Origin of the sequence: Longibacter salinarum, from assembly GCF_002554795.1 — a bacterium.
In the GTDB taxonomy this organism is placed as follows: Bacteria; Bacteroidota; Rhodothermia; order Rhodothermales; family Salinibacteraceae; genus Longibacter; species Longibacter salinarum.
In genome coordinates, this window is record NZ_PDEQ01000005.1 from 346029 (window position 1) to 403699 (window position 57671).

Below are 57671 nucleotides of genomic sequence, written 5' to 3' on the forward strand. Positions count from 1 at the left end.
ATACGTTCAAGATGACACCAACCATGATGCCGTTTGCAATCATTGAGGTTCCTCCGTACGACACGAACGGCATCGGAAGACCCGTCACGGGCAGCAGACCGCAGGCGACCCCCGCATGCACGAAGCCGTACATGACGAGGAGCGTCGTAAATCCGACGGTGAGGAAAAGCCCGAGCGGGTCCGGGGCGTCGCGAGCGATTCGCAGGTAGCCGCGGATGAGCAGAATGCAGAATCCGATCAGCAGTCCAATGGCGCCGAGAAGACCGTATTCCTCCGCGATAATAGCGAAGATAAAGTCGTTGTATGGCGCCGGCAGAAAGTCGCGCTGGATGCTTTTGCCCGGCCCCACGCCCGTCAGTCCGCCCATGGCGAAGGCGATCCTAGCCTGTTGCGACTGGTAACCCTCACCCTGCGGGTTCAGCACGTGCTCGGCATCGGTCGACGAGAAAATGTTCACGCCGAGATAGCTCTCCACGCGGGCGGCACGGCTGGGTGAGTTCATGATCATCCCGACGGCGAGCAGTGCTCCCATCATGCCGAGTCCGGCGATCTGGTAGGTGCTCACCCGTGCGACGAAGCCCATCAGCATGATCGCCGCGAGGAGGACGGCCGAGGTCGAGAGGTCGTCCAGACCGATGAGCAGGACCGTGCCGAACGCCCAGATCAGAATTGGCAAAAACGCGCGGCCGAAGCTCTTGACGTAGTCCTGCTTCTGCGCGAGAAGGACCGCGATGTAGAACACGAGCGCCACACGCGCTAGATCTGACGGCTGGAACCCGAATCCTGCGACGCGAAGCCAACGATCCGGACCTTCAGTAAAGAAGCCGACGACCTTGACCACAAGAAGAAGGCCGAGCGCGAAGATGAGCGCGATTTTACTGTACCGTGCCAGCGTTCGGTAGTCGATCAGACTGACGATACCCATCACACCCAGCGCCAGCACGACACGGATCACGTGCCGAACAAGGAACTGCTCCGTGTCTCCACCCGCCTTCGTTTCCGCAAGGAACGTGATCGCGCTATACACAGCCACCACACCTACGGCTGACAGGGCCAAAACGACCCAGATGACGTACTTGTCCGCGGGGGAGCGATCGGAGACGCGGTCCTTAAGTGTTTGGAGTGCGTTCATGCTTCAAAAAAGGCCAACCTACGCCAGAAGGGCAGTTTAAAATATACTTCAGGATGAATCCAGTTTACAAATTCCTCACAAGACGACGGAAGGTGTCGCCACGCTCTTCATAATTTTCGTACATATCAAAAGATGAACATGCGGGACTCAAAAGGACGACATCGCCGGGCTGAGCCATGCTTCGCGCTTTCTGAAGTGCGTCCTCCATGGTCGAGGCACGAGACGCACATCCGGCCGCCGAGCCGAGCTCTTCCATTACTTTCGAAGCACTTTCTCCCAGGGCCACGACACCGCGCACCCGCTCCCTGATCAACGGCTTCAACGCCTCGTAGTCGTTGCCCTTGTCGCGCCCTCCGGCAATCAAAACAATCGGCTGATCGAAGCTCTCGAGTGCATACCAGACGGCGTTGACATTTGTCGCTTTTGAGTCGTTGACGTAGAGCACATCGTCTACGGTGGCGACATTTTCGAGCCGGTGCGGCACGCCTTCGAAGGTCGACAGCCCCTCGCGGATCTGCGCGTCGCCAGCCCCCATGATGTGGGCGGACATCGCGGCGGCCAGCGAGTTGTACAGGTTGTGCGGCCCGCGAAGCGCGAGGTCCGAAGCCGGCATCAGCGTCTCTTCGTCGTTGTCCGAGCGAATCACGATCGTGCCGTCGGACACAAATGCTCCGCGCTCAACTGGGCCGTCGATGCTGATCCCGTACGCCGTGAACGCGCCGGGCTCCGCCGCACGGCTTCGAACGTAATCGCACACCAGCTCATCGTCGGCATTGTAAACCACGGCATCTCCCGCCTCCTGTCGCCCGAAGATCCGGAATTTGCTCTGGGCATACGCATTGAAATCGTCGTCGTAGCGGTCGAGGTGATCCGGCGTGATGTTCAGAAGGACGCTCACGCGCGGTCGAAAGGCGTCGACATGGTCGAGCTGGAAGCTGGACACCTCAAGCACGACAACGTCCTGCTCTCGCGCATCGCGAACGTAGTCGGAGAACGGGTAACCGATGTTGCCGGCAACAATCGTATTTCTATCGTCCGACTCATCGAGTGCGCAGCGGATGACGTGGCCGGTGAGGCTCGTCGTAGTCGTCTTCCCGTTCGTGCCCGTAATCGCTATGATCGGCGCCCGGCAGAACCAGGACGCGACCTCGATTTCGGAGTAGATGGGCAGCCCTGCGCGTCGGCACTGGCGCAGAATGTTGGCTTCCGTGGGCACGCCCGGGCTCACGACAACAAAGTCTGCGTCAATCGCCCGCGAGGTGTGGCCGCCGAACTCGTACGCCACCCCCAGCCCATCGAGCGTCTCCTCGATGCCCTTGCGCGGCGGCCCGTGCTCCGTTACGAACACCGACGCTCCCGCCTGTGCCAGCAGACGCGCCACGGCTCGGCCGCTGCGCGCACCGCCAACGACGGTCACGGATCGGTCAGAAAGGGAGTCGGGAGTCATCACGGGAGCGGACGGAGACGAAGGCGTTGGAGGAACGGGAATCGGTTTATCGGATGCGCAGGGTGAGGAGAGCAGCGATGACGGTAAGGGCAGTGACAATCCAGAATCGGGTGACGATCTTCGCCTCGTGGGTGCCTCGCGCCTCAAAATGGTGGTGCAGCGGAGCCATCCGGAAGATGCGTTTGCCAGTGCCGGTGCGATGCCGTGTGTATTTGAAGTAGCTCGTCTGCAGAATGACGGAGAGCGCTTCGGCGAAATACACGATGCCGAGCAGCGGCAGCAGCAGTTCTTTTCGCACCATGAGCGTCACCGCGCCCACGGCCGCGCCGAGCGCCAGCGCTCCGGTATCGCCCATGAAGACCGTCGCCGGGTAGCCGTTGTACCAAAGAAACCCGAAGCAGGCCGCCACCATCGCCGCGCCGAAAACCGTGAGTTCGCCGATGCCCGGCAGGTACATTACGTCGAGAAACGTCGCCAGGTTGACGTTTCCGGAAATGTAGACCAGCGCGACGAGCCCGAGCGAGACGAAGGCCGTGACGCCGGTCGTCAGCCCGTCTAGCCCGTCCGTCAGGTTGACCGCGTTGGATACGGCGGTCATGATGAAGACAACGACCGGGAGGTACACCATCCAGCCGAGGTCGATTCCATTCGCCCATGCCTCGAAAAAGTAGTAGTCGACCACGCGGTCCTTCAGAAAAGGGACGTACGTGAGCGTGTTGAACTCGGAAAATGACGGGTGAAAGTAGAGGACGCTTCCGACAACCAGTCCAATGCCGACCTGTCCCGCGACCTTGTATCGCGGCTGCAGTCCGTCCTTCTGTTTCTTTACCGTCTTGATGTAGTCGTCTGCGAAGCCGACCAACCCCATCCAGGCCGTCGCGAGCATCGCCAGCCAGACGTAGGTCTCGCCGATGTCGCCCCATAGCAGCGTGGCGCCGAGAATCGATAGCAGGATGATGATCCCACCCATCGTCGGCGTCCCCGCCTTGTGCGCGTGACTCACCACGCCGGCATCGTCCCCTTTGCGAATCTGCTCACCGAGCTGTTGTCTCGACAACCACCCGATGATGCTGCGCCCCGCAAAGAGCGCAATCACGAGAGCTGTCATAGCGGCCAGCGCAGAACGAACCGTGATAAACTGAATCACCTGGAAGCCGGGCGGCTGGTAGACCTGCTCCAGGTAACTGATGAGGTAGTAGAGCATGTAGGGGCGAAGAGGTCGCGGCGGTGCCGCTCCCTCGGGACTCGGGTAAGAATTCGGGCGAAGGGGCGTGGGGAGCGCCAGTGACGCTGACTACTCGTCGGTTGAAGAGCGTTTCTGGAAATAGGATCGGGCTTTTTCTCGGTCGTCGAACGCACGACGGCTCGTGCCGATGACCTGGTAGGTCTCATGACCTTTGCCGGCAATCAGGACGACGTCACCGGGAGCCGCGTTTTCCGCGGCAAACTGGATTGCTTCGTCGCGGTCCACGATCCACTCCGCCTCGGCGGGGCGACTCATTCCGCGGCGAATGTCGTTGAGGATCGCCTCGGGCTCTTCCGTGCGAGGATTGTCGCTCGTCACGATCACGCGGTCGGCCAGCGTCTCGGCCAGGCTTCCCATGACACGCCGTTTGGACGCGTCACGGTCTCCACCGCAGCCAAAAATGCACCACAGATCGGCGTTTGGGTCCGTCGTTTCACGAACCGCCGTCAAAATATTCTCGAGCGCGTCCGGTGTGTGGGCGTAATCGACGACGACGGTCGTGCCATCATCGAACGTGAGCTGGTCGAAGCGACCCGGCACCGGCGGCGCCTCCCGCAGCACGCGCAGGATGTCGTCGGCATCGTAGCCGAGCGCCCGTACGGCCGCGAACGCAGCGGCGATATTGTAGGCGTTGAAGCGACCCGCGAGACGAAAATCGTGCACCTGATCCGGGTCGAGTGTCTCATTTGTGACAGAAAAGCGCAGGCGGAGACCGCTCGTCCGACTGTCGACCACCTGGAAACGAACGTCCGCGTCGGCATGCGTCCCGTACGTGTGGATCTCGGCCTGCGTTGATGCCCCGACGGCGGGGGCAGCATCATCGTCGGCGTTGAGGATCGCAGTCGCGTCCGGCGCAAGGCTGTCGAATAGCTTTTTCTTCGCCGCCCGATAGTTCGAGAGTGTGCCGTGGTAGTCGAGGTGCTCGCTCGTCAGATTGGTGAAAATGGCGATGTCGTAGTCGATCGCGTGGACGCGCTGTTGATCTAGCGCATGGGACGATACCTCCATCGCGCAGGCCGAGCAGCCGTCGTCCACCATGCGGCGGAGGGTGCGCTGAAGCTCAAGTGCGCCGGGCGTCGTGAGTGCCGCGTTCGTTGCCACGGTCCCCGTGCGCACCTCGATGGTGGAGATGAGCCCCGTCGTCACGTCGAGGGCGTCGATAGCGTGGTGCACGAGGTAGGACACAGTCGTCTTACCATTTGTCCCCGTCACGCCAACCATCTTCAAGTCACGCGATGGGTAACCGTAAAAGGCAGCGCCAAGCTCCGCCAGCGCCGTCCGGCCGTCGTTCACTTTCGCAAAGACGACCTCCGGATGACGCTCTAATGCAGCCTCGGGCACAGTTTCACAGACGACGATACTCGCCCCATTCTCGATGGCCGCCTCGATGAACTGGTGGCCGTCCACTGATACGCCTTTGACAGCGATGAAGCATGCAACCGCGCCCTCTTCTACGTCCGCTCCTCGAATCATCCGGCTGTCATCGGAGAGTTGCCCGACGAGCATGCCGGACACGTCACGACCGGCGGCGTGTACGGCCTGAAGCAGACTCGCCCGGTCGAGCGCGTCCTGAAGGACGGGCCACGCCACCGGTGCAGCACCGGAGCGGGAGCTTTCGATCGTGGAAGACGACGATTGAGGAGTCATAGAGCCAGTAGAGGCCGGAAAAAGTCGTTATTCACCCGTTACCATCGCGGTGGACGGTAGCGGCTCCCCGGGTTGCGGCGACTGCTTCTGCACAAGCCCCTGGCCGAAGAGCCGGACGTCGACGCCATGCTTCTGCAGCCAGTGCACCGCGTCGCGTGTGGTCAGCCCCCTCAGGTCGGGCATGGTGTCGCCACTCGCGTCGGCAAGACGAGCCTGCACGGTCGGCGGGGAGGTTTGTGAGGGAGCCGTCATGCGCTCAACATCTGCCGAGGCTGTGTCCGACTCTGCGACGATGTGGTCAACCACCTCGGGGAAGGTGCCCACCCAGCGGCGCGCAATGTTCTGGAAAATGGGGGCGGCGACAGCGCCGCCGTACATGCTGGTCTCCGGCTCGCCCACGATGACGAGAAGAGCGATTTTCGGATCATCAGCCGGGAAGAACCCGACGAAGGACGCACGCGCCTGATCGCCAGAATATTTTCCGCCGCTCACCTTAAGCGCGGTGCCAGTCTTGCCTGCAATCTCAAGCCCACTCACCTGCGCAGCGGTCGCCGTCCCGGTCTCAACGGTCTTCTCGAAAGCGGGTCGCAACGCGTCGGTTGTCGATGGCTTCAGTGCGCGCCGAATGGAGTCCGGGCGCTGCGTCCAGAGTCGTTCGCCTGTGACGCTCCGCCGCTCCTTAACGACGTGCGGCTGCACGAGAAGTCCACCGTTCGCGAGAGCCGAGTAGGCGGCCAGAAGCTGGATCGGCGTCACTGACACCTCGTAGCCAATGCTCATAGATGTCAGCGACGTGCGGCTCCAATTCGCCGGCTTCTTCAGCGTCCCACCGACCTCGCCGGGCAGGTCGATCCAGGTCGGCTGACCGAACCCCAGGTTGCGCGCGTACTGGTAGAAAATGCCTTCGTCAATTCGCGTAGCCGTTTTCGCCATGCCGACGTTACTCGACTTCGACAGCACCTCCGCGAAAGAGATCGTGCCGTAGGCCTTCACATCTTTCATCGTGTACCCGTGGAAGACGGCCCACCCTTCGCCGGTCTCGACTGAGTCCTCGAGCGAGACGATGTCTTGCTCAACCGCCGCAGCGGCTCCCACAAGCTTGAACGTCGATCCAGGCTCGAACTGATCGGTAATGGACCGGTTGCGGCGGCGGGCGGATGTTGCGCGACCCGGATGGTTGGGGTCGTAGGTCGGCACGTTGGCCATAGCTAAAATCGCGCCTGTGTTCGGGTCCATCGCGATGGCCGTTCCCCACTTCGCCCCGCTCTCCTTCACGCCCCTCGCGAGTTCATCCTCGAGTGCAGCCTGCCGGACGAGGTCGATCGTCAGCACCACGTTCTGTCCGTGTTTCGGCTTGACGACGGTACCGCCCACGAACGCCTTGATGCGCCCGCGCCGATCACGCTTTACGGCGTGCCAGCCCGGTTCGCCCGTGAGGAAGTCATCGTACTGAAGCTCGACGCCCGAGCGTCCCGTGCCGTCGGTGTCGATATGCCCGAGCACGTGCGCCGCCGTTGTTCCGTAGTTGTAGCGGCGGGCGAAGCGTGGCGACAGGATCAGGCCCGGGACGTCCCATTCCTCAACGGTTTCGCGCTGCATCTCGTCGAGCCCGCGGTACAGCATCACATACTGTGGGCTGTAGCGTTCGGCCACCGTTGTCCGCAGCCGGCTCTCAGACATACCCGTGAGGTCGGCGAACTTGCGGTAGAACATCGCGCTTTTCTGCTCGAACCCGTCGATCGTGGGATCGAGCGCGACATCATACCGAGCGGTGTTGATAGCGAGGGCGCGCCCGGAGCGATCGAGAATCGAGCCGCGCATGGCCGGAATTTCGACCGTCGACCGTGCCTGGTTCTGGCCGCGAGCCTTCAGCTCGGAGCCCTCCGTCAGGACGATCCAGCCCATCTGTGCCAGGACGAACAGGGGCACGACGCTCAGGAGCGTCAGCACCATGTACATCCGGGTCAGAATTTGATTTTTCGGCTTCACGGGACGTGAGAGACAGAGTTACTAAAAAGGGGGCAGTGTTAGTCGGGGACGACGACCGTCCGACCCGTCGGCACGGACTCCCGGAGACCGAGCTCGCGAGCCCGATCGTAGATGACGGATGGTCCCGTCGCGTGATCGAACTCGCCCTTCAATCGGTTATGCTTCAGGTGCAGCTTGTGGTTGACTCGCCGCGCCTCCTGCACGTCCATCAGCAGCTGCTGGGTCGCATGCACGTGGCCGACATATAGCGTAAACAGCGCCGCGACCACGAGCAGAAGTAGCCCAAACTTGACTGTCGAGACGTTCTCCAGAAAGGAGCCCTCATCTTGCGGCTCGTCCCGACGCCGGTTGGTCTTCGGCTCCAGGTCCGACCACGATGGCAATGCCGTGCCGTGACGCTGATACTGGCTCGGGCCGGAGCCTTTGCCTCGATCGCGGTTGGGCGACGCGTTGCTGGAAGGACGATTATTGCTGATGATGCGGTTCATGGGAAAAGGAGGGGTTGGTCCTCCGATCGGCGGTCGTACGGGTACGGCGGCGCACGTCGCGCGCCGATAAATCACGAGGCTCGTGGTACTCGCGGGGCGTTGCCCGGCCAGGCTTCAGCGGAGCGTTTTGAAAACAGTCGGGTGAGACGAGCGCGCACCTCCTCCGGCCGCAGCGGTTTCGCTACGAAGCCGTCGAAGCCGGCCCGTTCGGTTCGCTCCCGGTCGCCCGGCAGCGAGTGGTTCGTGATGGCGAGCATCGGTATCTGACGGTACGCGGCCCGAAAGCGGAGGCGCTTCAACACCGTCATGCCGGTAGCGTCTGGCAGGGAGAGGCTGATGAGCACCGCGTCGTAGGCCGTCTCCGTGGCCATGCGCACCGCATCCTCGGCGGTTCCGGCAACGTCCACATCTCCATCGTGCCGCAGCGCGTACTGCACTTGCAGGCGGGCCTCCGGATCGGGATCTACCACGAGAGTGACCGGCTGATCACCGGGGGCCGATTGTCGGGCGGTGCGCACGTGGCGCCAGAGGATGTCGGGGGCGTCCGTCATGAGGGAGTCGCGTACAAGGGGTAAGGGTCTCAGTCAGCAGGTTGGGGAACGCGCGATCACACCGACGGCACCGGCGTTCCGGCATCGTCCGCAGTTCGCTCCGCGATGCGGAGACGCGCGCTACGAGCACGAGGGTTGGACTGGACTTCTGCCTCGCCTGCCTCAATGGCCGAACGCGGAGATTCCTCGAACGGGGCGATCAGGGTGCCGTAGATGTCGCGAATGGGCTTCCCCTCGAAGTTGCCGTAGCGCAAAAACCGCTTCACGCGCCGGTCTTCGAGGCTGTGGTAGCTGATCACGGCGATGCGTCCGCCCTCGCGAATCACGTCGGCACTCTGCTCCAGCACATCCTCGAGCACGTCGAGCTCCGCGTTCACAGCAATCCGCAGGCCCTGAAAGACGCGAGCCAGGCTCTTTACCTCGTCGCGCTCCGGAACTGCCGAACGAACCGCATCGGCCAGGTCGTGCGTCGTCTCCAGCGGTCGTGCATCCACGATCGCCCGAGCGATCGGCCGGGATCGGCGCTCATCGCCGTAGTGGTAGATCACGTCAGCGATATCGCGCTGCGCCCAGTGGTTCACGATCTGATGCGCCGTGAGGCCGCCACGTGGATCCATCCGCATGTCGAGTGGGCCTTCGCGCTGGAAACTGAACCCGCGCTCGGGCACGTCGATCTGGTGTGAGGACACGCCGAGATCCAGTAGGAGACCGTCGATCTCTTCGATTCCGATCTCTTCCAGAAGCGTCTGCAGCCGACCAAAATTTCCCTGCACCGTGCGAAAACGCCCGGCCTCAATCTCATCTGCCAGGCGATCGCGCGCCGTCGCAAGGGCTTCGTCGTCCTGGTCGATCCCGATCACCACGCCCTCGGGCGCCAGAGCATCCAGGAGCGCCTCCGAGTGCCCGCCGCCGCCAAGCGTGGCGTCGACGTAGCAGCCGGAGGGATCCGTGATCAGGCGGTCGATCACCTCGTGTGAAAGAACAGGCGCGTGGTACTCCGTCGCGTATTTCAACGGGTCGGCGTCCGATTCAGAATCGGACGAGGGAGCGGGAGCATCGGAAGCAGTCATCAGCAGGTACGTCGGGGGGCGAGGCGGCAAAACGGTATGGGTTACATTCCCATGACGCGCTCGGCCAGGGTTTCGTAATCGTCGGGCTGCTCGTTGAGATAGGCGTTGAAGCGGTCCGGGTCCCAGATTTCGACATGGTCGAACGCGCCAATGATGAGCGCCTTATCGTCGATAGCAGCATACTCGACGAGCGGCTTCGGAATGCTGACCCGCCCCTGCCCATCCAGCGCGGCTTCATCCGCCCACATCATGATCGCGCGGACGAAGCCCCGGGCATCGGCGTTGAACATGTTCAGCCCGCCAATTTCATCCTCGATCTGCGTCCACTGATCCAGCGGATACAGGAAGATACATTCTTCGAACCCGCGCGTGATCGTGAAGGTGTTCTTCGCCTCCGGATTCAGCACGCTCCGCATCTTGGCCGGGATGGTGACCCGACCCTTGCTGTCAACGGAATATTCGGCCTGACCTTTAAAAACCATGGTTTCAGCCCCGAGTCGGGGTCGTCAGGCCGTCCGTCACCGCCGTTCGGCGAAGGGGCCCTCGGTGGACAACGTGAGCAACGGGCAAAAACTGGCGGGGTTAGGGAGCGAATGGGCACATTCCCCACTTTTCCCCACGCGTGTCCACAAGGTACGGCATCAGGCTCCAATGTCAAGGTATCACCCCCGTCTAGACTGATTATTTGAGCCAAAACCTCCATGTCCAATCGATGTGCACATACTGTATTCATGGTAGCCCACCGTTCCCCGGCTCCAGTGGTGAAAATCTTTTCACCACGACAGGGACTTGAGTGAAAATGTTTTCACCATCATCTATCCTTGTTGGGCCTGAACGCACATATCAGCCGCTTTGGGCAGGCGCTATTCCCTGGGCTCTCATTGCGGGCCAAACGCTCTATTTACACCGGTTCGACGTTAAAATGTCGGTGTCTCCAACGGCTTCGATTCGCCGGACGCCCCCCTGCATAAAAACGATTGAACGTATTCCGTTGAGGAACTGTTTGGCGGATGGATCTCAAAAACGCAAGGTCGTTCCTGTCTAGTCGCAGGCCTGGCGGTGATCCGATGACACGTGTGCTATAGACACGGTGCGCGAAATGAACGAGTCGGGGGTGCGCAGGCGCCCCGAGGACCGACCGTCGGGTCGGGAGGTCCGCCCGTTTGGATGGCCGAAGGCTGTCCGCGAAATAGGTTCTGAAACGTTTCTCTTGCCAACTCGGAGCCGCAGCGAGGACACGGGTTGGGCGATCCTGACGAGATCATTCGGAAAACGGATTATCCTTATTTAATCGAGTTTCAGCCCTCTATCGATGAAAGACCGGCGCACGAAGCGCCAGAACGAGGCCTTCGAGTTCATCCAACGCTTCATGCGCAAGCAGAACATGCCGAGGACGCTCTCGGAGATCGGAGACGGCCTCGGCATCGCATCGACGAACGGCGTGTACAAGTTGCTGGAGGCGCTACGATCTAAGGGCTACATTGAGCGGGAGAAGCACACCGCGCGTGGACTCACGCTGATTGACGATGCTCCCGACCCGGTGATCGACGCGGGTAAAAATCCGCGGCTTCCCATTATTGACGAAGCGGAGAGTCACTGACCGAAAGCGTTACGAAACCAACCGTCCGGTGTCCTTACGTTTGACCGTCGCCTGCTGGCATCTCACGCCCCAGCGGACTGTCTCCTCCTCCGTGTCGGCGACGACGGCATGAATGGAGACGGCATTCGCAAAGGCGACCTGCTGATTGTCGCTGAGAGGCCAGTTGAGCGGATGGTGAACGGAGGTATCGCAGGCGTCGTCGTGCACAACCAGATCCTCGCCCGGCACTTCGAAATGGTCAACGACCGGGTTCATCTCCGCCCCGCCGGCCGGCACTACACCGAAGAGATGTTCTCCCCGCGCGACCCCGCCTGCAACGTCATCGGCCCCGTGCTGGCGCTCCTTCGCACGCTGTAACTCATTCGTCCGCGGTTCGCCGGTCGCAGCGAGACCGGCGCTACGCCATGATCGGCCGCGCCCATTCGGAATCAACCGTAGTGAGGCCCCCCATCCTTGGGATCAACTTCCGCCTGCGGGAAAGATGCGCCGATTTTGGGATGTGGACTTGATTGACGAGATGGATTGAATCGGGTATCGTCGCGTGACTCCCTCTCGATCTTCCACGACGACGTCAAACCCGTCGACCGAGACGGAGGAACCCCGGACGGTCGGCGCGTCGTGGCGGTACACGATCACGCCACCGTCGGCCTCGACCCCGAAGCTCATCGAGGAGACCTCGGCGCCCGTGACGAGCTGAAGAGCCATCGACCGTGTGTATGCATTGATCTGGGCATGGGCGGTCGCGGTGTCGGAAAGATCTGTTGCCTGTAATCCCTGGGTTTGATTCCAGATGATCTCCGAGGTATTAGCATCGACCAGCGCCATGCTAGCGGTAAAGATGCGCGTCGGCCCCACCTTGAAAAGCCCGATAAACAGACCGGGGCCGGCCGCGCTGACGTCGAAGCCGACAGACGGAGAGAACGATACGCTGTCGAAGATCGACCGCTCCCAGCGCGCGGACTTCAGTAGCAGAAGATAGCGTGATCCCGTCGATTCCTGGATAGCCTGGATCCGATCCTTGCGTAGCGGACGCGGCGCATCTTCTGCTGGAGCCGGCAGAAACAGGGAATCCATAGCCACTTGCGCCGTACTTGAACCGCCGCCGCGATACACACGAGCAGGCTGCCCAAGCGCATCCAGGTAGCGCATCGCTACCGACTCCAAAACGTCTTGATACTGCGTAACCCCGTCTTTCGCCTCTTCCGGAACGGGTGTTAGGACCGGGATGACCGTCCACGTTTTCCCGAGACTCGGTTTCACGTCGGTCCCCAGCTGCGGAGCGCTCGACGCACATGCGGACAGAACACTCACGCAGAGAACGACGCCAAGGACCCGGTACCGCAGAACACCTTCAAGAAAGGACATATAACGAGAGACAGAAACGCAGGATGAACGACAGGCAAAAGACCCGCACGGTTCTACGCAATACCCAACTCACAATCCGTCACCCACAATCCGCAATCGGGTCTACATGTCCGCCGACGCCAGCGGGACCACTTTGCGCTCGGGCGGCTGCGGGGACTCGCGGAGGCCGCGCTCCTGAGCATACTCGGCGCACGCCTTCACGAACGAGCGGAAGAGCGGGTGTGGGTCGCCGACGGTCGTCTTGTACTCCGGATGGAACTGCACACCGAGGAACCAGCGCTTGTCCGGTAGCTCCATGATCTCCACGAGGTCGGCGTCGGGGTTGACGCCAGTAAAGCGCATGCCCTCTTCCATCAGCTTGTAGCGGAGGACGTTGTTGACCTCGTAGCGGTGGCGATGGCGCTCCTGGATAAGCTCTTCGCCGTAGACCTCGGCCGCCCGTGAGTCCGGTTTTAGCTTGCAGTCGTACTGGCCAAGGCGCATCGTGCCGCCTTTGTCGGAGATCTTCTTCTGCTCCGCCATCAGGCTGATGACCGGGTACTGCGTGTCCGGGTCGAACTCGGTGGAGTTGGCGTCCTCCCAGCCGCACACGTTGCGGGCAAACTCGATGATGCCGCACTGCAGTCCGAGGCAGATCCCGAAGAACGGGAGGTCGTTTTCCCGGGCGTAGCGGACGGCCTCCACCTTGCCCTCGATGCCACGGTCGCCGAAGCCGGGCGCAACCAGCACGCCGGCGACGTCCCCGAGCTTCTCCTCCACGTTGTCGGCCGTCAGGTCGTCGGAGAGCACGTACCGGACCTCGACCTGCACCTCATCGGGCACGCCGGCCAGGATAAAGCTCTCGCTGATCGACTTGTACGCATCCTGGTGCTCGACGTATTTCCCGACCAGGGCGATGGGAATCGTCACCGTCGGGTTCTTTAGGCGCTTCAGGAAGTCGATCCACGCGTCCAGGTCGGGCGTGCTGTCGAAGCGCTCCTGCTCTGTCTCGGTAAACAGACGGTCGACCACGAGTTCGCCGATGCCTTCGTCCCGCAAAAGCAGCGGCACCTCGTAGATCGTCTCGGCGTCCAGCATCTGGATGACCGCCTCCTGGTCGACGTTGCAGAAGAGCGAGATCTTGCGGCGAATGTCGGCGTCGAGCGACCGCTCGGACCGGCAGATGATGGTGTCGGGCTGCAGGCCGTGAGCGAGCAGTTCCTTGACGGAGTGCTGCGTGGGCTTCGTTTTCAGCTCGCCGGCCGCGCGGAGATACGGCACCAGCGTGAGGTGCGAGGTCAGCGAGTTGCGTGGACCGAGCTCGTTGCGAAGCTGACGGATCGCCTCCAGATACGGCTGCGCCTCGATATCACCGACTGTTCCGCCGATCTCCGTGATGACGACGTCGTACTCGCCGGTTTCGCCGAGCTTCAGCATCCAGTGCTTGATCTCGTCGATGATGTGCGGCACGACCTGCACGGTCTTGCCGAGGTAGGCGCCCTCCCGTTCCTTCGTGATCACCTCCAGATAGACCCGGCCGGTGGTGACGTTGTTGGCCTGGCTGGTCGATCGGCCGAGGAAGCGTTCGTAGTGGCCGAGATCGAGATCGGTCTCGGCGCCGTCGTTCGTGACGTACACCTCGCCGTGCTCGTAGGGATTCATCGTCCCCGGATCGACGTTAATGTACGGGTCGAACTTTTGAATGGTGACGGTCAGGCCACGGGCCGCGAGAAGGCGGCCGAGCGACGCGCTGAAAATGCCCTTGCCGAGCGACGATGTCACGCCGCCGGTGACGAAAATGTACTTGGTATGCACGGGAGTGCCCAGATTCTTGCCGAAGAGACGCATGGGAAATCTGGAATACAAGGTAGCCCACGCGACGGGTACTTCTCAACGACAATTCGCCGGATCCAGCGAATTGTCGTGCAGCCCCTGCAGAATCGCGGTGAAGCAACCGTGGAGATCGCTAATGACGCGATTCGACCACGTTCAGTCTCCATCTCGACGACATGCGCAGCCGAAAACAGCCGGCCCCGGTCGGAGCGCGGCTGTTGCATCGCTGAGTTCTCGATATGCCACGAGCGCCCTGACGATCGTGGACCCTCTTCGAATCACATCTCGCGGCTGCGGTAGTATTCGAGCATGTCCTTCGTTGTGACGATGCCGACGACCGCCCCATCAGCGACGACGGGGAGACACGAGATCGAATGGTCGAGCAAGAGGCTTGCAGCGTCCTGGACGGTCATGTCCGGCGTCACCTGGACCGGGTCGTCCCGCATCAGGTCACTGGCCTGCTTCGCCAGGGTGCGGACGTCGCGTGGGGTCTCACTTCGTGTGTCAAGAAACGGGCTGATCGTGCGCAGCACGTCGCGGTCGGAAATCACCCCGACCAGCTTTTCGTCCTCTACGACGAGCAGGTGATGGAAGCCCCGGTGGTGGAGCAGTTGACGAATTTCCATGAGCGACGTGTCCGGGGCAACGCATTCCGGATCGCGGCTCATGATGTCAGCGATGGTCATGGCGGTCTTGGTTTGCGTCATGGCAACGACAATCTTGATGAGTGCGAACCGGGTGGCGCAAGAAAGATCAATCATCAGAGACGACTTGTCTGAGCGCCCCCTCCCTACCCCGTTGTGGGGAAATCCCTTCTTTTGTGGAGGAAAGCGAGAAGATCCACCCGCCAGAGCCGCCAAACAAAATCCCCAACCCTGGCTACCGGACACTTTCACTGGTGCCTGCGTCACCTCCACATTCCCCGGCGCAGGTGTTCTTCGAATGTATGGGAGTATGAGAGTATGGGAGCATGGGCGTGTGAGAGTTCGTCATTTCTCGACGATAACGCCTCGGTTCCGAGACGCACGAGACCCGGAGAGGTCCGTTTCTCAATGTCACCCGACGACGATTACGTATTGAAAGCAATACTGTCCGGTAGCTAGCCCGCAATCCTAAATCCTCAATTCCCAATCCTAAATCCTCAATCCCCAGAACTCGCTTTTCGCGCGACGACGAGCACGCCGGTGCCGGTCTCATTGTCGTGCGCCACGTCCTTCGCGTTGAGAAAAAGGCCGATTGGAAGAGCCGCGAGGTAGTACAGTGGAAGCACGACGATGGACGCCCACGTGGTGCCGAGCATCTGCATCGGGCGTTTGATAAGCCAGCGCCATGCCGTGGATCCATACTCACCATACGTGTAGATGCTACGGACAGGCTCGAGGCCAGCATCCCTTAGTTTCCCTTCTAGATCCTCCATGTTGTAGCCATCACGTACGTGCTCGCCGATGAAGCTTTCATCCTCATCGCCCTGCACGTCGGATCCGCCCTGATCCGAGGGGGTGTTGATGATGACGTGCCCACCCGGACGCAGCACCCGCTGAAAGTGCTCGAAGACGGTACGATCCTCGGCGATATGCTCCATCACATCGACCGACAGAATCAGGTCGAACGGACCCTCCGACTTCAGATCCGTGAGGTCGTCGATCGCCCACGTCACCTGGTCGGCCTGCGGCGTCTGGTCCACGAAGTGCTTCGCTCGATCGAGGTACTCTTGCTTCACGTCGACGGCGCGGACGGTCGCCTCGGGGAAGTTTTTCGCGACGAAATACGCGTACTGGCCGAAGCCCGTCCCTGCATCCAGCACACGCACGCGCCGATCAGCAGGCTGCAGGCTCATGATGCGACGAATCTCCCGGCGCACGTACCAGGCGCGCAGAAAAAGGAGATTCAGAACACCGAAGAACAGCCGGTGCAGCAGTGGGTGTCGGCTGAAGAAGCGACCAAGGCGGTCTTTGATGGGGTCGTACTTCATGCGGGGAACCGTGTAGCGAAGAGGTGACGGCGCGAGTGGGTGTGAACATAACGGATACGGAACGCTACAGACTGTATCCCGACGGCCCTCTCGGGGGTTCCTCTACACAAATTCACGTCTTCCCGTTTATCCGTCTCGAACGACATGACACATCAGGTTGCAGGTCTTACGATCGAGCTCGTGCAGGGCGACATCACCAACCAGCCGGACATCGACGCGGTCGTTAACGCGGCGAATGCACAACTCCGTACGGGCGGGGGCGTGGCGGGTGCCATCCACCAGGCAGCCGGGCCGAGCCTCGCGGAGGAGACGCGACCCATGGCGCCCATCCAACCCGGCGAAGCCGTTATTAGCGGCGGGCACGACCTCCAAAACGATCACGTCATTCATGTGCTCGGCCCCGTGTACGGCCGGGACGAACCCTCCGGCAAACTGCTTCGCGCCGGATACGACAACGCTATGAAGCTTGCCGAGGAGATCGGCCTCTCGTCCATCGCCTTCCCCGCCATTTCGACGGGTGCGTTCGGCTTTCCTCTCGAACCGGCCGCGCGGATTGCCCTGCAGGCCGTGCTCGATCACGCACCCGAGCGGTCCTCCCTCTCCCTCGTTCGCTTCGTGCTCTTCGACGAAAACACCCTCAAGGTGCATCGCTCCGTACTTTCCGAGCTCATGGAATCATGAGATCGCAGCGATGGACGGAAACCGACGGCGGAGATCCGCGCACCATAGGCGCCACCTTGTCTTGCCACAGTTCGCCGGAATCAGGGTTTTGCCGGAGGATTAACCGCACGGGCCGGAGGCATGATCGCACGTTTCGTATATAACAAACGGACTCTCTGCCCTCGCCAGCGTACTCGGTCATGCCCACTCGCCCCCTCTGGAACGAATCGTTTCCCGTTCGTGCGTACGACGTGACACCGCGCGGGACGGCCTCCGCCCTTGCACTGTGCGACTTTCTACAGGAAGCGGCCGGCAATCACGCCGCCCACCTTGGCGTGTCGATGGAGGACCTACTCGCCGAGGACCGCGCCTGGGTGCTCGCCTTCCTGCGCCTGGATGTCGACCGCTACCCGGAGTGGCACGCGGATGTACACATCGAGACGTGGCCATCGGGGCTGGACGGGATCTACGCGACGCGCGAATTCGTCCTGTCCGACGCCACCGGTTCGTTCGCTCGCGCCACCAGTGCCTGGTTCGTGATCGATACCGAGCGTCGTCGCCCGCTCCGCCCACCGGCCATTCTCCAGGAGATTGAGACGCTGGACCGCCCTCCGGCTCTCGACGTCGACCGGTCGAAGTCTACCGCTCCATCCGGAACGCCGAGCCACGAACGCGACTTCCGGGTGCGGTACCACGACCTCGACCTGAACCGCCATGTCAACAACGTGCGCTACGTCGAGTGGGCCGTAGAGACGTTGCCGGCGGAATGGCTGGATGAACACGACCTCACATCACTCACGCTGGAATTCCGCGCAGAAACGACTGCCGCCGATCCAGTACGTGCGCAAGCCTTCACCACAGAGATGGCAGACGATGCTACATTCCGCCATCACCTACAGCACCGCGAGACCGACCGCACACTCGCCCTCGCGACGACGGAATGGCACCCGGTCGATCCCGCGTAAGGGACCAGCCGGCGACGACCCATACCGTATGGGTAGGCAGAATCGACGGATACGTGAAGGAATATTGAAACCGATGAGTCCTTGCCCCATAAGAAGGAGGCAGGATGAAGTCAGGTCTGGTCCTCTGTCGTTGGCCTGTCCTCACGATCATGTCCGATCGGCGATTCCTGCAGCACCATTTGCTCCATTTCCCGGGCCGAATGCTCCTTCGCCATGGCCTCTGCCTCTCCCGCGCGCCACGCCGGTCTCTGCTTCCTTCTCTTGACGGCCCTGCTGCTGACGAAAGAGTCAGCATGGGCACAGCAGTCACCAACGGCCTCTGCCGAGATCCAGCTCGCTACTGCCGTTGATGCCATTTCTGAGGGCCGCTCGACGGAGGCTGTCCCCGTCCTTACGGACATTTTGAGCCGGGACCCAGCGTGCTGCAACAACGAGCACGGGGCGGCGGCCTACTGGCTCGGCAAAGCACTGACCGAGCAAGGTCGCCACGAAAAAGCCCGTCAAGTCTGGCGGTCTGGGGTTGAAGCGATGCATGCAGCGGATTGGCTCGACATCCGTCTTGCGGACGCATTTCTGTCATCGCTTACCCCCGCCCTCCTCCGTGCAGAGCGTCCACTGGCGCTAAAGACGTATGAGTCGATCATCTACTCGGTGGACGACGCGGGTAGCGAAGGTGAGCGCGACATCTACCGACGGTATGCGGCGGAAATGGAGCCGCTGTTGTCAGACGAAAGCCTGAATCAGCTCATCGAGCAACCGCGAGATGCATCGCCAGAGACATGGACCTTCGCCGATAGCGCCGGGGCATTTGCGCGAGCGTGGTGGAGCCGGCTCGATCCGATTCCGTCTACAGAGACGAACGAACGGATGGAAGAGCACGTGGCCCGCAGCATACATGCGCGTCAGGCGTACCGCTGCCCACACCGTGCAAGTGGTCTGGACGACCGCGGCATCACCTACATTCGGTTCGGCGAGCCACGTCGGACGAAGGTCATCGACTACGAGGACTCGGAGTTTCGTGAAGAGGTTTTCCGCTTCGGCGTCGCGGTTGCTCCTCGGGAATTCCCGGACAACGAGTTGTGGCGCTACGACTCACTTGCCGACGTGGGCTACTACATCTTTACGGAAAACAACCGGCAGTGCTACGAGAGCTCCGGCGCCTTAGACCTTCTGCCATCCCGACTCTACCAGAACCGGGGCCGAACGGATCGTGCGCAAAATATTTCGTATTCGGCGCTCATGGCACTCCGGTACATCTTTTCAGAGCTCGCGCTCTTCCATCCTGACTTCTCTCCGGTGTACTCGGAAATCTCCCGGTACGCCACCTATCAAGAGTCGCGCGCATCGGCCGCCGAGGTACGCGACAAGCTGTCGGCCGAGCAGGAAACGAATCAGAAGATTTACACGCAATCCGAGTCGGAAACAGTCGGGACGGGCTTAGGGCAAACACGAACGGTTTCGTCCTCCTCTAACTTCGGCATCGACTCGCCCGTCGGCTTCGTTCGGACGATGGCGACAACGATCCGACAGCAGGACCATGCGACGCGCTATCAACGCTCGAAGGATATGCCGCGTCACGCAACGGATCTGCTCGCTGCATCGGCTGCATTACCTGTGTCCGTCCGCACGCCACGCTTCCTCAACTCCGACGGTTCGACCCGAGTGGAAGTCTACTGGGGCGTCCAAACGAGTCACCTTCGCGGAGCTCAACCGGCCGTGCGGCCGTCCATGCTTATGTTCAGCGCCGTGCAGTACGACGCAGAGCACGAATCTACCGACCGCGTCGACCGGCGCCACTTTGTGGACATTGAGTCTCTGAACGGAAATACGATCTTTGCCTCGAGCCCGATTTCGTTCGACAGCCGCTCGTGGTTGGTTCACCTTGGCCTCGAGTGGTCTCAATTCGAGGTCCGCTCCACCACGTCCGGCTCGACCCGGCTCGGCAAGCGACTGCGCCAGACGACGATCCGAGCCGACTCCCTGCGCCCCATCCGCGCCACACCCGACCGCCTGGCGATGAGTGATCTTCGTGCCATGGTCTCGCCGTCGGGGACGCCGGCAGACGCGATCGCTTTTCCCTTCTCCACGATCGGGCCAGATACACCGCTCCTCCTGTACTTCGAACTCTACCATCTCGCCTACGACGAGGACGACCAGACGCGCTACACCATCTCGTACGAGGTCGAGGCCGAAACGCAGGGCGGCTGGACACGGCTGTTCGGAGACGACGTTCGGAAGACGAGTACAGAGGCGGAATACACGACATCGGCGCGCCGAACGGAGGAATACATCTACCTGGACCTCACGCAATTGAGGCAAGAGAAGAATCAAGATGTACGGGTGACTGTCCGTGCCACCGACACCGTGACGGGCGTATCCGCGTCTCGCACCACGGAGTTCGAACTCGTCGGGAGCGATGCACTGAAGTGATCGGTTTCGTTCAACATCACCTTCAGACAAGAAATGGGCGGCGTCAGTATCATCCTGACAGCCGCCCATTTCTCTACGATCCTGCATTCATCTGCGAGGGTCAATACCCCGCGACAGTGCCGTCTTTCCGCATCTCGGTGCCACCCCAGTACACGCCCTCCTCCGGGTCCCACATGATGGCCTGGTAGCCGCCGTAGCCTCCGGCGTCGATCTCGACAGCATGACCGCGGCCCCGAAGCGCGTTCACGACGTTCTGCGACACGCCGCTCTCCAGATGTAGCGTGCCGCGCCCTTCCATGACCTCACCCGTGGGTGACGTGCTGCCGCGGTGGCGGTACCGGGCTGCATCGCCGGCTTCCTGTACGTTCATGCCGAAGTCGACCATGTTGCAGATCACCTGCACGTGGCCCTGCGGCTGCATCGCTCCGCCCATCACGCCGAAACTAAGCCACGGTTTGCCGTCCTTTTTGGCAAAAGCCGGAATGATCGTGTGGAAAGGCCGCTTGCCGGGCTCGTAGACGTTCGGATGGCCTTTTTCCATCGTGAACAGGGCCCCTCGGTCCTGCAGCATGAAGCCGAGCCCATCCGGCACCAGACCGCTTCCCATGCCCGCGTAATTGCTCTGAATGAGCGACACCATCATGCCGTTTTTGTCGGCGACCGTCATGTAGATCGTGTCGCCTTCCTCCAGCCGCTCGCTCACGACGGCGCGCGGCTCGCCGTGACCCGGTTCACTCAGCACGCCATCCATCTTAATCATCGATCGGCGCTCGGCGGCGTACTCTTCCGAAAGCAGTTCGTCGATGGGGATGTCGGCGAAGTCCGGGTCCGCGTAGAACCGGGCGCGATCCTCGAACACGAGCTTTTTGGCCTCGGTCTGGACGTGCAGGTAGTCGGTGCTGTTGTGACCCATGTCCTCAAGGTCATATGCCTCCAGAATTTGCAGCATCTGAAGCGCCGCGATGCCCTGCCCGTTCGGCGGAAGCTCGAACACCTCGACGCCGCGGTACGTGACGCTCTCCGGCTCCACCCAGTCGGCCGTGTGGTCCGCGAGATCCTGCGCGGTGAGGTGCCCACCGATGCGCTCCATATACGCGTCGATCGTTTGAGCAATCTCGCCCTCGTAGAAGGCGTCGGCTCCGTTCTCCGCGATCATCTCAAGCGTGCTGGCAAGGTCCGGATTGCGAAACATCTCGCCTTCCTTCGGGGCGCGCATCTCGCCGTCCTCCCCTTCGATCAGGTAGGTGTCTCGCCAGTTGTCGTCCATCAGCGTGCCCTGCTCCTCGTAGTACTCAAACGCTCGGATGTTGCTCGCCCAGTAATAGGCGATGACCTGGGAGAGCGGGAAGCCATCCCGGGCGTACTGAATCGCCGGCGCCAGGTTGTCCGCCATGGAGCGCTCGCCGAACCGCTCGTGCAGCTTGTCCCAGCCGCTAACCGTACCCGGGACACTTACCGGTAGCGTTCCGACAAGCGGAATCTCGTCACGGTCGCCTAGCTCATCCTTCAGCTCATCGTACGAAAGGTTCTGCGGGGAGCGGCCGCTGGCGTTCAGTCCGTACACCTCGTCCGTTTCCGGATCGTAGACGATAGCGTACAGGTCGCCGCCGATGCCATTGCCGGTTGGCTCGACCAGTCCGAGCACGGCGTTGGCAGCAATCGCCGCGTCCACGGCGTTGCCGCCCTGCTTCATCACGTCCACGGCCACCTGAGAGGCCAACGGCTGGCTCGTCGCCGCGATGCCGTTTGGAGCAACGACGGGGCTCCGGGCGAACGAGGCGCCGGTCAGACGATCGCCGCCGCCATCCCCGTTCTGAGCAAGCGCGGACGAGGGCACTCCTACGAGGATAGCGACAATAAGAACAAGCGTCGTGGAAATGCGAGAAGACATGATCTGCTGGGATCCGTGAGAGAGTCGGGCGCCTGCAAGATGCGCACAAGTGCTTAAATGATCATGTACCGGCGCCCGTTTGGACGGAGGAATTACGTTTGGGGGGATGGAGTCTGCTCCCGACCGCCGTGGGGGGAATTGGCGCATTGCGATGCGCCGCTACGGGGGATGTGGTTTCCTACACCCTTGTCTGCAGGTTTATCACCTTCACACTTCCATACTTTCACACTTCCATACTTCCACACTTCCACACTTCCATACTTCCACACCTCACCGCTGTCCCCGGACGGTGATGCTTTCGATGGCGCCGCCGTCGCGGAAGGTGGCGACCTCCTCCTTGGAAGCGCGTTTCAGCAAGGCTTCGTCGGGCACGTCAATCGTTTTGCGCCGCAGCACCTCGACATTCTCGAACCCGGCTTCTTCGAGTAGCTCCAGATAGTCGTCTTCCTCGATCGCACCGCCGACGCATCCGGCGTACATCTCTGCGGAGCGGCGGACCGCGTCGGGGAGCTGTCCTCGGACTACGATGTCGGAGACGCAGAAGTGTCCGCCGGGTGCAATCACGCGGTACATTTCTGCAAAGGCCGTCGGCTTATCGGGCACGAGGTTCAGGACGCAGTTGCTAATCACAACGTCGAACTGCTCGTCCTCAAGTGGCAGGTCTTCGATGTCGCCCTCAAAGAACTCTACGTTGTCGAACCCGAGGGACGCGGCGTTGGCCCGCGCTTTCTTGATCATCTCGGGCGTCATATCCACGCCGACGACCCGGCCATCCGGTCCTGCAATGTGACGCGCCGTGAAGGCATCCAGGCCGGCGCCGGAGCCCAGATCGAGCACGGCGTCCCCCGGCTGGATGTTAGCAAGGTCCGTCGGCACGCCGCATCCGAGTTGCATGTCGGCCTCCGCCACGTAGCCCTCGACATCGTCGTAGTCGTCGCCGATCATGGTGACTTCTAGCTCGTCATCGCCGGAACAGCAACAGGACGAACCGTCGCCTTGCTCCTTGCTGCGGGCGATGGCGGCGTACTTCTCGCGAACACTGGCTTTTACGTCGTCTGGGGTTGTCATGAGACTGCTGGTTCGTTGTGGATTGTGGGTTGTGGGTTGGATTTGGCCCGGACCAATCTGGGATTTTCGTAGATAGCGCCACCATGCACCGCTCGGTTAAATCAACGGCGCGCGATGAACTAAGCATCCGGAGCTGATACGAAGGTCTGATCGATCCAAGAGATCAGGTCGTCGCGGACGGAGCGGAAGGCGTTGAGGCGCTCTTCGTCGCTCCCGGTCGCGGCCGACGGATCGGGGAAACTCTTGTGCATCACCTGCTCTGCGTGAACGACGGGGCACGTCTCTTTTGCGTGATCGCATACGGTGACGACGATATCCTTGTCGACGTCCACCAGGTCATCCAGCGTCTTCGAGTGATGACCCGAAAGGTCGATACCGATCTCGTTCATGACGGCGATCGCGAACGGCCGGACGTGCGTGCGCTCCGTCCCGGCACTGTAGACGTCGTACCGGTCGCCGGCGACGTGACGCAAGTAGCCCTCCGCCATCTGCGAGCGGGCGGAGTTATGCGTGCAAACGAAGACGACCGAGCGGGAAGGTTCAGTGGATGACATCGCAGTTCGTTGGGAGCGAAGAGGTTCGACGGCTGGCGAATCACAACGTATATCGAAAGTCTTCGATATACCCGATCAAACAAAAAAACGGAGCGGCTTTCCGATAGGTGTTCTACGCAGAAACAGCGTCACGCACGGTGGAAAAGCGATCCATGAGGTCAGACAGTCCGGTAAAAGCGTTGGGCACCACACGGTGGTAGACAAACTGGCCGTCTCGGCGACTGCGGATCAGACCTGCATCGCGCAGCACTTTGAGGTGATGCGAGATCGTCGGCTGGCTGAGATCGAAGTGCTCGGTGAACTCACAGACGCAAATTTCGCCGCCGCCGCTGTAAATCATCTCGACCATCCGTAGCCGCACTGGATTTGCGAGGGCCTTGAACCGGTCGACGGAGTGCTCAACATCCGCATCCCGCAGGCGATCATCCGAAACGTCTTCACTACTGCAACAGGTCATTCTCGATCGGCCAGAGGATTCGGTCGTGAGCGCTGTGATGATATATTGACATCTTTCTATATGGTTTCGCGATCTGCAGATCGCCCACAGAATTCGGGTCAAACGTCCCACCGCCTACACGCCCCAACTCAGAAAGTCACTGCACCTCTGGAGCAAAGCTCTGAGCGAACGGGCGGTCGAGGTCCTCAAGCTGAATGCGAATGAAGCCGTGATCGGTCGCCGCGTGGCACTGGTTGCAGGCATTCGACAGCGTCGTCAACTGTTCGCGCGCGCCGCTCCAGTCGCCCTCGTCGACGTAGGAATCCAGGGCTTCCACCTCCGGCACAAGAATTTCATTCGTCAGCTTGCCGACCTCGTAGCCCTCGTAGACCGGCGCCTCCATCTGAATCGTCTCGAGCGTCTCCTCCAGCTCGTGGAGGTAGAACTCGGACAGCTCACCGTTTTCCGCGTCCACAGCCAGAGCCGTCTTGTGCGTCCACCGCTGCACACGGCTCATATAGATGGCGAGCTCCGCCTCCTCTTCGCCGTGCTCTTCATCTTCTGCCGCCGCGTCGTGGCCGGTCTCTTCGTGCGCCTGTTGCGACTGCGCCGACGCCTCGCGCACGGTACCCGACTCGTCGGTGTCCGCTGAACAGGCCGGGAGCACGAGCATCCCGATCAAAGCAAGTATTATCAGATGACGTTCTGTAGAAAGGACGTGGTTCACGATCGGGCGGGCGATTACGATGAGATAAGTGTAGACATATTCTAAATAAGGACAACACGGAGGCGCGTCAAGTGCCTTCACGGGAAGAGTGAATTCCGTTTTCCTGGAGATCCGCCATCAAAAAAGCTTTGAGCGGCAGGATCTTGCAAGTGTCACTATCCTAATTTAGACTTGGTATAGATAAACATAAAGCCCTCAGCGAGAACCTCTGATTGATGACTCTCCTCGACGATCCACCTGCGCGTTCGGCCTCCGAACGACAAGCACCCGCTTCGCGTCGCCCCTCGGCGCTACTGCAACGCGTGCATCAAGCTCTTCCCGTCCGCCTCTTCATCTGGCTCCTCCTGTGTTTATTGACCGTCCCCGCCGCCGCGCAGGAGACGGCGACCGGTCGGATTGTGGGAACCGTTGCTGAAGCCACCACCGGCGAAACGGTCGAAGGCGCAAACGTCGGGCTTCGCGGCACAACCCTCGGCGCAGCCACCGGCGTCGACGGCACCTACGCGATTGAGGAGGTCCCGGCAGGCACGTACGTGATCCAGGCATCGTTCATCGGATATGAAACGGCGCAGCGCGAAGTTACCGTCGAAGAAGGCGAAACGACGACGGCCGACTTCCGCTTCACGCAGGACGACGTCGAATTGCAGGGCGTCGAGGTGATCGGACGACGCGCCCGCGGCTATGAGGCCGACTACAGCTTCGTGGCGACCAAGTCTGCGACCCCGCTCGAAAACGTGCCGCAGTCCATCTCAGTCATTACAAAAGAGGTCCTCGACGATCAGCAAGTCTACCGGCTCGATGAGGCGCTCCGAAATGTGAGCGGCGTCAACACGTTTTCCGGATACAACGATTACACCGCCCGCGGCTTCCGCACCTCCGGCGGCAGTTCCTCCGATGCCCGCCTTATCAACGGTCTGAAGGGCGGCTTCTCGTTTTGGACCAGCCCGATCCTGCCCCACATCGAGCGGGTGGAGATCATCAAAGGCCCTGCATCGGCCCTCTTCGCCAACACGAACCCGGGCGGCACGATCAACCTCGTGACGAAAAAGCCGCTTCGCACGTCCCGGCAGTCGCTCAACTTCACGCTCGGGAGCTACGACACCTACCGCTCCACGGCCGACTTCACCGGCCCGCTCAACGACGACGGCACGGTTCTCTACCGCCTCAACCTGGGCTACGAGAACGCAAAATCCTTCCGCACACTTCAGTTCAACGAGTCGTACCTCATCGCGCCGTCGGTGTCGTTCATCCCGAACGAGCGAACGCGCGTGAACGTCGATCTCGTCTACTCGGATCTCGACTCCCGCCTCGACCGCGGCCAGCCGATCTTCGACCAGAGCGACGACCTGACGTCGACGCCTATCAGCTTTGCGCTGAGTCAGCCGGGCGACTACATGCACAACACGAACTTCCACGTCACGGCCTCGCTCAGCCACGAGTTCACGGACTGGCTTGAGCTCAACAGCTCGTACATGAAGTTCCGCTACGACCAGGACCTGGAGGAGCACCGCACCAGCAATGTTTTCCTCCCTAATGACCCGACCGTCCTCCAGCTCGCGTTCATTAAGCGGGACCAGGAACGCACGGTCGACAACGTGACGAACTACCTTACCGCCGAGTTTACCACCGGTCCGGTGACCCACGAAGCACTGGGTGGTGTGGACTTCTTCCAGCAAGACGATAACCGAACGCAGTGGGGCGCACGCGGCGCCGATCAATTCATTCTTGAGGACGGAACGCAGACGCCGGGTGGAAATGTCGGCAACTTCGACCTCGAAGATCCGGTCTACACGATCGAGGGCCGTAATTCGTCGACCTACGAAGCCAACTGGTTCTCGCAGGCCCGTACGTCCGACCCGATCCGCTCGCGCACCTATGGCGCCTACATCCAGGATCAGCTTTCCTACGGCCCCGTCCGCCTGCTGCTCTCGCTCCGCCACGAGTGGTACCGCGACATCCTCCCCGACGAGCAACTCGAGGGTCTGCGTGGCGCATTCCCCAACGTAGATAACACCGCGTCGCAGTCCACCTGGCTCCCGCGGATCGGTGGCGTCGTGGAAGTCACCGACGGCATCAACGTGTACGGCACCTACGCCGAGGGCTTCGAGCCGCAGACGGCCGAGTCGGTGCTGAACCCGCAGCTCGGCGGCCCCTTCGACCCGCAGCAGAGCAACGTCGTGGAAGGCGGCACGAAGGCGCGTCTGCTGAACGGCCGGCTGCTTGCCACCGCCGCAGTCTACCAGATCACCAAGCAAAACGTCCTGGTAAATGCCAATGACTCCGCCAATCCGCAGCGGCTGGAGCAGCGAGGCGAGGAGCGTGCCCGCGGCGTGGAACTCGAAGTCGCGGGCGAACCGGTGCCGGGACTCCGCCTGACCGCCAACTACGCCTACAACCGCGCCGAAATCACGGAGTCGGCCGATCCGAGCGAAGTCGGCCGGATCAAAGAAAACGCCCCGGAGCACGCGGGCGGCTTCTGGGGCACCTACACGGTGCAGTCCGGCGCCCTGACCGGCCTCGGATTCGGCGGCGGCATGCAATTCGTCACCGAGCGCAACACGTTCGAGGAGACACTGCAGCTGCCCGGCTATACCATCTGGGATGCAACGGTTTTCTACACCGTCAATAGCTTCAAAATCAAGGCGACCGTGAAGAACGCGACGGACGAGACGTACTGGACCGGCGGCTATAACTACGGCCGGATCTATCCAGGCGCCCCGCGGACCGCGCTCTTGAGCATCGGCTACACGTTCTAGCCATCGACTCATGCTCACGTTACGGAGGACGGCGCTGATGCGTCGTCCTCTTCTAATTTGCAGACGACGATAGCCCCCCATGTTTTCGAACTGGAGAAAAACGCTGTTTCGGCTTCACGGCTGGATCGGCATCAACCTCGGCCTACTGCTGTTTGTGATTTGCCTGTCAGGGACGGTAGCGGTCTTCTCAAACGAGATCGACTGGCTGCTGAACGACGACCTGCGCGCCGAGGCGACCGATGAGCCCATTGCCTGGGACGAGATCGAGGCGTCGATCGATGAGACATTTCCGGATGGCGTCAACCTCGGGATGTACGCCCCACTCGAGCCGGGTTTCGCCGCGCGGGCGTACGTCGCACTGCCGGACGGTCAGACGCGAAAGGCGTACTTTCACCCGAAAACCGGCGAACTGCAGGGACACACGAGTTTCTTCAACACGCAGCGCTTCTTTCGGAGCTTCCACCGCCGCTTCTTCGACGGCGACCGTGGGATCGTCCTCGTCACGTTGATGGCAATCCCACTTCTCTTTTCCGCCCTCAGCGGATTGCTCTACTACAAAGGATGGCTGAAGCAGCTCTTTACCGTTCGCCGCGACAAGGGCCGGCGCCTGTTCGGCTCCGACCTCCACAAGGTCGCGGGCATCTGGGGATTGCTATTTACGATCTTGATCGCCGCTACCGGCATATTCTACTTCACGGAGGTCGTCTTTACGGGCACCGGAAACTACCAGGCGCTCCACGCGGAGCCGCTGCCGAACGTCCCGGCTGAGACGCTCCCCGACTATGGCGGTCGGGCGACGATGCTCTCTGCCGGCGTGCTCGCTGACCGTGCGCGAGCCGCCCTCCCCGGACTCGACGTACGCGGCGTGCGCCTTCCGCTCGGTCCAACGGATGCCGCCTCTGTGACCGGACAAATGGGCAACCCGATCACCCGCGACCGCGCCAATGAGGTCCACGTCAATCCATACACCGGCGCGGTGTTGGGCGTACAACGCAGTAGCGAGCTGGGCGTCGTGCCGTTCATCACCGACGCGGCGGATCCACTTCACTTCGGCTACTTCGGGAGCTTTTGGACCAAGGCGCTCTGGTTCGTCTTCGGTCTCATGCTGTCCTTCTCGATCCTGACCGGCGCGTACGTCTGGGTCGTACGGTCGGAGCCCTCGCACCGCACGGCGAAGGCGGACCGTGAGGATGGACTTTCGCTCCGCCCCTTCCCCTGGCTGCGGGGTGCGGTGGTTTCTGTCGCACTGACGCTGGTCTACTGTGGCGTCGTGGTGTCCTCGACCATCGACGGCATCCAGTACTACGCTCCGCAGAACACCGGCCACGTCCCCGTCACGTCTATAGCCAATGGAGACCTTCGGGCGGATCTGCTATGCACGAAGCCGTGCGATTTACAGGACGGGTCGACGATGGCCCTTCGATTCGAGGGCAAGGACATGCCGAACCCGAAGGCTGTCACCCTCACCACGGCCGACGGTGACACCATCTCCCTTAATGCGTACCAGCAATACCATCGCGGAGAGGTGACCACCGCACCCGGGACAGCGATGACGCTCAGCCTTGCGACGTGGGACGCACCGCCCGTTCAAAAACAGTTCGAGGCTCCGTCGCCCGTTCCAGACGACCAAATGACGACCGCCGCGGCCTGGCCCGAGGCGGCACCCGGCGTCTGGTGGGTCGTGGGCGGCTTCGTCCTACTCACCGTGAGCAGCATCGGCACCTGGTTGTGGGGCGTCTGGCGAGCCTTCCAGAGCTCGCAGTCGAAAATGCAACGGAAACGCCGACGGTCCACCACACCACGTCCAGACGTGAAGCTTCCCCCCACGGCGTGACATGCTCCAACAGGCTCGTTACGGAGTAGGCGAAAAAGGCACATGATCTGGCTTGATTCTTCTATGGGCAGCCCCTACCCTGCAAGCTACATTTGATATGATCCCACGTCTTCTCCGGCTGCACGTTCGCGGTGCAGCAACGACGGCCATACCGGCCAACGTTCGGGGGAAGCCCGGTGAAATTCCGGCACTGTCGCGCAACGGTGAGAGTCCGAATGCCCGCTGAGAAGACGATCACACCCGGCCGAGCTTGTTTCTGCGTGCCGGTCGGGACCCCTACGCGTCATAGGGCCCGTGGTCTCTGAGTGTGGAGAAGAAGTGCGTTGGTATGCCCGGCTCGACTGTGTTTGCATGACACGTCGCGCGACCCTCTCGGCGTGCCGACCTTCGTCTCTTCCGCTCTGTGGCCTTTGGCGCGTTGACGCTCAAGGTTATCGTCTTACACAGAGCCCGCTTATGCCCGCCCCCTCGTCCGCCGTCGCCTCCTCTCCGGCCAAAGAACCATCTTCGCGCAGCCTCTTCACGCCGCGCGTCCATCTGAAGCCGCACGACTACCCGCATCTGCTCGATTTCAAGACGGCGATCCGCCGGTCGTACTGGGTCCACGACGAGTTCAACTTCGAGGGCGACGTACAGGACTTCCGCGTCAACTGTACGGACGTCGAGCGGAGCGTCATCAAGAAGACGATGCTCGCCATCGCGCAGATCGAGGTATCGGTCAAAACGTTCTGGGCCGATCTCTACCAGCGCCTCCCGATTCCCGAGATCGGCGCCGTGGGAATGACCTTCGCGGAGTCGGAGGTCCGGCACATGGACGCGTACTCGCACCTGCTGGAACGCCTCGGGCTAAACGATGCCTTCCGCGAGATCGACGAGATCCCAGCCATCCGCGACCGGATCGACTACCTCGACGACGCGCTCCAGCGGGCGAAAGACGGACGCGACCGCGAGCTGGCATTCTCCATCCTCCTCTTCTCGATCTTCGTCGAGCACGTCAGCCTCTTCAGCCAGTTTCTCATCATGCTCTCGTTCGACAAGCACGAGAAGCGGTTCAAGGGCGTCGCGAACGCTGTCGAGGCGACATCGAAGGAAGAGCAGATCCACGGCCTCTTCGGCATCGAACTGATCGACCTGATGCGCGAGGAGCGTCCAGAATGGTTCGGTCCGGGCTTCGAGGACGACGTGCAGGCCGCCTGCGAGAAAGCCTACAAGGCAGAAATGAAGATCCTCGACTGGATCTTTGCCGAAGGAACGCTCGACTTCCTGCCGCGCCCGGTCATCGACACGTTCCTCCGCGACAAGTTCAACCAGGCGCTCGACAACGTGGACATCGAGCCGCTCTTCGACGTGGATGCCGACCGCCTCGCCGAGACGCGCTGGTTCTACGAGGAAATCCTGCTCACGAAGGGCAACGACTTCTTCTCCAAGCGCGGCACCAGTTACTCGAAGATGACCCAGAGCGTCAGCGGCGACGACCTTTTCTAGACAGCGGTATCCGGGGGTTCGATGCAACCTTCGAATCCCGTTTTCCGGACGCGCCACCGAACTCCTCCTCGGCTGTCAGGCTCGACGCCCGACGCGAAAACCTCTTTTCTTACTACTCCGCCTATGCCCGCCACTGCAACAACCGAACGCGCACCTTTTCACTGGCTGAACGACGACATCCGGACGTTCCTCCGTCGCGGCTACCTGCTCGACGGCGTGACAGCGGAAGAGCGCGTCCGCCAGATCGCCGACCACGCCGAGTCCATCCTCGGGATTGACGGCTTCGGCGACACCTTCTTCGAATACGTCGGCCGCGGCTACTACTCGCTGGCCTCCCCGATCTGGTCCAACTTCGGGCTCAACCGCGGCCTTCCGATCTCCTGCTTCGGCTCGCACATCGAGGACTCGATGGACTCGATCCTCGACACGCACGCGGAGGTCGGGATGATGACGAAAGTCGGCGGCGGCACGTCCGGCTACTTCGGCGAACTGCGTCCGCGCGGGGCAGCCATCAAGAATAACGGCACGACGAACGGCACCTACCCCTTCGCGCAGCTCTTCGACACGATCATCAACGTCGTGTCGCAGGGGGAAACGCGCCGCGGCCACTTCGCCGGCTACATCGACATCGAGCACCCGGACGTCGACGAGTGGCTCAACATTCAGTCGGACGGCGACGCCATCCAGACGATGTACTACGGCGTGGTCGTGGGCGACGAGTGGATGGAGGCGATGATCGAGGGCGACGCCGACAAGCGGGCGCTGTGGGCGCGCGTGATCGAGGCGCGGATGAACCATGGCATCCCATACATCCTCTTTCGCGACAACATCCAGCGCGGCCGGCCGCAGGTATACAAGGACAAGGGCTACGACGTCCGCGCCAGCAACCTCTGCAGCGAGATCGCGCTTCCCGCGACGGCCGACGAAAGCTTCGTCTGCTGCCTCTCCTCCATGAACGCGCTGCACTACGACGACTGGAAGAACACCAATGCCGTCGAGGTCATGACCTTCTTCCTCGACGCGGTGATGCAAGAGTTCATCGACGGCGCCTCCGGCACCAAGCACATGGAGCGAGCCGTCCGCTTTGCAAAGCGGCACCGCGCAATCGGCATCGGCATCCTGGGCTGGCACTCGTACCTGCAGTCGAAGCGCATCCCGTTCGAATCGATGGACGCGAACATGCAGGGCGCGGAAATAGCGAAGACCATCAAGGAGCGCTCCTACGCCGCGTCGGCGGATCTAGCCGACCGGTTCGGCGAGCCGGAGGTGCTCGAAGGCTACGGCCGGCGCAACGCCACCACGATGGCCGTCGCTCCCACCAAGTCCAGCAGCTTCATCCTGGGGCAGGTGAGCCCATCGATCGAGCCGATCAAGAGCAATTACTTCGTGCAGGACCGCGCGAAAGCGAAGGTCACCTACAAGAACCCGTACCTGCAGGATCTGCTCGAGGAGAAAGGCTGCAACACGGAGGCAGTGTGGGACGACATCGCACTCCGCGACGGCTCCGTGCAGCACCTCGATGTGCTCACCGACGAGGAGAAGGCGGTCTTCAAGACGTTCAGCGAGATCAGCCAGATGGAGATCATCAATCAGGCCGCGAGCCGGCAGAAGCACATCGACCAGTCGCAGTCCCTGAACCTGGCGATCGACCCGTCGAACACGCCGGTGAAGGAGATCAACAAGCTCTACATCGAGGCATGGCGGTCCGGCGTCAAGTCGCTCTACTACCAGAACGGCGTCAACGCCGCGCAGAGCCTCTCCCGAGAGCTCCTCGCCTGCCGGAGTTGCGAAGGGTGACAACGTATCGAGTTCAAGGGTCACGGTTCACCGTTCAAGGTTCGCAGACCCGGATCGCATCGCGTCCCCAAACGCTCTTTCACACTTCCAACCTTCCGCACTTTCACACTTCGACACGTCCACACCTTCAAACCGGAAAGCCATGCCTGCGATCTCGACACCGGTGTCCGATACTGACCTCGAAAGGGATGCCGAGACGCGCCTCGTCCATGCCGTTTTTCCCGGAGACACGAACCACTATCACACGCTCTTCGGGGGGACGGCGATGGCGTGGATGGATCAGGCGGCGTTTATCTGCGGGACGCGGTGGTGCCGGACGAAGGTCGTAACGGTTCACTCCAGTGAGATCGACTTCAAGCACCCGGTGCCGGAGGGCACGATCGTGGAGCTGGTGGCCCGCGTGACGGATACCGGGCGCACGTCGCTCACGGTCCGCGTGGAAATGTTTATCGAGCCGATGGACCGCCGCGAACGCACGCTGGCGTGCAGCGGCCAGTTCGCGATGGTCTCGCTCGACGAAAACGACGAGCCCCTCGAGGTGCCAGCGCGGTAAGGTTCAGAGTTCAGGGTTCAGGGTTCAGGGTTTCCAAGGGGGAATCACCCTCAAACGTGGGCGCAAAACCACACGTGAGCGACGCACGGCCGTGCGTCGCTTTTTTTATTTCCGGTTTCCTTTACGGAAATATCCGTTTCCGCCCCTGGCCATCCCCCCACCTCACACCCCTTCCCCCACGCCCCCTTTCCCACATCCATACTTCCAAACTTTCATACTTCCAGACCTTCCGCCGGTCGCTTCCGGCACAAATGTCTTCATTTCAATTACACATACCGGAGTGTAAACTCTTCCTAGACATCCCGTGTCGGAGTGAGGTGAAGGGCCGGAGCAGACGTTCTTCCCCGTGAAGCGCTGATTCGGGCCGCCCCCGCCGACCTCTTTCCTCATCTGTAATCGGACGCTCACCCGTGACTTCAGCGGCGGCAACCCAGCCCAGCGTTGCATTCCAGGATCTCGTAGAAACGCACAAAAAGCGGGTCTACTACCTGGCTCTCGACCTGACCGGCAACCACCACGACGCCGAGGATCTGGCGCAGGAGGTCTTCATCAAGGCCTTCCGCGCGATGGATTCGTTCCGCGGCGACGCGAAAGTGTTCACGTGGCTCTACCGGATTGCGGTCAACACGCACCTGAACCGCCGCCGCAAGAAGGCGGTGCGGCACATGCACCTCAAGGAAGACTTCGACCGCGAGGTCGACGACTCCGGCGCCCTTCCCGATACCGACGAACAGGCCCAGCGGCAGCAGATGCAGTCGCACATCGAGGCTTCCCTCGAGGCCCTTTCGCCGCGCGAGCGGTCCGCGTTCGTCCTGAAGCACATGAACGGTCTCACCATCAAAGACACGGCTGCCGCGATGGATGTCGCGCCCGGCACCGTAAAGAGCCTGCTGTATCGCGCGACCCGCAAGCTTCGCGATGAACTCGCCTTCTACCGCGATGACCTGTAGAGACCGCTCCCTGCCCCACCCGACGATCTTTTCCTACCATGAGTGACGCCTGCTCTACATACAAGCCGTTGATGACCGAGGCGCTGTTCGATGAACTATCGGCCGCGGACCGGCAACGCCTGGACGCCCACCTGGAGAACTGCCCGCGCTGTGCTGAGGAGTTCGCCTCGCTGCAGTCCACGCTCCAGGTGACCGCGCAGTACGAGCGACCGGAACGGTCAGAAGCATACTGGGACGCCTTCAGCGATCGCCTGTATGACCAGATCGATCGCGAAACGGCCCGATCCGGTTCTCTGCGAGCGGCGACCGCCCCAGAGGAAGCATCCTGGACCGATCGGCTCCGCTCATGGTGGGCGTCGCGTCCCGCGCTGATCCCATCAACCGGGATGCAGTGGGTGCTTCAGGGCGCGCTCGCTCTCCTGCTGGTCGCTGCTGGACTCGCGATCGGCCGTGTCACGGCCCCGGCTCCCACACCCGCCGACCGCCTCGCCGAAACCTCCGGTCCCGGCACCGACCCGCTGCTGACGCCCATTGCCACGGGCCAGAGTCAGAGGAACGTGGAGCCCCGACTCATGGGCGTCGAGGACATCACGTACGACGTAACGGATGGCTCCGTCGAGATCCGCTACAACACGACGAACGACGTGGTTGTCCGTGGCAAACCGGAAGATCCAAAAATCCAGCGTCTGCTCCGCGCCGCGTTGCTCGACGAAAGCAATCCCTCCTCGCGCCTCCACGCGGTGAAAACGCTTGAAGCCGCCCAGCCGAGCGCTGACGCCGAACTCGTGAACGCCCTGACGTACCTCGTTCGCGACCAGTCGAACCCCGACATGCGACTTCGCGCGGTCCGGGCGCTCCGGCGACTTCATCAATCCCGACCGATGAGCGAGTCCACCCGCGGCGTGCTCGTCAACGTGTTGCTCGAAGCAGAGCTTCCCGCGCTTCGCATCGAGGCGCTGGAGTCGCTCACGAACGACGCCACAATGTCTCCGGAGCAGCCATCCGCCGGTGAGAATGCCGTACCGAGCTACCTGTATCAGGCGCAGTCCGACTCCAACGGATACGTGCGCTACCGCGCCAACGAATTGCTCCAACAGATTCGGGCCGACGGCGAAAGCCTGTAATGCCGATGCGCTTTCGGTCTCTCCATCCATACATTTTTACCCAGCATCCGTCCATGACACCTTTCGTTCGCACCTCCATATTCTGTGTGGTTCTCCTAGCACTCGTGATCGGCATTCCGACCGCGCAGGCGCAGGATCTCCAGCGTGAAGGCAATGGCTTCGTTAATGTCAGCACCAAAACATTCGAGGTCGGCCCGGGCGGTACGCTCGACATCTCGACCAAGGGCGGCCCCGTTGTCGTCGTCGGGAGCGACCGGCAGAACGTCGAGGTCGAGGAAACCATCCGGGTTCGCACCACGAGCCGTCGCGACGCCGAGTCGACCGTGGCGAACACGGAGGTAGAATACGACGTCAGCGGCTCCACGCTCTCGATTCGCACGCCTGGCGGCTGGAGCCGGTCCGGCGTTATGATCGGATTCGAGGTCCGCGTCCCGAGACGCTTTACCGTAACGGCGTCCACGGCAGGGGGCCCGGTGTCGATCGAAAACATCGAGGGTCGCGTCGACGGAAAAACCTCTGGTGGGCCGGTCTCCTTCGAAGACATCACGGGCGACGCCGACGCGAAGACATCCGGCGGCCCGGTGAGCCTCGACAATATTACCGGTAACGCGACCGCCAAGACGAGCGGTGGACCGATCCGCGCCGAGTCAATCGGCGGCGAACTGGACGCGAAAACCTCGGGCGGACCGATCTCCATCGAAGACGTGGGTGCCGACGCGAGCATCGAGTCGGCCGGCGGTGGCCTGAGCGCCATCAACGTGCGCGGCTCGCTAAACGCTCGCACGGCCGGCGGCGACGTCGAGGTCGAGCAGGTCACCGGTGATGTGGAGGCGAAGACGTCCGGGGGGGACATCGAACTCATGTCGATCGGCGGATCGCTCACGGCAAGCACCGCGGGCGGCGACATCGAGGGCAGCGACTTTGGTGGCCGCGTGGAGGCGACGACGCGAGCCGGCGACATCGAACTCACCGGCGTCCGCGGCAGCGTGGACGCGGAAACGTCCGTCGGCGACATCGAGATTCAGATGCTCTCCCCCGGCAGCGACGACTCCTCGTTCCGCACCTCGCACGGCGACGTGGAGCTCGTGCTTCCGTCCGACATCGCAGTGAACCTCGACATTGAGGTCACCAGCGACTGGGGCGGCCGGCTCGACCGCGACGACATCACCAGCGACTTCCCGATCACGATCGAAACGGACCGCGACGAGGACCTCCTCCGCGCCTCGGGCGACCTGAACGGCGGCGGCCCGACGATCGTCATCCGCACCCGCGGCGGCTCGGTGGACGTCCGGAAAGAACAGTGATCTTTGGGGGATGAGGTTTGGGGTTTGGGGGATGGGAAAGGGGGAATGGGAGCGTGGGGACGTCTTCCCTCCGTCAGTCTTCCATGCAGAACCCTTCCTGCTGCAGCAACCTGATCGATTAAGACTTGCGGACTCTTCGTTGCGCTCGCAGCGGACAGCAATATCAACCCCGACGACCTGAGCCGCTCTGAGGTCTCAATCACGTCGGAGCGGCCGTATATAGAGGTCAGATAACCGCAGTCTGTCTATTTCGTCTGCCGCCATGCAAAGAAGGCTGTCATACCAAGCCCGAGTGCCGTCAGGGGGAGAACGAAGAGCCCAACGGTCATGCTAAAGGTGGAAAGGGCTGGATGGGCCGTGGCGGTGAAGATCAGATACGTCGTGTACGCGACGTAGTACGCCACGAACAAGGACCCTTCCCAGCGGCTGACGATGTAGCCGGTAAAGAAAATAGGGAGGCACGCCACCGCGACGGCGATCATCACCGGCAAATCCATCCAGAGGACGCCCGGCGCCACATCGACCCCCGCTGGGGCCGCCACGGCCGCACTTCCGAGGACGGCGAGCAAATTGAAGATATTGCTGCCGACCACATTCCCAACGGCGATGTCGCGCTGACCTCGGATACTCGCGAGGATCGATGTGGCTAGCTCAGGGAGAGAGGTCCCGCCGGCAATGATCGTGAGTCCGATGACTAGTTCGCTCAGACCCATGGCTTCTGCGATCACTACAGCTCCCTGAACAAACCAGTGCGCTCCCAGAACGAGCAGGCCGAGGCCGATGAGCGTGAGCAGTCCGGCGACCCATCTATTCACTCCAAAGCCCGGAGTGGTCGATGTCGCATCGTTCGTTGCCGAAGATTGGTTTCCCAGAAGTGAACGGCCCTCCCATTCAGACGTCATCGACATCGTCGAAAGGGTAGCTTCTTCAGGCGGTGCTTTTCTCCCCTGCACGATCTGAAATACGGTGTAGATCAAGATGCCGCCCAGTAGGACAGCGCCGTCAAAGCGCCCAACCGTTCCGTCCAGGGCGAGAGCGAATACGATAATGGACGCGCCCAGCATCAGTGGCACATCCAGCCGGACGAGCTGGTGGGAAACGACCAGGGGCGCAGCGAGAGCCGAAAGCCCTAAAATAAAGAGCACGTTGAAGATGTTGCTGCCAACGACATTGCCGAGCGCAATGTCACCCTGCCCGGCGAAGCTCGAACCGATGCTTACAGCCGTCTCGGGAGCACTTGTACCGAAGGCAACGACCGTCAGGCCGATCACAAGCGGAGAAACTCCCATTCGCTCCGCAATCGCCGAAGCACCCCGAACCAGTGCTTCGGCACCTCCAAGCAGGAGAACGAGACCGCTTCCAAGCAGAAAGACTGCCATACGACGATAGATATTGAGTTCTAACTTGCCGATATACGTATCCGCCCACAATACATCATCATGATCATCATATAGAACTGAGTGCTTGGACGGCTTACGTCCTCATTGTTAGACCTTTCCCCTTTGATTACATTACGGTCGGCATCACATTGGTCCAGCGTGACGCCACGTGGAGACCGCCTATTGTACTCGCGACGGATGCCCCCGGCTCTCCTCAGCGGGCTTATTCCGTTACACGCGACGATCCCGCGAGGTCGCACCTAATTGCGCCTGAGACTTATCGCGATTTGAAGAACGCTATGTACTCTGCGTTCAGGAAAGGCTCGACCTCAGCAAACACCAAAGGAGATCGCGCCGCTGACGCGTTTAGCACTTCGCCGCTCGACCTCTGACATTTCGCATTTCGACCTCTGACATTTCGCATTTCGACCTCTGACATTTCGCATTTCGACCTTCAAATTTCGCAATCGAAATGTTCGACCACGTCCTCTGCGCTTGCGACTTTTCTCCTGCCTCCGAGCGTGCGTTCGGATACGCTCTCGACATCGTGGAGCGTACCGGAGCGTCTCTGGATCTTATGTACGTAGAGGAGATTCCGCTCGGGATCTTCCAGGGGGATCCATCACCTGCTCCCGGAGAAAAGGCGCTCCAGAACCGGTTCGAAGAACGGTGCCAAAACGATCTGGCGCCCCCTTCGTCTATGCCAAGTGACGATCGAATATCTCACATCACGACGCGGAGCGGTGCCGTCGCGCCCGCCCTCGCCAAGTACGCGGAGGCAAACGACGTCGATCTTGTCGTGATGGGAACGCACGGGCGGCGTGGGGTGGAGCGCGCGATCGTTGGCAGCGTGGCGGAGGAAGTGCTGCGCACGGCTCCCTGTCCCGTGCTCACGACACGCGCCCTGGATCAGAACGAAAACGAGGCCTCTCCTTCGCCCACCCCGATCGAACGGATCGTCGTCCCAATCGACTTTTCCGAGGCGTCGCGGGCAGCGCTTCAGTACGCAACTCGTCTCACATCCATATATGACGTGCCGCTTGTCCTCGTCCACGTCGTCACCCTCCCGAAAATCCCGGCGGCATACGGCGTCGAACTCCCGGCGTTATCGCAAATGGAGCTGCTGAACCGAGCGAAATCAGAGCTCGAGAAATGGCAAGACGAGATGGTCCCGGCAGGCCAGGACGCGTCCTGTGAAGTGACGTCAGGCAATCCGGTGGCGTCGATTCACGACGTAGCTTCGGCGCCGGGCGACCTGCTGGTGATGTCCACCCGTGGCCTGTCCGGGATCAAACGCGTGATGCTGGGAAGCGTGGCGGCAGGGGTTCTACGACGCGCAACCGGTCCGGTGATCTCCAGCCATTCGTTTCCATCGACCCCTTAGCAGCATGCTCATTTTGATTTGAGTACGGAATGGCTCCGTGCGGCATCGAGAAATGAGGATCTCTCTCACCCCCAGACCCACATACATTCACATATTTCGGATCAGCCGGCCCGGAGTGAGTCGGAGTGCCACAAGCCCCAGCAGCATCGCCTGAGACTAGCCAGAGCCCCTGCCCCCATCTCACCACAAGTTGACAGCGCGTTGCACTCCCCCGGTTTGGCACTCGATTCTTCCGACCATAGTCACCACCGGCATACATGCGTTACACCCTGCTTTGGAACCTGCAGAAGAAATACGTGTCTACAACACACAATCCACAAAGACACGTGCTCTCGAATGGCCAGCGATCTTCAGAACGAGCTTCATCAGACGAAGCCATTTTCGAGCGTCGAGACCGAGGCGGTGCTCAGCATTCTTCGCACAGCCGGCCTTCTCGAAGGTGAAATCACGGAGGCGCTGAAGCCCCATGATCTCACGCCGACTCAGTATAACGTGCTCCGCATCCTCCGCGGGGCGCAGGACGGCGGACTATGCCGCTACGAGGTCAGCGATCGGCTTCTCACTCCAGGGCCCGACGTCACGAGACTGCTCGATCGGCTGGAGGAGTCCGGCTTCGTGCGTCGTGCAAAAGACCCGGCCGACCGCCGCCGCGTACGGGCGCACATTACCGAGGACGGGCTGAATGTTCTCGACGAACTCGATAACGTGCTGAACACGCTACACCAACGTCAACTCGACAACCTCGACGACGGTGAGCTCCAAACGCTGATTGACCTCCTCGCTCGAGCACGAAGGTAAATAGCTTTTTTACTCCATTACGTGTTGTAGACACGAATTGTAGCAACACACAACCTCTCCCGTACATGAGCGATCCTACGATGTCCACATCCCAGAAGACCTCCTCTCCACTCTCTTCCCTTGGCGTCCCGACGTTTACCCCGGTTGCTCGGGCCATCCTCCGCATCGGCGCCGGACTTCTGTTCATGCAGCACGGCGCACAGAAGCTCTTCGGACTCTTTGGAGGCGTCGATGGCAATGGCGCGACCGCCGAACTTTTCTCCCAGTTCGGGGTCGCCGGCGTCCTTGAGTTTTTCGGCGGCTTGCTCTTCGTTGCCGGGCTCTTCACCCGCTCGGTCGCGGCCGTGCTCGCCCTGCTGATGATCGTGGCTTACTTCATCGCCCATGCTCCGCAGGGGCTCGTGCCGATCCTCAACGGCGGCGAGCTTGCCCTCCTGTACGCCTGCGTCTTCATCTTCTTCGCCGGCAGCACGCCTGGTGCATGGAGCATCGACGGCGCCCGAAGTTAATCGAAGAGCGCGGTTGACGCCACAACCGTTCCGTACGTCCCTTAACCAACAACCGAAGCATCCAACACAACCATGTACACGACGATTACTGCTGTCTTTACCGCTCTCCTTCTCTTCGTGAGTCCGAACCTCGACGTATCGGACCCGGACCCGACCCCGGACACACAGCCGAAGGAGACCGTCACCTACCAGATCGACCCCGCTCATACGACGCTCGGTTTCCGCATTCGCCACATGGGCATCGCGTTCGTCGAAGGAGAGTTTGACACGTTCGAGGGAACGATCAGCTACAACGCGGACAGCCTGGCGGCCACGAGCAGCAACGTGACCGTTCAGACGACGAGCATCGACACGGATGTCGAGAAACGGGACAACCACCTCCGTTCCGCCGACTTCTTTGAGGTGGAAACGTATCCGGAAATGACGTTCACGTCTACCAGCGTCCAGCCGACAGCACAGAACCACTTCCGGCTCATCGGCGACCTCACGATCAAGGGAACCACGAAAGAGGTCGTGTTCGACGTGGAGTCCGCCGGCCCGATCCAGACGGACAACGGTCAGCGCGTCGGCTTTCACGCCACCACGACCATCGACCGCCGCGACTTCGGCATCGACTGGGGAAGTGAGCTTCCGGGCGGCATTCCCGCAGTTGGAAACGAGGTCCAGCTCGTGCTCGACGTGGAGGCCCTTGCGGGATCCTGACGAATGACGACGAGGCCGGGAGCCGCAGCGGCTCCCGGGTCTCGGCCGCTGCATTGCAAATCAAAGCACAGACGCATGATTGCTGTTACCGGAGCCACCGGCCACCTCGGACGGCATGTCGTAAACGACCTTCTCCGCCGCGACATCGCACCGGAGAGCATCATCGCAGCAGTTCGGAGTCCGGAAAAGGCCGCCGATCTGGTCGAGCGCGGCCTGCAGGTTCGCGAGGCCAACTACAACGAGCCCGACACGCTGGAATCGGCGTTTCAGGGCGTCGATCGACTCCTACTGATCTCGTCCAGCGAGGTCGGGCAGCGTCGACAGCAGCACCAGAACGTCGTCGACGCGGCGCAGAAAAACGAGGTCGACTTCCTGGCCTACACGAGCATCGTCCGGGCCGAGTCGAACCCGATGCTCCTCGCCGACGAGCACAAAGCCACCGAGACGATGATACGCGAGTCCGGTATTCCGTTCGCGTTTCTTCGCAACGGCTGGTACATCGAAAACTACACCGAACAGCTTCCGCAGTACCTCGAGCACGGCGTGATCCTGGGCAGTGCCGGCGACGGACGCGTGAGCGCAGCGACACGGGCCGATTTTGCTGCGGCCGCTGCGACCGTCCTCGCTACGGACGAACACGACAATGCAATCTACGAGCTCGGGGGCGACGAGGCGTTCACGATGATGGAACTGGCCGGAGAGATCTCGCGCCAGGCCGATACCGACGTCGCCTATCAAAACCTTCCCGCTGATGAATACGAGAGCACGCTGGTCGAACACGGTGTGCCCGAAGGGTTTGCGAAGGTCCTGGCCGATGCCGACCGGGCTATTTCGGACGGGCACCTTCGCGTCGAGTCCGATGATTTGAGCCGCCTCATCGGTCGCCCGACGACGCCGCTCTCGGAGGCCGTCGCGGACGCGCTCGCGGAGATGTCTGATTGATCACTGAACAACCCGTTTTCTCTCCCTGCACGCACCATGACGTCCACTTCCTCGCAGTCACAAGTCGGCATCGCGGCCCCCGGCGGTCGGCTCCCCGCAGTCACCCGCCTCGGCCCTGTGCGGCTGCAGGTGGCGGATCTCGAGCGATCAATCACGTTCTACGACAGCGTGCTCGGGTTTGAGGTCCTCGGTCGGGCGAACGAAACCGCCCTGCTCGGCCCCGCAGAACGTACCGATCCGCTCGTTATTCTCAAAGAGCAACCGGGCGTACGGCCCGTCCCGCGTCGCGGGCGCCTCGGACTCTTCCACGTGGCCTACCTGCTTCCCTCCCGCCCAGACCTTGCTCGGTTCCTGCGCCACCTGCGAGAGCCCGACACACACGTCGGCATGTCCGATCATCTCGTGAGCGAGGCCCTCTACCTCACCGACCCCGACGGACTCGGCATCGAGGTGTACGCCGACCGGCCCCGCGATGAATGGAAGCGGGACGGCCACGAGATCGCCATGGCGACGGAGCCGCTGGACGTGGAGCACCTCATTTCTGCTGCAGGTGACTCCCCGTGGACGGGCGCTCCGCAGGAGACGCTCCTCCGCCGGGCGACGACGAGGCGCAACTGCTCGAGTGGACGATCGTCCTCCCGACCGCTGAGGACGTGGAGGTCGCGGCTCGTCGGCTAAAAGCGAACGGCGTCGCCATCAAGCGCGATGCCAGCGACCGTCTCGCTCCCGATCCGTGGGGGACGCGCCTGCACATCACTTCTGCTCGCTAAGTCTCCCCCTGGATACCCGACCGTTTGATTTCAGTACGGAAGATCTACGTGTGACAGCGAGAAACGCCCCCGCGAAGGTCTGATGCGTCGCGGACACGAAGCGTGAACCTCGAGAGACGTCGAGCACTCATACTCGCATACCCACATCCTCCCACGCATTTCGGAGCAGTTGCCCCGCGGAATGCTGTCGCGACGTAGGCCCAGTGAACGTGGTCGGTAGCCAACTCCACCCCTCCAGCGCCACAAAGGTACCTGGCCGGTCTCTCATTCGTCCGCCATACACGAGTGACCGCCGTAGCGTATTGCGGATGCACCAGAGGCGTACGTCGCCACCGGCCTGATCACCCACATTGGAAGAGGCGAGACCGGTTCCATGACTGTGTCGGCTGCCCCGTGCCATGAGCTTCGATGGGTGCTTCACGCTGACTGCAGACACCGTGCTGTGGTCGTGGAGACGCAATTCCACTCCCTCGTATTCTCCTTCGTGATGAGGGACCATCCACAATGCCCGAACAGCGCTCTGACCTCCGGAATCGTCTGACGTCGATTGACGCCCGGGTCATCCGATGGCTCGAACGCTACGGGCATCGGCTCCACCGCGTGTCGCTCGGTGCGCTGTTCGTGTGGCTCGGGCTGTTGAAGCCGCTCGGACACAAGACGGCCACCTCGCTCCTAGCCCACACTGTGTACTGGGGCTCGCCGGAGACGATGGTGCAAATCCTCGGCTGGTGGGAGATCGCGATCGGCCTGTCGATGCTGTACCGACCCACCGTGCGGCTCGCGCTCGCCCTCCTCTTGCTCCGCATCCCGGGGACGCTCCTCGCCTTCGTCCTCCTGCCGGATGTGACGTTCGTCTCGTTCCCGTTCGTCCCCACGCCCGAGGGGCAGTACCTGATCAAGGACGTCGTCCTCTTCTTCGCCGCCATGGCCATCGGCGGATCGCTGCGGCACGAGCATGCGTGACGCGTGCTCTGCCATCGTCCATGCAACGTTGGGAGAACGGGGCTCAGTCCGTGAATGGATCTTGCATGTATGGGCGTCCCGCGAATGCCGAGGAGCGGAGGTCTATGTCGGCTGCCGTCCTTGACCTCGACCACGCACGTCTTAACCAGCGATACGCATATTCACACCACTTGACATAGATAGACGACGGTTCGCAAAAGTCCTTTATACCGAATAACTTAGAAGCAGCAAAAGAGTCGTGATATGTTAAGCCGTTTGACATACACACAAGTTACACCTACTCACCGAATGGCCCCGGCATTGGATGGACAAATCTTCAGTTCCAAAATACCACGAGCTTCTCAATCCCCTTCTTTCGGCCCTTCACGAGTTGGGCGGTTCGGGAACCACAAGTGAGATTTATGAGACTGTTGCGCAACAGTCAGATCTGCCCGATGAAGTTGCTGAAATTCCCCACAATCCGGAAAAGAGCAACCAGACGGAATTAGAATATCGCTTGGCATGGGCACGGACGTACCTGAAAAAGTACGGAATCATCAACAATTCGGAGCGGGGGGTGTGGGTCATCGAGCCGGAGAAGCGCGACATCAAAACTGTTGACGAAGACGATGTTGTCCAGACTGTGCGTGAGCAAATGCGCCAAGAGCGGGAGGAGCGCGGAGAGAAAGACGAGGACGACGTTCCTGAGCAAGATGAAACATGGAGGACGCAACTGCACCGAGTGCTCACTCAGAGGCTTTCCCCGGATGCCTTTGAACGCCTTACAAAACGCCTTCTTCGGGAGTCGGGCTTCATTCAGGTAGAGGTGACCGGACGTTCTGGAGACGGAGGTGTTGATGGAAACGGTATCATACAGATCAATGGCTTTCTGAGCTTCCATGTAGTGTTTCAGTGTAAGCGATACCAAGGATCTGTCTCAGCAAGCGCGATTCGTGATTTTCGCGGAGCTATGGTTGGTCGAGCGGACAAAGGGCTGATGATTACTACTGGTTCGTTCACGCGAAGCGCCATTCGAGAGGCGACGCGGGATGGCGCTCCGCCGATCGATCTCGTTGATGGCGATGAGTTGGCAGAAAAGCTGAAGGAACTGGACCTGGGGGTAGAGACCGAATTGGTCGAACAGGTACACGTGGACGAAGAGTGGTTCGAGCAAATTTAAAAAGTAGGCATAACACTTCACTGCTGCCGACGTGCTGCGCACGCGTCAGAGTTATCCCGTTATACCGCGTCGACGAACCGTTCGCCAGTTGCCGCCGTTCATGAAGTAATGATGCCTGAATCGCTCCGCTACCTGCTATGAAAGTTACCATCGATCTTCCGGATCGGGACGACCTCGGCGTTGATGAGCACTACGCAAAGGAGGCGTTGGTCGCAACACTCTACACCAACGGTAAGCTCTCCGGGCGTGAAGCCCGCGAGGTGCTCGGTATGACGCGCCGCGGGTTTGAGGAAATGCTGCCACGCTACGGCTTCTCCATTCTGGTTGACACGCCCGAGAATATTGAGACCGAGCTAAACGCGTGAGCGAAGACGCCCCGAGACGCATTGTATCGGACACCGGCCCGCTGATCTCTCTGGAAAAGATTTCGGGTGGATATCGGTTTATTTGACGCCTCTATGACCGGCTTTTGGTGCCTCTGGCCGTACTAAAAGAACTGGCTGCGGGGGCATTTGAAAGTCAGGCAGCCTACCTCCGGCATTATGAGATCGGAGATCTGATTGAAGTGCGTGCGCCCTCGCAGCCAAAGCCCGAAGATGCGTTCACGCGACGCTTGGACGAAGGTGAGCGACAGGCGATTCGCCTCGCGTTAGAAAGAGGACTCCCGCTTTTGGTCGAGGAGCAGGCCGGACGGGTGGTTGCGCGAGAGCTGGGTCTCAAGATCTCGGGGATTGCCGGTCAAGTGCTTCGGTCCGTACGGGCGAACGTGCTGCTACCCGCCGAAGCGAAAGAGACGCTTGTTCAACTCAAGACCGCGGGTCGAATCAATCGACAGGTATTTGAGGCGGTGCGCCGTGCGATCAATGACGCGGTATAACCCAGCGCTCTCATTATGCGAAGTACAAGTCGAAGGGGTATTTTTCTGGGTGTGCGGACGTGATGTCGGTGAGTCTGGGCAGAGGATATAGCTCTCCTGTCCGCCCTGTATCGACGTATGAGGGCCGTAGAACGTCCGCGTAAGGAACTGGCCAGGCGCGTACACCGAACGGACGATACTCTCTGGGATCGGCTGGCGTCGACCAGAGCCGTCGCAGCAGTCAGCGTACCGTTTCGGTCCCATTCTGGAGCGCCGCTGTAAGCTTCCCCATTCTCTGGCCCAGCCAGAGATCGAGCATTCGAGAAGATGCCCCCCTCCCCATAATTCAACCAGTCAGAAGTAGAGAGTCGGCGCGGTTGGGGTGGCGTGCGTCAAGGTACATCTCGGGCGATAGCCCGTCCAGCGATTGATGCGGACGGTAGGCGTTGTAGTCCCGCCGTCCCATCCAACGAATCCCTGCGCCTACAGGAGGCCCTTTGAGGAGTAATTGGGAAGCTAATGAAGACAGTAAATCACGATTTGATGTTCGGTGAGAGCGCTGTCATAGAACTGGCGAAGCGTAGGCAAGAGCCGCCAGTTGAGCCGCGTTTCAAAGAAGTGCGCGCTTTCGCGCCGTAATGGATTACCGAGCTGTTGAAGGTTCGACCGAAGATCGTCATCCTCGACGTCCTCGAGAGAATCGGCAATCGATGGAAGATCAGACGGAAGCGAATACCGGACTGGTTTCTCAAAGGCGTGATCGTCTACCGTCCATCCTACCATCGGGGGACCGATAATGGACTGGCCCTGAAAATCGTCGCTAGGCCGAAAAAAACACCTCGTGCCCGTTCTCATCCCAAGCCAACCCTGAAAGCATCAGATAAACCGTTCGATACGTCTTCCCGAAACGAATGGATCGCGGAGGATAGCCGTGCGAGTCAGAAGAATCCAAAGCCGAAACCGATAGGCTCGGTTCCTGAAGGCCGGTCGGTCCAGGTCGATATACTCAAACCATCGCCTGAGCGTCAAAATGTCTAAGGCGGGCTCGATCGGCAACCGGTAGATGCTCAGATAAACGCCCATCGCCGGAAAGATGTAACCATGGGCAGGATGGTGTTCGTCTTTCGGTGTTGGGAGGATGTTAGTGGAGCCAGTGAATGGTCATCTCACCAGTTTCTTTTGTCTCCTGGTAGCAACGACGGAGCAGTGGTATCACGTGCTCAAGCATATGCTCTTTCAACCAGGTTCGACTTTTCTCCGACGCGGCAACCTGATCGATTCTCGCGCGAACCTGTTCGTTCGTGATCTCGTCGAGCGTACGCACGATTGGGAAAATGTCTGACCGACAATTGTAGCGTAGCGGATGAATGTAGTCGATGATCGGTTCGCGATTCGTTCTCGACCAGCCGGACAAACGCGACCCATAGATGGCATTGTACCGGGGATCACTTCTCTCTTCGAGGACAAACTCTTTTGCCCATGCATCATGCACGGTCTCCGTGAGGACATCTAGAATCCGTTTGTAATGCGTGGCAAGAACCACATTCCAGACGGGTCTCTCCAATGAATCGTCGGTCCATACTCTCTGAGAAGAACCTTCAATTCGAGATGGACGACGCTGTTTTATGTCCGTTGTGCTCAGGCGTCCGTAGAGAAGATCGGCGCCGTCCTCAACGGGTATACGGAATACGGAAAGCGAGTTCGGCATGCCACTATTTGTTTTTATCGCACTCGATAGAGAGTGGGATATCAATATCTTTCAGCAAGTCCACAAGGAAACTGAGCGTATCGGCTGTCCCGATCAGATTACCAGACAGGCGATATTGACCATACGCATTCTGGATAAATATAAGATGGATTACGTTCACATTTACTCGCTGCGTACGACAGTATGCGCGGTCGCACCCCGTCCACAGAAGAACCGTCATCAGGGTAAACCCGAGCACGACCGCCCATCCGGGCCCATTCGTTCAGCCTCTCGCACAGCACGTAGCCGGTACGGAACGGAGGTATCGGGCGCGCGGTCGTTCGGATGTTTAACCACAACACATCACATGTGGCAAAATGTCCTGTCTATACCCACATACTATGAATCTACTCTTTACTTGTTAAAAACTATAACACACCAGTAATAGACAACACGAAGTTAGGCATTCTGTATATTTATGAATGTTTATATTTCAAGTCGCCTTATTGTAATCCCTAGAGGCGTTTCCACTCCCCCCTGTGTCGCGTCACCCTGATCAGTCCGTGTTCACGGAGTGATGCATCCCTCGCCTTTCCGCCTGATGCTAGCGGGGGTGCCCCATACCCTGTCGGTGCTCGAATCCTGCTATTCTCGCCCATCGGCGTACAGTTATGGTCGTCATTCGAACGCCGCAGCCCGGAAAACGCGACGGTCATCGGTTCCTTTCCCCACCCTAAGCATTCGCCCTGCGGAACGTATAAAACAACCGGACTGCGTCTCGACCTCACCCCGACCCCTGCCTCCGGTTAAAGGGTTAGATAAGCTCTTGGTGATATTGAATTCATTCCGGCACGCCATTTATTCGCCTACGGCGTTGTATACTTCAGACCGCGAACCCTTTCCGGCGCTCCTCCACCGGTACGGTCCGCGGCTATGTGAGGCAGAACGGGAAGGATCGCATGCTGGCGGTAGACCGATCGGAGGATCACGGCACGGGAAGGGGAGATAGCCCTCCTCCCACGTTCTCCACGTCAGATGTTGCCTTCGCCCCGTCGCACCGATCGACATCATCGCGTCGACCGGAGTTATCGCACACGCCCCTCGTCATCGGCCTCTTCGTCGTCTGCCCCTACATCGCTACGACCGTCTCGTCTCCCCGTCACGCTTCGCGTAGCGGGGCTTTTTCTTTTCCTATGGGTGGCCGTCGCCACGTTTGCCACGTCGGCGAGCGCACAGGTCCCGCAGGAGTCCATCCACCCCGGCCTGAGCGGACAGGCTCTCATCGACCAGCTTCGTGCGGACTACGCGCCCGCGCAGACGCTCGGCTATGACATCGCCCGCGACTCCCTCTACCGCTACCTCGACACGGCGCGCGGCACGCTCGTCGGCGCCTACGGTGGATACTCGGTCGACATCCCAGAGGGCGAAGACCCCTCCTCCTACGCCTATCAGAGCGGCTCGGGCATTAGCGCCGAGCACACATGGCCGCAGTCGAAGGGCGCCGGAGATGAGCCGCAGCGCTCAGACATGCACGCGCTGTACCCGGTCAAGCAGACAATCAACTCGGCAAGGTCGAATCACCCGTTCGCGGAGATCACCGATGCCGACACCGACGGCTGGTACTACCTCGATCAAAGCCAGTCGAATACGCCGACCAGCAACATCGATGCGTGGAGCGAATCCGACGGCTCATTTTCGAGCAACGCCAACTACTCCGGCCGCTTCGAGCCCCGCGAGGACCACAAGGGCAACGCGGCCCGCGCCATGTTCTACTTCTGGGTCGTGCACAACGCGGCGATCTCGGACGCGAACTTCTTCGACGCCCAGCGCGAAACGCTAATAGCGTGGCACAACCAGGACGAGGTCGACATGAACGAGTCCGACCGGAGCACCTGGATCGCGACGCACCAGGGTACCGAAAACCCGTTCGTGCGCGACACGACGCTCGTCCGGCGCATCTTCGAGCCGACCTCCACGACGCCGAGCGTCCAGCTTCTGGCAGACGCGAGCACCGTGCTGGAGTCGGACGGCTTCGCAACCCTCATCGTCGAGCTTAACAACCCCGACGGCACGGCGGTGGACGTCGATGTCGCCTTCAACGCTACGTCGAGCTCCGCATCGGCGGCGGACTTCGGCAACTTCTCGACCGAGACCGTGAGCTTCTCGTCCAGTGCCCCCGACGGTGCGACGCAGTCGGTCACGGTGCCTGTCACAGACGACACGGAGGTAGAGCCCACCGAAACCGGCGTGTTTGATCTCCAAAACCTCCAGACCACAGGCGACGCCGTTCTGTCTTCGACAAGTTCGGCCAACGTCGATATCAAAGACGACGACGGCACGAGCACCGGATCCGACGCGATCTTTGCCGAGGCCTTCGACGACGCCACGCAGTACACCATCACCACCGGCTCCGACGCGACGGACGGCACGTCCAACTACTTCACGCGAACGGACGGCAGCAACATCAACAAAACGTACAGCGGCGTTGAAGGCTCGTTTTTCGCCGGACAGGACATCGACGACGGTCAGGTGCTCGGCTCGACGCCGGGCGTGATCACGTGGAGCGGCATCTCGATCGACGGCGCGACGAACCTGCAGTTCAGCGCAGAGGTCGGCGAGGTGCTGGATGGACCTGGCGATATCGACGACGCTGATTTCCTCCTCTTCGAGTACCGCATCGACGGCGGCACGTGGCAGCCCGTTCTCGCATTCGAAAACGACGGCTCGACGTACAACACGAGCTTCCTCGAAGACACAGACTTCGACGGCACGGGCGACGGCACGTCCATCACGAGCAGCGAGGGAACGATGACCGCCTTCACCAAAGCCATTCCCGAGACCGGATCCACGCTCGACCTTCGCTTTACGGCGTCCGTCAACTCCGGCGATGAGGACTTTGCAATCGATCAGCTGGAGGTAACCGGAGATACCGCCCCGACCGCATCGCCCGACTCGGATCTCGTGATCGCTGAGATCATGCAGAATCCGAGTGACGTGAGCGACTCCGATGGCGAATACTTTGAGGTGTTTAACCCGACCGCCAGCGACATCGACATGAACGGCTGGACGATCGCCGATACCGACATCGACGCGCACACGATTGCGTCTTCGGTGGTGGTTCCGTCGGGCGAATTCGCTGTTTTCTGTCGCTCCACGCAAGCCGTGTCATCGAGTGCCTGCACGTACGTGTACGACGGACTCATCCTGAGTAACAGCGCCGACGAACTCATCCTCCAGGATGCGCAGGGGACCGAGATTGATCGCGTCGAATACGACGGCGGCCCCGACTGGCCCGACCCGACGGGCGCCGCGATGGTCTTTACCGGCGTCGCAGCCGACGACAACGCGGTGGCGTCGAACTGGACGACCGCGACCAGCCGCGAGAACCTCTTTAACACGAACAGCGGCTCTGATCTCGGATCGCCGGGCACTCGAGGCTCCGATCAGTCAATCGGAGACCTGACCACGATTCCGGTCGAAATGGCCGGCCTGACCGCCAACGTGAGCGGCCGCGACGCGATCCTGGAGTGGAGCACGTTCACCGAGACGAACAACGCCGGCTTCTTCATCGATCACAGCGTTGAGGGATCGCCTGCTGCCTCCTTCCGAGAAATCGGGTTCGTGGAAGGTGCTCGGACGAGCACCTCGAGCACGCGCTACGTCTTCCGCGCCGCGGATCTCGACGCCGGCCGCCACACGTTCCGCCTTCGTCAGCGAGACCTGGACGGCACGGAAACGGTCGTCGGAAGCGTCGACCTCCGCGTTCTCCCGTCGGAGCCGCTCGCCATGACGGCCATCGCGCCCCACCCGGTGCGGGAGCAATCCACCCTCCGGGTCTCCGTGCAGGAGCGGGCGGACGTTACCGTTGCGCTCTACGACCTTCTAGGGCGCCGCGTGCAGGTTCTACACGAGGGAGGCATCGGACCCGCATCACCGGTCGCGCTCTCGCTTGACGCGTCGACCCTCCCGAGTGGGACGTACTTCCTCCGCGCCACCGGGAACGGCACGTCGGTGACGCAGCGACTGACGGTCGTGCGCTGATCCCATCCGAGCGGTTCTCACGGATCGCACGATAATGTGTGTCTCCACCGCGGGGACGGGCGGCCTTCGGGTCGGCTCGTCCCCGCGTGGCATTTGGGGGGAAATCGGAGATGGTAGGCGCGGCCTTTCTGCCTTCACTGCGTCGCCATGGTGACATCGTCCCACGGCCTGCGTTTGCTTCGCTAGAAGACGCCGTATGGAATCGGGCCATTCACGACAACCTCCGTCACCGTGATCACGATCGGCTCGTCGTTCATCAACCGTCTCATCTGGTCGCCCATCATTTTCTCCATGCTCTCGCGCTGAGCCTCGGGCATGTTTTCCATCTGCTTCTTCATCTGCTCCATCTGCTTGCGCTGCTCTTCCGATACGTCCATACGTATCTCCATGCGGAACGGGAGCGACACGCCATCGACGGTCCGGTAATCTTTCATATCCATCGTCATCCCACCATCGCCCTGGGGCGTCATGCCTCTCAGGGACATGCGGCGCATGTAGTTGTCACCCACGCCAATGAAATAGGTAACCTCGCTCGCCGTGCGTAGACTTTCGTCTAACTGGCCCGGTTCACTTACGCGGATGACGTGACATTCGGTACCATTGACCGTTTCGGTCCCGGCGTATGACCCAATCTCTCCAATTTTCGCGTACTGATCAGCCTGATTCTGCATGGCATCAGCGCCCATCGGACGCCCCTGTCCGCTCACCTGCACTGCCGAGCGAAAGTCGAATGGGCCTCCTCCCTCCTCCTTTTTGTAGTACGTGGTATACGTGTCGGTCTTCATCATATAGTTGTCGACATCCTCAAACATCGACGCGTGCGTGCGTTGGACGTCGTTCATGACGGATGCGGCCGTCTGCGCCGACGCTAGCGGAGCAAGAGGCACGGCAGCAGCGAAAAGAAGCGCCAGCAGCAGAAGGCTACGGCTACAGGCACGTTGTACGGACGCAAAAGACGCGGAAAAGAAGGACGCTGTCGTCGTCATAGATCAGAGAGGCGAGAGGAACGGAAATGATACACACATTTGTTGAGTCGGAGGGTCGTACCCCAAGGCCCACTCCATGTTTTCGGTTAGTTGCTGGGAGAGAGAACACCGTCTCGCTGAATTTGCGAATCGCTGCACTCCGGACGGCTATTCTTTGGGATGGGAATGACCAATAATCAACACGTGGCAACGATACGATCGTACCCCCCGGTCATGTCTGAGCCTTCTCCGGCAACGACTCATACCAATCCCGGAGTTCGTCCAAAAACCCGAGCGCCGTCGTACCCAGCGGCGTGATGCTGTATTCTACGCCAAGGGGGCGCGTCTCAATCACTTCGCGCTCGATCAGGTTATGGGACTCCAGGTGCTTCAGGCGAGTGGAGACCATTCGCTTGCTGGCCCCTCCGACCATTCGAGCAAGGTCGTTGAAGCGCACGGGCCCATCTTTCAGGTGCCACAGAATGGACCCCGTCCACTTCCCACCGAGAATGCGCATCCCCTTCTCGATCGAACAAGGCTCCTCACACGAATCGACAGCCGTTTTCCGGCCCTGTTCGTCGGTCTCAACTCGGGCATTCATCGTTTCTTCGGGTGGTTACTAAAAGTACACTAGTTGATTCGAGTAACCATTCGCTCTACGTTTGGATCCGTGCAATCGAGCACGACCGCAATATCCAACCAACGCTGACGAGACGACATGCAGAACGTCCTGATTATCAATGGACACCAGCCCTATCCATTTGCCGAAGGCCGGCTGAACGGCACCTTCGTGTCCATTGCTCGCGAGCACCTGGAGGCCCGCGGTGACACCGTACGGCTGACGGAGGTCGCCGGCGGCGATGGATGGGACGTAGAGGAGGAGGTAGAAAACCACCAGTGGGCCGATGTCGTGCTGATGCAATTTCCCGTCAACTGGATGAGCATGCCCTGGAGCCTGAAAAAGTACATGGACGAGGTCTACACCGCCGGCATGGACGGGCGGATGTGTAACGGCGACGGCCGACATGGACCGGACGAGAACCACCAGTATGGGCTCGGCGGCACCCTCACGAATACGGCCTACATGCTCTCGCTCACCTTCAATGCACCGCGTGACGCCTTTGACACCTCCGATGCGCCGTTCTTCGACGGGCGCTCCGTGGACGACCTGCTGAACCCGATGCATCTGAATTGCGCGTTCTTCGGCATGACGAAGACACCCACCTTTTCAGCGCATGACGTGATGAAAAACCCGGACATCGAAACCGATATCGCGCGCTTCAAGACCCACCTCGATCGCCACTTTCCGCCGCATTCGAACGAAGAGATGCCGGTCACGGAACGGGCAACGAGCGAGTAATTCGACTTCGCCCCCCACTGCACGCCTCTCGCGCTTCTCCATCTCCGCTTCAGCTATGCCAACGACACCACGCTCAAGACAATCTGCCCCCGCTCTTTCGTTTCCGACCATCGGCGGAGGCAACTGGTCGTTACAGGATCAGTCCCCGGAGAACTTCACGCTCATTGTTTTCTACCGGGGTCTACACTGTCCCGTCTGCAAGTCGTATTTAGAAACGCTATCAGACGTACAGTCGGACTATGCCGATCTTGGGGTGGAGATGGCCGCCGTGAGCATGGACACCAAGTCGCGCGCCCGCAAGACACGCATGGACTGGGGGATCGGTGATTATCCGCTGGGCTATAACCTTGACCTGGAGACGGCAAACGCGTGGGGGCTCTACCTGAGCGAAGGAATCAAGGAAGGCGAACCGGACCTGTTCTCCGAACCCGGGCTGTTTCTCGTTTGCCCCGACGGCCGGCTCTACTACTCTGCGATCAACTCCGCTCCGTGGGGACGTCCCCACCTTCCGTCGTTTCGGAAGACCGTCGACTACATCGTTACCCACGACTACCCTGCGCGGGGCGAACACGGTTCGTGAGATCGCCGCCACGTATTGCGGAGCCGGTGACCGTTGGGTTGTGGTGAGACCTCGGGACCCGTAGGCGTCGTACCGTGCAGCACACGCAAAATGACCCGCGTACAACGTGCGCACAAAGGATTGACTTCCAGCGCAACATGCGTAAAAGCGATTGGCGGACAGATTGTCTATTCTTTGAACGCAGAACTCTTCGATACGACGTCCAGGAGCGCTACCGGGCCTGGACGTTCGCCCGACTTCCGGGCCTCGAAGCGGATCTCTCGCCCTCCTGCACGTCTCCCTCCACTCTATGCCTCGTTGCTTCTACACGTCCCCGTCTCTTGCTCAACCGGTTGACGGCGCCGCATCGGATTCACACCTCCTGATATTCGGTCGATGGGTCGCACTCCTCATTTCGATCGTGCTACTGACCGGATGGATCGCTGCCCCGGTGGCGGCTCAGAATGCCGAGGTGCAGCTCATTCACAACGCGCCCGACCCAGCAGCCTCTACCGTCGACATCTACTTCGAGAACAGTAGTGGCGACGTAGAGAAATTCGACAACGTCGATTTCCGAACGGCCACCGCGTTCCTCACCATTCCTGCAGATACGTACGATATCGTCGTGGCGGATGAGACCAGTACCGGCATTTCGGACCAGGTGCTCCACACGAAGACCGGCGTCACGTTCAACGACGGAATTGCCTACCACGTCGTCGCGATCGGCGTCCTCGACTCCAACCAGTTCGAGGCCAACCCGACGGGTCGGTCGACCGCATTCGACGTGCTGATCAATGAAGATGTGCTCACCAGCAATTCCGACGCCCTCGTTCGAATGCGCGTGGCCGCCGGGGCGCCCGACCTCCCGGCAGTCAATCTCGAGGCACCGGGCGGCACCCTCGTCGGCAACATTCCGTTTCCGGACGACACGAACGGGTACATTAGCCTGCCCGAGGACGAGTATCCCCTCTCGCTGGTCGACCCAAATGATGCCTCCACGGTCTACGCGGAATTTCGTCTCGACCTGACCGGACGAGCCTCCACGCCTGCGTACCTGCTTTTCACCGGCTTCGACACGCCCGGCAACGAGGCTCCGGGAGCGCCCGAACTCCGCGCCATCGCCGTCTTTCCCGATGGCACGACGGAAGTGTTGCTGCCCAGCGCAGACCTGCAAGTCGTCCACAACGCAGCCGGCATTGGTGCTGTCGACGTTTACCTGGACGACGGCATCAATCCGCCGAGCAAGATCGACGACCTCCCGTTTCGCGGTGCCCTGAATGTGTCGGCCCCGGCCGGTGAGAGCATCACGGTCAGCCTCAATGCGGAAAGCAGCAGCGGCATCAGCGATCAGCAGGTCGCGAGCACAACGACAACACTCGACCCGGACTCCTTCAATCAGGCGTTCGCCGTGGGCGAAAGTGCAGGAAGCGCGGACGTGCTCATTCAGGCAAATCGCAACCAGACGTCGGCCGGCGGGGCCGGAACCGTCGGCCTTCTCGTCGGGCATCAGTCCCCCGACGCCGGCCCCGTTGACGCTCTGACGCGCGGCGTCCAGGCCGTGGATGACATCGCGTATACGGACTTCCAGCCCGCCTCGGGGTACGTGACCGTTCCAACCGGCGACTACATCATTCGCATCACCGATGACGCCAACACCGCCTTTGTCGGCTCCGTCCTCGCGCCGCTCACAAGTCTGGGCGTCGACGGCCAGACCGTGACCGTGCTTGCATCCGGCTTCGTGAACCCCGGAACCGGAGAACCATCGCTCGCTCTGCTTGCCGTACCGTCTGAGGCGGCAGACGCGGACCCGCTCAACAACACCATCGTCCTGCAGCCGGACGCCAGCCTGCAGACGCTCGTCGTGAACGAGTTTTTCGCCGATCCGTCGGACACGCAGGACCCAAACGGCGACGGCACCGCCGGTGGGGATGCCGACGAGGAGTTCATTGAGCTGGTGAACGTATCGGGCGCGGAGCTCGACATTTCCGGGTACGAGATCGTCGATGCTGCAAACAACACGTACACCGTCCCGGCCGGCACGACGCTCGACCCCGGCGGATCGGCCACCATCTTTCAGGGTGGCACACCGACAAATATCCCGGGCTTTACCGACACGGGTTCACCGGCGCTGAACAACGGCGGGGATGATGTCCGCATCGTCAACGCGCAGGGCACGGTAGTCGACCGCATCACGTACTCTGCGCTCACGCCGGAGAACGACGACGAGTCCACCACGCGCAACCCGGACTACTTCGGCCCGATGGCGCTTTCCTCGACGGATCTCGGGCAGTCGCCGCCGTACACGCCGGGCCGGCTCAATGACGGCAGCGGCGTTCTTCCCGTCGAACTCGCCCAGTTCAATGCCTTCGGGCAGGGCGACACCGTCCAGCTGGTGTGGACGACGCTCTCGGAGCAGAAAAACAGTGGCTTCGAGATTCAGCAGCGGATCGACGGGGCGTTCCAGACCGTCGGCTTCCGCCAGGGACAGGGTACAACCACCGAACGCACTGAGTACCGCTTCCAGATTGGCGATCTCTCGCCCGGGACGCATGCCTTCCGCCTCCGCCAGGTCGACCTCGACGGCGCCGCGACGCTGTCTCGAGTCGTGAACATCACGGTCGCGCTGGATGAACGCTACGCGTGGAGCTCCGTGTCGCCGCATCCCGTGGCGGAAACAGCACACTCGACGCTACAGGTGCGCACCGCCCAGCCGGTAAAGGTGACCCTGTACGACTTGCTCGGCC

Annotated in this window: 48 protein-coding genes, 2 pseudogenes and 1 riboswitch (2 of these 51 cut by a window edge); of the genes and pseudogenes, 27 read left to right on the plus strand and 23 right to left on the minus strand. The window is 61.1% G+C overall.

What is annotated here, in order from left to right; translation table 11 throughout:
- From CRI94_RS11490 to mraZ, 9 genes are all read right to left on the minus strand, one after another.
- On the minus strand, nucleotides 1–1132 hold the 5' portion of the coding sequence (locus tag CRI94_RS11490) for an FtsW/RodA/SpoVE family cell cycle protein (RefSeq protein WP_098075848.1). Its footprint begins 62 nt before the window's first position; only the first 1132 of its 1194 coding nucleotides appear in the window; the start codon lies at nucleotides 1130–1132; its stop codon lies off the left edge, out of view.
- 64 nt (nucleotides 1133–1196) lie between these two features.
- Nucleotides 1197–2579 (minus strand): UDP-N-acetylmuramoyl-L-alanine--D-glutamate ligase, encoded by a 1383-nt coding sequence (murD, locus tag CRI94_RS11495; RefSeq protein ID WP_098075849.1) that lies wholly within the window; start codon nucleotides 2577–2579, stop codon nucleotides 1197–1199.
- Between the two features lie 46 nt (nucleotides 2580–2625).
- Nucleotides 2626–3783 carry a phospho-N-acetylmuramoyl-pentapeptide-transferase gene (gene mraY / locus CRI94_RS11500; protein ID WP_098075850.1) on the minus strand — a complete coding sequence of 386 codons (1158 nt, stop codon included), beginning with the start codon at nucleotides 3781–3783 and terminating at the stop codon, nucleotides 2626–2628.
- 90 nt (nucleotides 3784–3873) lie between these two features.
- Nucleotides 3874–5472: a UDP-N-acetylmuramoyl-L-alanyl-D-glutamate--2,6-diaminopimelate ligase gene (locus CRI94_RS11505; RefSeq protein WP_098075851.1), complete on the minus strand. Its 1599-nt coding sequence runs from the start codon at nucleotides 5470–5472 to the stop codon at nucleotides 3874–3876.
- A 27-nt stretch (nucleotides 5473–5499) separates the two neighbouring features.
- A complete protein-coding gene (locus CRI94_RS11510; RefSeq protein ID WP_245846168.1) occupies nucleotides 5500–7461 on the minus strand; it encodes a penicillin-binding protein in 1962 nt (653 codons plus the stop codon).
- 38 nt (nucleotides 7462–7499) lie between these two features.
- Nucleotides 7500–7949 (minus strand): hypothetical protein, encoded by a 450-nt coding sequence (locus CRI94_RS11515; RefSeq protein WP_098075853.1) that lies wholly within the window; start codon nucleotides 7947–7949, stop codon nucleotides 7500–7502.
- Between the two features lie 71 nt (nucleotides 7950–8020).
- Nucleotides 8021–8500 carry a response regulator gene (locus CRI94_RS11520; RefSeq protein ID WP_098075854.1) on the minus strand — a complete coding sequence of 160 codons (480 nt, stop codon included), beginning with the start codon at nucleotides 8498–8500 and terminating at the stop codon, nucleotides 8021–8023.
- A gap of 56 nt (nucleotides 8501–8556) precedes the next feature.
- A complete protein-coding gene (gene rsmH / locus CRI94_RS11525) occupies nucleotides 8557–9570 on the minus strand; it encodes a 16S rRNA (cytosine(1402)-N(4))-methyltransferase RsmH (RefSeq protein WP_098075855.1) in 1014 nt (337 codons plus the stop codon).
- A gap of 41 nt (nucleotides 9571–9611) precedes the next feature.
- Nucleotides 9612–10052 carry a division/cell wall cluster transcriptional repressor MraZ gene (gene mraZ / locus CRI94_RS11530; RefSeq protein WP_098075856.1) on the minus strand — a complete coding sequence of 147 codons (441 nt, stop codon included), beginning with the start codon at nucleotides 10050–10052 and terminating at the stop codon, nucleotides 9612–9614.
- Between the two features lie 830 nt (nucleotides 10053–10882).
- On the opposite strand from mraZ, the gene CRI94_RS11535 reads away from it, so the two are divergent.
- Complete coding sequence (locus CRI94_RS11535; RefSeq protein ID WP_098075857.1) at nucleotides 10883–11170, plus strand: LexA family protein; 288 nt, start codon at nucleotides 10883–10885, stop codon at nucleotides 11168–11170.
- Nucleotides 11171–11206: 36 nt separating this feature from the next.
- Nucleotides 11207–11527, plus strand: a pseudogene (locus CRI94_RS17505) (LexA family protein); the annotation flags it as partial.
- Between the two features lie 102 nt (nucleotides 11528–11629).
- On the opposite strand, the gene CRI94_RS11545 reads toward CRI94_RS17505, so the two are convergent.
- The 4 genes from CRI94_RS11545 to CRI94_RS11560 form a co-directional block, all read right to left on the minus strand.
- Nucleotides 11630–12535, minus strand: coding sequence for a hypothetical protein (locus tag CRI94_RS11545; protein WP_098075859.1), 906 nt, complete (start codon nucleotides 12533–12535; stop codon nucleotides 11630–11632).
- Between the two features lie 102 nt (nucleotides 12536–12637).
- The gene (locus tag CRI94_RS11550) at nucleotides 12638–14362 is read right to left on the minus strand and encodes a CTP synthase (protein ID WP_179862271.1); all 1725 of its coding nucleotides are present in this window, start codon (nucleotides 14360–14362) and stop codon (nucleotides 12638–12640) included.
- A gap of 263 nt (nucleotides 14363–14625) precedes the next feature.
- Nucleotides 14626–15108: a CBS domain-containing protein gene (locus CRI94_RS11555; RefSeq protein ID WP_098075860.1), complete on the minus strand. Its 483-nt coding sequence runs from the start codon at nucleotides 15106–15108 to the stop codon at nucleotides 14626–14628.
- A gap of 380 nt (nucleotides 15109–15488) precedes the next feature.
- Nucleotides 15489–16319: a class I SAM-dependent methyltransferase gene (locus CRI94_RS11560; protein WP_098075861.1), complete on the minus strand. Its 831-nt coding sequence runs from the start codon at nucleotides 16317–16319 to the stop codon at nucleotides 15489–15491.
- Between the two features lie 144 nt (nucleotides 16320–16463).
- Here CRI94_RS11560 and CRI94_RS11565 point away from each other — a divergent pair, with 144 nt between their 5' ends.
- From CRI94_RS11565 to CRI94_RS11575, 3 genes are all read left to right on the plus strand, one after another.
- A complete protein-coding gene (locus tag CRI94_RS11565; protein ID WP_098075862.1) occupies nucleotides 16464–17000 on the plus strand; it encodes a macro domain-containing protein in 537 nt (178 codons plus the stop codon).
- Nucleotides 17001–17179: 179 nt separating this feature from the next.
- Nucleotides 17180–17944, plus strand: a complete 765-nt coding sequence (locus tag CRI94_RS11570; protein WP_098075863.1) for an acyl-[acyl-carrier-protein] thioesterase — start codon at nucleotides 17180–17182, stop codon at nucleotides 17942–17944.
- Nucleotides 17945–18157: 213 nt separating this feature from the next.
- Nucleotides 18158–20374, plus strand: coding sequence for a GWxTD domain-containing protein (locus CRI94_RS11575; RefSeq protein ID WP_098075864.1), 2217 nt, complete (start codon nucleotides 18158–18160; stop codon nucleotides 20372–20374).
- A gap of 100 nt (nucleotides 20375–20474) precedes the next feature.
- On the opposite strand, the gene ggt is transcribed toward CRI94_RS11575, so the two are convergent.
- The 5 genes from ggt to CRI94_RS11600 all read right to left on the minus strand — a co-directional run bounded on the left by ggt (nucleotide 20475) and on the right by CRI94_RS11600 (nucleotide 24996).
- The gene (gene ggt, locus CRI94_RS11580; RefSeq protein ID WP_098075865.1) at nucleotides 20475–22265 is read right to left on the minus strand and encodes a gamma-glutamyltransferase; all 1791 of its coding nucleotides are present in this window, start codon (nucleotides 22263–22265) and stop codon (nucleotides 20475–20477) included.
- 270 nt (nucleotides 22266–22535) lie between these two features.
- Nucleotides 22536–23333, minus strand: coding sequence for an arsenite methyltransferase (arsM, locus tag CRI94_RS11585; RefSeq protein ID WP_098075866.1), 798 nt, complete (start codon nucleotides 23331–23333; stop codon nucleotides 22536–22538).
- A 119-nt stretch (nucleotides 23334–23452) separates the two neighbouring features.
- Nucleotides 23453–23887, minus strand: a complete 435-nt coding sequence (locus CRI94_RS11590; protein ID WP_098075867.1) for an arsenate reductase ArsC — start codon at nucleotides 23885–23887, stop codon at nucleotides 23453–23455.
- 112 nt (nucleotides 23888–23999) lie between these two features.
- Complete coding sequence (locus CRI94_RS11595; RefSeq protein WP_098075869.1) at nucleotides 24000–24344, minus strand: ArsR/SmtB family transcription factor; 345 nt, start codon at nucleotides 24342–24344, stop codon at nucleotides 24000–24002.
- Nucleotides 24345–24480: 136 nt separating this feature from the next.
- Complete coding sequence (locus CRI94_RS11600) at nucleotides 24481–24996, minus strand: hypothetical protein (RefSeq protein ID WP_098075871.1); 516 nt, start codon at nucleotides 24994–24996, stop codon at nucleotides 24481–24483.
- A 269-nt stretch (nucleotides 24997–25265) separates the two neighbouring features.
- Here CRI94_RS11600 and CRI94_RS11605 point away from each other — a divergent pair, with 269 nt between their 5' ends.
- From CRI94_RS11605 to CRI94_RS11640, 8 genes are all read left to right on the plus strand, one after another.
- The gene (locus tag CRI94_RS11605; protein WP_098075872.1) at nucleotides 25266–27806 is read left to right on the plus strand and encodes a TonB-dependent receptor; all 2541 of its coding nucleotides are present in this window, start codon (nucleotides 25266–25268) and stop codon (nucleotides 27804–27806) included.
- Nucleotides 27807–27885: 79 nt separating this feature from the next.
- The gene (locus tag CRI94_RS11610) at nucleotides 27886–29640 is read left to right on the plus strand and encodes a PepSY-associated TM helix domain-containing protein (RefSeq protein WP_098075874.1); all 1755 of its coding nucleotides are present in this window, start codon (nucleotides 27886–27888) and stop codon (nucleotides 29638–29640) included.
- 149 nt (nucleotides 29641–29789) lie between these two features.
- Nucleotides 29790–29868: riboswitch (adenosylcobalamin-variant (AdoCbl-variant) riboswitch) on the plus strand.
- Nucleotides 29869–30096: 228 nt separating this feature from the next.
- The gene (locus CRI94_RS11615) at nucleotides 30097–31125 is read left to right on the plus strand and encodes a ribonucleotide-diphosphate reductase subunit beta (RefSeq protein WP_098075876.1); all 1029 of its coding nucleotides are present in this window, start codon (nucleotides 30097–30099) and stop codon (nucleotides 31123–31125) included.
- A gap of 123 nt (nucleotides 31126–31248) precedes the next feature.
- Entirely contained in the window at nucleotides 31249–32922 is a 1674-nt protein-coding gene (locus CRI94_RS11620) for a ribonucleoside-diphosphate reductase subunit alpha (RefSeq protein WP_098075878.1), read from the plus strand.
- Between the two features lie 142 nt (nucleotides 32923–33064).
- A complete protein-coding gene (locus CRI94_RS11625) occupies nucleotides 33065–33475 on the plus strand; it encodes an acyl-CoA thioesterase (protein ID WP_098075880.1) in 411 nt (136 codons plus the stop codon).
- 410 nt (nucleotides 33476–33885) lie between these two features.
- Complete coding sequence (locus CRI94_RS11630) at nucleotides 33886–34425, plus strand: RNA polymerase sigma factor (protein WP_245846169.1); 540 nt, start codon at nucleotides 33886–33888, stop codon at nucleotides 34423–34425.
- Nucleotides 34426–34463: 38 nt separating this feature from the next.
- Nucleotides 34464–35549, plus strand: coding sequence for an anti-sigma factor family protein (locus tag CRI94_RS11635; protein ID WP_098075884.1), 1086 nt, complete (start codon nucleotides 34464–34466; stop codon nucleotides 35547–35549).
- Between the two features lie 86 nt (nucleotides 35550–35635).
- Nucleotides 35636–36853 carry a DUF4097 family beta strand repeat-containing protein gene (locus CRI94_RS11640; protein ID WP_143815382.1) on the plus strand — a complete coding sequence of 406 codons (1218 nt, stop codon included), beginning with the start codon at nucleotides 35636–35638 and terminating at the stop codon, nucleotides 36851–36853.
- Nucleotides 36854–37098: 245 nt separating this feature from the next.
- On the opposite strand, the gene CRI94_RS11645 is transcribed toward CRI94_RS11640, so the two are convergent.
- Nucleotides 37099–38232 carry a calcium/sodium antiporter gene (locus CRI94_RS11645; protein ID WP_098075888.1) on the minus strand — a complete coding sequence of 378 codons (1134 nt, stop codon included), beginning with the start codon at nucleotides 38230–38232 and terminating at the stop codon, nucleotides 37099–37101.
- Between the two features lie 472 nt (nucleotides 38233–38704).
- On the opposite strand from CRI94_RS11645, the gene CRI94_RS11650 reads away from it, so the two are divergent.
- The 10 genes and pseudogenes from CRI94_RS11650 to CRI94_RS11695 form a co-directional block, all read left to right on the plus strand.
- A complete protein-coding gene (locus CRI94_RS11650; protein ID WP_098075890.1) occupies nucleotides 38705–39616 on the plus strand; it encodes a universal stress protein in 912 nt (303 codons plus the stop codon).
- 336 nt (nucleotides 39617–39952) lie between these two features.
- Nucleotides 39953–40414 (plus strand): MarR family winged helix-turn-helix transcriptional regulator, encoded by a 462-nt coding sequence (locus tag CRI94_RS11655; protein WP_098075892.1) that lies wholly within the window; start codon nucleotides 39953–39955, stop codon nucleotides 40412–40414.
- A gap of 65 nt (nucleotides 40415–40479) precedes the next feature.
- Nucleotides 40480–40923, plus strand: a complete 444-nt coding sequence (locus CRI94_RS11660) for a DoxX family protein (RefSeq protein ID WP_218919387.1) — start codon at nucleotides 40480–40482, stop codon at nucleotides 40921–40923.
- Between the two features lie 72 nt (nucleotides 40924–40995).
- A complete protein-coding gene (locus tag CRI94_RS11665) occupies nucleotides 40996–41625 on the plus strand; it encodes a YceI family protein (protein WP_098075894.1) in 630 nt (209 codons plus the stop codon).
- 75 nt (nucleotides 41626–41700) lie between these two features.
- Nucleotides 41701–42567: an SDR family oxidoreductase gene (locus CRI94_RS11670; protein WP_098075896.1), complete on the plus strand. Its 867-nt coding sequence runs from the start codon at nucleotides 41701–41703 to the stop codon at nucleotides 42565–42567.
- A gap of 36 nt (nucleotides 42568–42603) precedes the next feature.
- Nucleotides 42604–43245 (plus strand): VOC family protein, encoded by a 642-nt coding sequence (locus CRI94_RS11675; protein ID WP_098075898.1) that lies wholly within the window; start codon nucleotides 42604–42606, stop codon nucleotides 43243–43245.
- Between the two features lie 596 nt (nucleotides 43246–43841).
- Complete coding sequence (locus tag CRI94_RS17710; RefSeq protein ID WP_179862272.1) at nucleotides 43842–44300, plus strand: hypothetical protein; 459 nt, start codon at nucleotides 43842–43844, stop codon at nucleotides 44298–44300.
- Between the two features lie 304 nt (nucleotides 44301–44604).
- Entirely contained in the window at nucleotides 44605–45459 is an 855-nt protein-coding gene (locus CRI94_RS11685; RefSeq protein WP_098075900.1) for a restriction endonuclease, read from the plus strand.
- 137 nt (nucleotides 45460–45596) lie between these two features.
- Nucleotides 45597–45824 (plus strand): UPF0175 family protein, encoded by a 228-nt coding sequence (locus CRI94_RS11690; protein WP_098075902.1) that lies wholly within the window; start codon nucleotides 45597–45599, stop codon nucleotides 45822–45824.
- Nucleotides 45825–45922: 98 nt separating this feature from the next.
- Nucleotides 45923–46336: pseudogene (locus tag CRI94_RS11695) on the plus strand (PIN domain-containing protein); the annotation flags it as partial.
- Nucleotides 46337–46831: 495 nt separating this feature from the next.
- Here CRI94_RS11695 and CRI94_RS11700 read toward each other — a convergent pair.
- Nucleotides 46832–47098, minus strand: coding sequence for a hypothetical protein (locus tag CRI94_RS11700; protein WP_098075906.1), 267 nt, complete (start codon nucleotides 47096–47098; stop codon nucleotides 46832–46834).
- A 358-nt stretch (nucleotides 47099–47456) separates the two neighbouring features.
- Complete coding sequence (locus tag CRI94_RS11710; protein ID WP_143815384.1) at nucleotides 47457–48023, minus strand: hypothetical protein; 567 nt, start codon at nucleotides 48021–48023, stop codon at nucleotides 47457–47459.
- A 1014-nt stretch (nucleotides 48024–49037) separates the two neighbouring features.
- Between CRI94_RS11710 and CRI94_RS11720 the strand changes: the two genes are divergently transcribed.
- Entirely contained in the window at nucleotides 49038–52043 is a 3006-nt protein-coding gene (locus tag CRI94_RS11720; RefSeq protein WP_098075914.1) for an endonuclease, read from the plus strand.
- A gap of 182 nt (nucleotides 52044–52225) precedes the next feature.
- On the opposite strand, the gene CRI94_RS11725 is transcribed toward CRI94_RS11720, so the two are convergent.
- Both CRI94_RS11725 and CRI94_RS11730 read right to left on the minus strand, forming a co-directional pair.
- A complete protein-coding gene (locus CRI94_RS11725) occupies nucleotides 52226–53029 on the minus strand; it encodes a hypothetical protein (RefSeq protein WP_098075916.1) in 804 nt (267 codons plus the stop codon).
- A 211-nt stretch (nucleotides 53030–53240) separates the two neighbouring features.
- Entirely contained in the window at nucleotides 53241–53609 is a 369-nt protein-coding gene (locus tag CRI94_RS11730) for a winged helix-turn-helix transcriptional regulator (RefSeq protein ID WP_098075918.1), read from the minus strand.
- Between the two features lie 117 nt (nucleotides 53610–53726).
- On the opposite strand from CRI94_RS11730, the gene CRI94_RS11735 reads away from it, so the two are divergent.
- From CRI94_RS11735 to CRI94_RS11745, 3 genes are all read left to right on the plus strand, one after another.
- The gene (locus tag CRI94_RS11735) at nucleotides 53727–54368 is read left to right on the plus strand and encodes an NAD(P)H-dependent oxidoreductase (protein WP_098075920.1); all 642 of its coding nucleotides are present in this window, start codon (nucleotides 53727–53729) and stop codon (nucleotides 54366–54368) included.
- 55 nt (nucleotides 54369–54423) lie between these two features.
- The gene (locus CRI94_RS11740) at nucleotides 54424–54948 is read left to right on the plus strand and encodes a peroxiredoxin-like family protein (protein WP_098075922.1); all 525 of its coding nucleotides are present in this window, start codon (nucleotides 54424–54426) and stop codon (nucleotides 54946–54948) included.
- A gap of 289 nt (nucleotides 54949–55237) precedes the next feature.
- On the plus strand, nucleotides 55238–57671 hold the 5' portion of the coding sequence (locus CRI94_RS11745; RefSeq protein WP_098075924.1) for a DUF4397 domain-containing protein. It continues 152 nt past the right edge of the window; only the first 2434 of its 2586 coding nucleotides appear in the window; its start codon is at nucleotides 55238–55240; the stop codon falls past the right edge of the window.

Excerpts from the sequence above, each read along its gene's own strand:
- murD (WP_098075849.1), bottom strand. The coding sequence starts at position 2,579 with ATGACTCCCGACTCCCTTTCTGACCGATCCGTGACCGTCGTTGGCGGT.
- mraY (WP_098075850.1), bottom strand. The coding sequence starts at position 3,783 with ATGCTCTACTACCTCATCAGTTACCTGGAGCAGGTCTACCAGCCGCCC.
- CRI94_RS11505 (WP_098075851.1), bottom strand. The coding sequence starts at position 5,472 with ATGACTCCTCAATCGTCGTCTTCCACGATCGAAAGCTCCCGCTCCGGT.
- CRI94_RS11515 (WP_098075853.1), bottom strand. The coding sequence starts at position 7,949 with ATGAACCGCATCATCAGCAATAATCGTCCTTCCAGCAACGCGTCGCCC.
- CRI94_RS11520 (WP_098075854.1), bottom strand. The coding sequence starts at position 8,500 with ATGACGGACGCCCCCGACATCCTCTGGCGCCACGTGCGCACCGCCCGA.
- rsmH (WP_098075855.1), bottom strand. The coding sequence starts at position 9,570 with ATGACTGCTTCCGATGCTCCCGCTCCCTCGTCCGATTCTGAATCGGAC.
- mraZ (WP_098075856.1), bottom strand. The coding sequence starts at position 10,052 with ATGGTTTTTAAAGGTCAGGCCGAATATTCCGTTGACAGCAAGGGTCGG.
- CRI94_RS11535 (WP_098075857.1), top strand. The coding sequence starts at position 10,883 with ATGAAAGACCGGCGCACGAAGCGCCAGAACGAGGCCTTCGAGTTCATC.
- CRI94_RS11545 (WP_098075859.1), bottom strand. The coding sequence starts at position 12,535 with ATGTCCTTTCTTGAAGGTGTTCTGCGGTACCGGGTCCTTGGCGTCGTT.
- CRI94_RS11550 (WP_179862271.1), bottom strand. The coding sequence starts at position 14,362 with ATGCGTCTCTTCGGCAAGAATCTGGGCACTCCCGTGCATACCAAGTAC.
- CRI94_RS11555 (WP_098075860.1), bottom strand. The coding sequence starts at position 15,108 with ATGATTGATCTTTCTTGCGCCACCCGGTTCGCACTCATCAAGATTGTC.
- CRI94_RS11560 (WP_098075861.1), bottom strand. The coding sequence starts at position 16,319 with ATGAAGTACGACCCCATCAAAGACCGCCTTGGTCGCTTCTTCAGCCGA.
- CRI94_RS11565 (WP_098075862.1), top strand. The coding sequence starts at position 16,464 with ATGACACATCAGGTTGCAGGTCTTACGATCGAGCTCGTGCAGGGCGAC.
- CRI94_RS11570 (WP_098075863.1), top strand. The coding sequence starts at position 17,180 with ATGCCCACTCGCCCCCTCTGGAACGAATCGTTTCCCGTTCGTGCGTAC.
- CRI94_RS11575 (WP_098075864.1), top strand. The coding sequence starts at position 18,158 with ATGGCCTCTGCCTCTCCCGCGCGCCACGCCGGTCTCTGCTTCCTTCTC.
- ggt (WP_098075865.1), bottom strand. The coding sequence starts at position 22,265 with ATGTCTTCTCGCATTTCCACGACGCTTGTTCTTATTGTCGCTATCCTC.
- arsM (WP_098075866.1), bottom strand. The coding sequence starts at position 23,333 with ATGACAACCCCAGACGACGTAAAAGCCAGTGTTCGCGAGAAGTACGCC.
- CRI94_RS11590 (WP_098075867.1), bottom strand. The coding sequence starts at position 23,887 with ATGTCATCCACTGAACCTTCCCGCTCGGTCGTCTTCGTTTGCACGCAT.
- CRI94_RS11595 (WP_098075869.1), bottom strand. The coding sequence starts at position 24,344 with ATGACCTGTTGCAGTAGTGAAGACGTTTCGGATGATCGCCTGCGGGAT.
- CRI94_RS11600 (WP_098075871.1), bottom strand. The coding sequence starts at position 24,996 with ATGCTCGTGCTCCCGGCCTGTTCAGCGGACACCGACGAGTCGGGTACC.
- CRI94_RS11605 (WP_098075872.1), top strand. The coding sequence starts at position 25,266 with ATGACTCTCCTCGACGATCCACCTGCGCGTTCGGCCTCCGAACGACAA.
- CRI94_RS11610 (WP_098075874.1), top strand. The coding sequence starts at position 27,886 with ATGTTTTCGAACTGGAGAAAAACGCTGTTTCGGCTTCACGGCTGGATC.
- CRI94_RS11615 (WP_098075876.1), top strand. The coding sequence starts at position 30,097 with ATGCCCGCCCCCTCGTCCGCCGTCGCCTCCTCTCCGGCCAAAGAACCA.
- CRI94_RS11620 (WP_098075878.1), top strand. The coding sequence starts at position 31,249 with ATGCCCGCCACTGCAACAACCGAACGCGCACCTTTTCACTGGCTGAAC.
- CRI94_RS11625 (WP_098075880.1), top strand. The coding sequence starts at position 33,065 with ATGCCTGCGATCTCGACACCGGTGTCCGATACTGACCTCGAAAGGGAT.
- CRI94_RS11635 (WP_098075884.1), top strand. The coding sequence starts at position 34,464 with ATGAGTGACGCCTGCTCTACATACAAGCCGTTGATGACCGAGGCGCTG.
- CRI94_RS11645 (WP_098075888.1), bottom strand. The coding sequence starts at position 38,232 with ATGGCAGTCTTTCTGCTTGGAAGCGGTCTCGTTCTCCTGCTTGGAGGT.
- CRI94_RS11650 (WP_098075890.1), top strand. The coding sequence starts at position 38,705 with ATGTTCGACCACGTCCTCTGCGCTTGCGACTTTTCTCCTGCCTCCGAG.
- CRI94_RS11655 (WP_098075892.1), top strand. The coding sequence starts at position 39,953 with ATGGCCAGCGATCTTCAGAACGAGCTTCATCAGACGAAGCCATTTTCG.
- CRI94_RS11660 (WP_218919387.1), top strand. The coding sequence starts at position 40,480 with ATGAGCGATCCTACGATGTCCACATCCCAGAAGACCTCCTCTCCACTC.
- CRI94_RS11665 (WP_098075894.1), top strand. The coding sequence starts at position 40,996 with ATGTACACGACGATTACTGCTGTCTTTACCGCTCTCCTTCTCTTCGTG.
- CRI94_RS11670 (WP_098075896.1), top strand. The coding sequence starts at position 41,701 with ATGATTGCTGTTACCGGAGCCACCGGCCACCTCGGACGGCATGTCGTA.
- CRI94_RS11675 (WP_098075898.1), top strand. The coding sequence starts at position 42,604 with ATGACGTCCACTTCCTCGCAGTCACAAGTCGGCATCGCGGCCCCCGGC.
- CRI94_RS17710 (WP_179862272.1), top strand. The coding sequence starts at position 43,842 with ATGCCCGAACAGCGCTCTGACCTCCGGAATCGTCTGACGTCGATTGAC.
- CRI94_RS11685 (WP_098075900.1), top strand. The coding sequence starts at position 44,605 with ATGGACAAATCTTCAGTTCCAAAATACCACGAGCTTCTCAATCCCCTT.
- CRI94_RS11690 (WP_098075902.1), top strand. The coding sequence starts at position 45,597 with ATGAAAGTTACCATCGATCTTCCGGATCGGGACGACCTCGGCGTTGAT.
- CRI94_RS11700 (WP_098075906.1), bottom strand. The coding sequence starts at position 47,098 with ATGGTAGGATGGACGGTAGACGATCACGCCTTTGAGAAACCAGTCCGG.
- CRI94_RS11710 (WP_143815384.1), bottom strand. The coding sequence starts at position 48,023 with ATGCCGAACTCGCTTTCCGTATTCCGTATACCCGTTGAGGACGGCGCC.
- CRI94_RS11720 (WP_098075914.1), top strand. The coding sequence starts at position 49,038 with ATGTTGCCTTCGCCCCGTCGCACCGATCGACATCATCGCGTCGACCGG.
- CRI94_RS11725 (WP_098075916.1), bottom strand. The coding sequence starts at position 53,029 with ATGACGACGACAGCGTCCTTCTTTTCCGCGTCTTTTGCGTCCGTACAA.
- CRI94_RS11730 (WP_098075918.1), bottom strand. The coding sequence starts at position 53,609 with ATGAATGCCCGAGTTGAGACCGACGAACAGGGCCGGAAAACGGCTGTC.
- CRI94_RS11735 (WP_098075920.1), top strand. The coding sequence starts at position 53,727 with ATGCAGAACGTCCTGATTATCAATGGACACCAGCCCTATCCATTTGCC.
- CRI94_RS11740 (WP_098075922.1), top strand. The coding sequence starts at position 54,424 with ATGCCAACGACACCACGCTCAAGACAATCTGCCCCCGCTCTTTCGTTT.